The sequence below is a fragment of the Lentilactobacillus sp. SPB1-3 genome, assembly GCF_026913205.2.
Taxonomy (GTDB): domain Bacteria; phylum Bacillota; class Bacilli; order Lactobacillales; family Lactobacillaceae; genus Lentilactobacillus; species Lentilactobacillus terminaliae.
On sequence record NZ_CP168151.1, the window covers coordinates 807,401 to 865,071 of the forward strand.

General features: G+C 37.7%; 55 protein-coding genes, 2 tRNA genes, 1 riboswitch and 1 other annotated feature (2 of these 59 running past the window's edge). Of the genes, 38 read left to right on the plus strand and 19 right to left on the minus strand.

Translation table 11 applies throughout. The annotated features are described in order from the left end of the window. The 4 genes from uvrA to whiA all read left to right on the plus strand — a co-directional run. Window positions 1-1,431, plus strand: partial view of an excinuclease ABC subunit UvrA gene (gene uvrA, locus O0236_RS04030; RefSeq protein ID WP_268912834.1) — the 3' portion only. It extends 1,425 nt beyond the left edge of the window; 1,431 of the gene's 2,856 nt are visible here — the last part of the coding sequence; the start codon falls outside the window, past its left edge; its stop codon occupies window positions 1,429-1,431. A gap of 134 nt (window positions 1,432-1,565) precedes the next feature. After that, window positions 1,566-2,447, plus strand: coding sequence for an RNase adapter RapZ (gene rapZ / locus O0236_RS04035; RefSeq protein ID WP_268912835.1), 882 nt, complete (start codon window positions 1,566-1,568; stop codon window positions 2,445-2,447). After that, window positions 2,447-3,445 (plus strand): gluconeogenesis factor YvcK family protein, encoded by a 999-nt coding sequence (locus O0236_RS04040; protein ID WP_268912836.1) that lies wholly within the window; start codon window positions 2,447-2,449, stop codon window positions 3,443-3,445. The genes rapZ and O0236_RS04040 overlap by 1 nt, the downstream gene beginning before the upstream one ends. An 18-nt stretch (window positions 3,446-3,463) precedes the next feature. Continuing rightward, on the plus strand, window positions 3,464-4,405 hold the full coding sequence (gene whiA, locus O0236_RS04045) for a DNA-binding protein WhiA (RefSeq protein WP_268912837.1): 942 nt from the start codon (window positions 3,464-3,466) through the stop codon (window positions 4,403-4,405). A 77-nt stretch (window positions 4,406-4,482) separates the two neighbouring features. On the opposite strand, the gene clpP is transcribed toward whiA, so the two are convergent. Next, window positions 4,483-5,076 carry an ATP-dependent Clp endopeptidase proteolytic subunit ClpP gene (gene clpP, locus O0236_RS04050; protein ID WP_125007997.1) on the minus strand — a complete coding sequence of 198 codons (594 nt, stop codon included), beginning with the start codon at window positions 5,074-5,076 and terminating at the stop codon, window positions 4,483-4,485. Window positions 5,077-5,282: 206 nt separating this feature from the next. On the opposite strand from clpP, the gene O0236_RS04055 reads away from it, so the two are divergent. Then, window positions 5,283-6,191: a VOC family protein gene (locus O0236_RS04055; protein WP_268912838.1), complete on the plus strand. Its 909-nt coding sequence runs from the start codon at window positions 5,283-5,285 to the stop codon at window positions 6,189-6,191. 36 nt (window positions 6,192-6,227) lie between these two features. Here the strand turns inward: O0236_RS04055 and O0236_RS04060 are convergent, their stop codons facing one another. The 7 genes from O0236_RS04060 to O0236_RS04090 form a co-directional block, all read right to left on the minus strand. Next, window positions 6,228-6,620 carry a hypothetical protein gene (locus O0236_RS04060; RefSeq protein ID WP_268912839.1) on the minus strand — a complete coding sequence of 131 codons (393 nt, stop codon included), beginning with the start codon at window positions 6,618-6,620 and terminating at the stop codon, window positions 6,228-6,230. Then, window positions 6,613-7,914 carry a DNA polymerase thumb domain-containing protein gene (locus tag O0236_RS04065; protein WP_268912840.1) on the minus strand — a complete coding sequence of 434 codons (1,302 nt, stop codon included), beginning with the start codon at window positions 7,912-7,914 and terminating at the stop codon, window positions 6,613-6,615. Before O0236_RS04065 ends, O0236_RS04060 begins: the two co-directional genes overlap by 8 nt. A gap of 211 nt (window positions 7,915-8,125) precedes the next feature. Then, a complete protein-coding gene (locus O0236_RS04070) occupies window positions 8,126-8,980 on the minus strand; it encodes a hypothetical protein (RefSeq protein WP_268912841.1) in 855 nt (284 codons plus the stop codon). Window positions 8,981-9,172: 192 nt separating this feature from the next. After that, complete coding sequence (locus O0236_RS04075) at window positions 9,173-9,946, minus strand: hypothetical protein (RefSeq protein WP_268912842.1); 774 nt, start codon at window positions 9,944-9,946, stop codon at window positions 9,173-9,175. Between the two features lie 38 nt (window positions 9,947-9,984). Beyond that, the gene (locus O0236_RS04080; RefSeq protein WP_268912843.1) at window positions 9,985-10,815 is read right to left on the minus strand and encodes a hypothetical protein; all 831 of its coding nucleotides are present in this window, start codon (window positions 10,813-10,815) and stop codon (window positions 9,985-9,987) included. Window positions 10,816-10,978: 163 nt separating this feature from the next. Then, complete coding sequence (locus O0236_RS04085) at window positions 10,979-11,686, minus strand: hypothetical protein (RefSeq protein WP_268912844.1); 708 nt, start codon at window positions 11,684-11,686, stop codon at window positions 10,979-10,981. Window positions 11,687-11,852: 166 nt separating this feature from the next. After that, complete coding sequence (locus O0236_RS04090; protein ID WP_268912845.1) at window positions 11,853-12,701, minus strand: D-alanyl-D-alanine carboxypeptidase; 849 nt, start codon at window positions 12,699-12,701, stop codon at window positions 11,853-11,855. 408 nt (window positions 12,702-13,109) lie between these two features. Here O0236_RS04090 and O0236_RS04095 point away from each other — a divergent pair, with 408 nt between their 5' ends. After that, window positions 13,110-13,286: a hypothetical protein gene (locus tag O0236_RS04095; RefSeq protein WP_268912846.1), complete on the plus strand. Its 177-nt coding sequence runs from the start codon at window positions 13,110-13,112 to the stop codon at window positions 13,284-13,286. Between the two features lie 157 nt (window positions 13,287-13,443). On the opposite strand, the gene O0236_RS04100 is transcribed toward O0236_RS04095, so the two are convergent. Next, window positions 13,444-13,515: transfer RNA gene (locus O0236_RS04100), tRNA-Arg, on the minus strand. A gap of 294 nt (window positions 13,516-13,809) precedes the next feature. Here O0236_RS04100 and gap point away from each other — a divergent pair. The 9 genes from gap (at window position 13,810) to smpB (ending at window position 24,466) form a co-directional block, all read left to right on the plus strand. After that, window positions 13,810-14,820, plus strand: coding sequence for a type I glyceraldehyde-3-phosphate dehydrogenase (gap, locus tag O0236_RS04105; RefSeq protein ID WP_268912847.1), 1,011 nt, complete (start codon window positions 13,810-13,812; stop codon window positions 14,818-14,820). Window positions 14,821-14,912: 92 nt separating this feature from the next. Continuing rightward, entirely contained in the window at window positions 14,913-16,127 is a 1,215-nt protein-coding gene (locus tag O0236_RS04110) for a phosphoglycerate kinase (protein WP_268912848.1), read from the plus strand. A 130-nt stretch (window positions 16,128-16,257) separates the two neighbouring features. Continuing rightward, on the plus strand, window positions 16,258-17,016 hold the full coding sequence (tpiA, locus tag O0236_RS04115; protein WP_268912849.1) for a triose-phosphate isomerase: 759 nt from the start codon (window positions 16,258-16,260) through the stop codon (window positions 17,014-17,016). 104 nt (window positions 17,017-17,120) lie between these two features. Then, entirely contained in the window at window positions 17,121-18,440 is a 1,320-nt protein-coding gene (gene eno / locus O0236_RS04120; RefSeq protein ID WP_268912850.1) for a phosphopyruvate hydratase, read from the plus strand. A gap of 98 nt (window positions 18,441-18,538) precedes the next feature. After that, on the plus strand, window positions 18,539-20,251 hold the full coding sequence (locus tag O0236_RS04125; protein WP_268912851.1) for a hypothetical protein: 1,713 nt from the start codon (window positions 18,539-18,541) through the stop codon (window positions 20,249-20,251). Window positions 20,252-20,528: 277 nt separating this feature from the next. Continuing rightward, window positions 20,529-20,765, plus strand: coding sequence for a preprotein translocase subunit SecG (gene secG, locus O0236_RS04130; RefSeq protein WP_268912852.1), 237 nt, complete (start codon window positions 20,529-20,531; stop codon window positions 20,763-20,765). A 72-nt stretch (window positions 20,766-20,837) separates the two neighbouring features. Beyond that, window positions 20,838-21,581: an alpha/beta hydrolase gene (locus O0236_RS04135; RefSeq protein ID WP_268912853.1), complete on the plus strand. Its 744-nt coding sequence runs from the start codon at window positions 20,838-20,840 to the stop codon at window positions 21,579-21,581. A 27-nt stretch (window positions 21,582-21,608) separates the two neighbouring features. Then, on the plus strand, window positions 21,609-23,972 hold the full coding sequence (gene rnr / locus O0236_RS04140) for a ribonuclease R (protein WP_268912854.1): 2,364 nt from the start codon (window positions 21,609-21,611) through the stop codon (window positions 23,970-23,972). A 20-nt stretch (window positions 23,973-23,992) separates the two neighbouring features. After that, a complete protein-coding gene (smpB, locus tag O0236_RS04145; RefSeq protein WP_268912855.1) occupies window positions 23,993-24,466 on the plus strand; it encodes an SsrA-binding protein SmpB in 474 nt (157 codons plus the stop codon). A gap of 57 nt (window positions 24,467-24,523) precedes the next feature. Here smpB and O0236_RS04150 read toward each other — a convergent pair whose 3' ends face one another. Next, a complete protein-coding gene (locus O0236_RS04150; RefSeq protein ID WP_268912856.1) occupies window positions 24,524-25,048 on the minus strand; it encodes a hypothetical protein in 525 nt (174 codons plus the stop codon). Between the two features lie 111 nt (window positions 25,049-25,159). Between O0236_RS04150 and O0236_RS04155 the strand changes: the two genes are divergently transcribed. From O0236_RS04155 to O0236_RS04170, 4 genes are all read left to right on the plus strand, one after another. Further along, the gene (locus O0236_RS04155) at window positions 25,160-25,852 is read left to right on the plus strand and encodes a uracil-DNA glycosylase (protein ID WP_268912857.1); all 693 of its coding nucleotides are present in this window, start codon (window positions 25,160-25,162) and stop codon (window positions 25,850-25,852) included. Between the two features lie 29 nt (window positions 25,853-25,881). Beyond that, a complete protein-coding gene (pta, locus tag O0236_RS04160) occupies window positions 25,882-26,865 on the plus strand; it encodes a phosphate acetyltransferase (protein WP_268912858.1) in 984 nt (327 codons plus the stop codon). A gap of 67 nt (window positions 26,866-26,932) precedes the next feature. After that, on the plus strand, window positions 26,933-27,400 hold the full coding sequence (gene tsaE / locus O0236_RS04165) for a tRNA (adenosine(37)-N6)-threonylcarbamoyltransferase complex ATPase subunit type 1 TsaE (RefSeq protein ID WP_268912859.1): 468 nt from the start codon (window positions 26,933-26,935) through the stop codon (window positions 27,398-27,400). Window positions 27,401-27,402: 2 nt separating this feature from the next. Then, complete coding sequence (locus O0236_RS04170; RefSeq protein WP_268912860.1) at window positions 27,403-27,894, plus strand: GNAT family N-acetyltransferase; 492 nt, start codon at window positions 27,403-27,405, stop codon at window positions 27,892-27,894. A 47-nt stretch (window positions 27,895-27,941) separates the two neighbouring features. Here the strand turns inward: O0236_RS04170 and O0236_RS04175 are convergent, their stop codons facing one another. After that, window positions 27,942-28,475, minus strand: a complete 534-nt coding sequence (locus O0236_RS04175) for a 3'-5' exonuclease (RefSeq protein ID WP_268912861.1) — start codon at window positions 28,473-28,475, stop codon at window positions 27,942-27,944. Window positions 28,476-28,653: 178 nt separating this feature from the next. On the opposite strand from O0236_RS04175, the gene murB reads away from it, so the two are divergent. Both murB and O0236_RS04185 read left to right on the plus strand, forming a co-directional pair. Further along, window positions 28,654-29,544 (plus strand): UDP-N-acetylmuramate dehydrogenase, encoded by an 891-nt coding sequence (murB, locus tag O0236_RS04180; protein WP_268913304.1) that lies wholly within the window; start codon window positions 28,654-28,656, stop codon window positions 29,542-29,544. A gap of 15 nt (window positions 29,545-29,559) precedes the next feature. Then, window positions 29,560-31,689, plus strand: a complete 2,130-nt coding sequence (locus O0236_RS04185; RefSeq protein WP_268912862.1) for a cation:proton antiporter — start codon at window positions 29,560-29,562, stop codon at window positions 31,687-31,689. Window positions 31,690-31,741: 52 nt separating this feature from the next. On the opposite strand, the gene O0236_RS04190 is transcribed toward O0236_RS04185, so the two are convergent. Beyond that, window positions 31,742-32,425, minus strand: a complete 684-nt coding sequence (locus O0236_RS04190) for a DUF1361 domain-containing protein (RefSeq protein WP_268912863.1) — start codon at window positions 32,423-32,425, stop codon at window positions 31,742-31,744. Window positions 32,426-32,607: 182 nt separating this feature from the next. Between O0236_RS04190 and cdaA the strand changes: the two genes are divergently transcribed. The 9 genes from cdaA to O0236_RS04235 all read left to right on the plus strand — a co-directional run bounded on the left by cdaA (window position 32,608) and on the right by O0236_RS04235 (window position 42,087). Beyond that, complete coding sequence (gene cdaA, locus O0236_RS04195; RefSeq protein ID WP_268912864.1) at window positions 32,608-33,453, plus strand: diadenylate cyclase CdaA; 846 nt, start codon at window positions 32,608-32,610, stop codon at window positions 33,451-33,453. Window positions 33,454-33,455: 2 nt separating this feature from the next. Further along, on the plus strand, window positions 33,456-34,412 hold the full coding sequence (locus tag O0236_RS04200) for a YbbR-like domain-containing protein (RefSeq protein ID WP_268912865.1): 957 nt from the start codon (window positions 33,456-33,458) through the stop codon (window positions 34,410-34,412). Window positions 34,413-34,438: 26 nt separating this feature from the next. After that, a complete protein-coding gene (glmM, locus tag O0236_RS04205; RefSeq protein WP_268912866.1) occupies window positions 34,439-35,785 on the plus strand; it encodes a phosphoglucosamine mutase in 1,347 nt (448 codons plus the stop codon). Window positions 35,786-36,000: 215 nt separating this feature from the next. Further along, entirely contained in the window at window positions 36,001-37,818 is a 1,818-nt protein-coding gene (glmS, locus tag O0236_RS04210) for a glutamine--fructose-6-phosphate transaminase (isomerizing) (RefSeq protein WP_268912867.1), read from the plus strand. 178 nt (window positions 37,819-37,996) lie between these two features. Further along, on the plus strand, window positions 37,997-39,451 hold the full coding sequence (locus O0236_RS04215) for a glucosaminidase domain-containing protein (RefSeq protein WP_268912868.1): 1,455 nt from the start codon (window positions 37,997-37,999) through the stop codon (window positions 39,449-39,451). A 31-nt stretch (window positions 39,452-39,482) separates the two neighbouring features. Beyond that, window positions 39,483-40,256: a glucosaminidase domain-containing protein gene (locus O0236_RS04220; protein WP_268912869.1), complete on the plus strand. Its 774-nt coding sequence runs from the start codon at window positions 39,483-39,485 to the stop codon at window positions 40,254-40,256. Between the two features lie 108 nt (window positions 40,257-40,364). Beyond that, on the plus strand, window positions 40,365-41,432 hold the full coding sequence (locus O0236_RS04225; protein WP_268912870.1) for an ABC transporter ATP-binding protein: 1,068 nt from the start codon (window positions 40,365-40,367) through the stop codon (window positions 41,430-41,432). A gap of 186 nt (window positions 41,433-41,618) precedes the next feature. Beyond that, window positions 41,619-41,933 carry a hypothetical protein gene (locus O0236_RS04230; protein ID WP_329608918.1) on the plus strand — a complete coding sequence of 105 codons (315 nt, stop codon included), beginning with the start codon at window positions 41,619-41,621 and terminating at the stop codon, window positions 41,931-41,933. A gap of 82 nt (window positions 41,934-42,015) precedes the next feature. Further along, a tRNA-Asn gene (locus O0236_RS04235) sits at window positions 42,016-42,087 on the plus strand. Window positions 42,088-42,333: 246 nt separating this feature from the next. Here O0236_RS04235 and O0236_RS04240 read toward each other — a convergent pair. Both O0236_RS04240 and O0236_RS04245 read right to left on the minus strand, forming a co-directional pair. Then, on the minus strand, window positions 42,334-42,642 hold the full coding sequence (locus O0236_RS04240) for a DUF960 domain-containing protein (RefSeq protein WP_268912872.1): 309 nt from the start codon (window positions 42,640-42,642) through the stop codon (window positions 42,334-42,336). A 74-nt stretch (window positions 42,643-42,716) separates the two neighbouring features. Then, complete coding sequence (locus O0236_RS04245) at window positions 42,717-43,538, minus strand: LicD family protein (protein ID WP_268912873.1); 822 nt, start codon at window positions 43,536-43,538, stop codon at window positions 42,717-42,719. 183 nt (window positions 43,539-43,721) lie between these two features. Between O0236_RS04245 and O0236_RS04250 the strand changes: the two genes are divergently transcribed. Beyond that, complete coding sequence (locus O0236_RS04250) at window positions 43,722-44,189, plus strand: MarR family winged helix-turn-helix transcriptional regulator (RefSeq protein ID WP_268912874.1); 468 nt, start codon at window positions 43,722-43,724, stop codon at window positions 44,187-44,189. A gap of 132 nt (window positions 44,190-44,321) precedes the next feature. Here the strand turns inward: O0236_RS04250 and O0236_RS04255 are convergent, their stop codons facing one another. Further along, window positions 44,322-44,684 carry a hypothetical protein gene (locus O0236_RS04255; protein ID WP_268912875.1) on the minus strand — a complete coding sequence of 121 codons (363 nt, stop codon included), beginning with the start codon at window positions 44,682-44,684 and terminating at the stop codon, window positions 44,322-44,324. 317 nt (window positions 44,685-45,001) lie between these two features. Between O0236_RS04255 and O0236_RS04260 the strand changes: the two genes are divergently transcribed. The 4 genes from O0236_RS04260 (at window position 45,002) to O0236_RS04275 (ending at window position 49,588) form a co-directional block, all read left to right on the plus strand. After that, window positions 45,002-46,354 carry an amino acid permease gene (locus O0236_RS04260; protein ID WP_268912876.1) on the plus strand — a complete coding sequence of 451 codons (1,353 nt, stop codon included), beginning with the start codon at window positions 45,002-45,004 and terminating at the stop codon, window positions 46,352-46,354. Window positions 46,355-46,369: 15 nt separating this feature from the next. Continuing rightward, window positions 46,370-47,263 (plus strand): magnesium transporter CorA family protein, encoded by an 894-nt coding sequence (locus O0236_RS04265; RefSeq protein ID WP_268912877.1) that lies wholly within the window; start codon window positions 46,370-46,372, stop codon window positions 47,261-47,263. Between the two features lie 139 nt (window positions 47,264-47,402). Continuing rightward, a complete protein-coding gene (locus O0236_RS04270; RefSeq protein WP_268912878.1) occupies window positions 47,403-48,503 on the plus strand; it encodes a hypothetical protein in 1,101 nt (366 codons plus the stop codon). Window positions 48,504-48,520: 17 nt separating this feature from the next. Continuing rightward, the gene (locus tag O0236_RS04275) at window positions 48,521-49,588 is read left to right on the plus strand and encodes a hypothetical protein (RefSeq protein WP_268912879.1); all 1,068 of its coding nucleotides are present in this window, start codon (window positions 48,521-48,523) and stop codon (window positions 49,586-49,588) included. A gap of 47 nt (window positions 49,589-49,635) precedes the next feature. Here the strand turns inward: O0236_RS04275 and O0236_RS04280 are convergent, their stop codons facing one another. Continuing rightward, window positions 49,636-49,983, minus strand: a complete 348-nt coding sequence (locus O0236_RS04280) for a hypothetical protein (protein ID WP_268912880.1) — start codon at window positions 49,981-49,983, stop codon at window positions 49,636-49,638. A 114-nt stretch (window positions 49,984-50,097) separates the two neighbouring features. Continuing rightward, window positions 50,098-50,799 (minus strand): hypothetical protein, encoded by a 702-nt coding sequence (locus O0236_RS04285; protein WP_268912881.1) that lies wholly within the window; start codon window positions 50,797-50,799, stop codon window positions 50,098-50,100. A gap of 97 nt (window positions 50,800-50,896) precedes the next feature. Next, a riboswitch (SMK box riboswitch) is annotated at window positions 50,897-50,982 on the plus strand. On the opposite strand from O0236_RS04285, the gene metK reads away from it, so the two are divergent. Next, a complete protein-coding gene (metK, locus tag O0236_RS04290; protein WP_268912882.1) occupies window positions 50,980-52,170 on the plus strand; it encodes a methionine adenosyltransferase in 1,191 nt (396 codons plus the stop codon). (Overlaps the previous riboswitch by 3 nt.) A 78-nt stretch (window positions 52,171-52,248) precedes the next feature. After that, complete coding sequence (locus O0236_RS04295) at window positions 52,249-53,724, plus strand: MDR family MFS transporter (protein ID WP_268912883.1); 1,476 nt, start codon at window positions 52,249-52,251, stop codon at window positions 53,722-53,724. Window positions 53,725-53,765: 41 nt separating this feature from the next. On the opposite strand, the gene O0236_RS04300 is transcribed toward O0236_RS04295, so the two are convergent. Both O0236_RS04300 and O0236_RS04305 read right to left on the minus strand, forming a co-directional pair. Beyond that, complete coding sequence (locus O0236_RS04300) at window positions 53,766-54,341, minus strand: class I SAM-dependent methyltransferase (RefSeq protein WP_268912884.1); 576 nt, start codon at window positions 54,339-54,341, stop codon at window positions 53,766-53,768. Continuing rightward, a complete protein-coding gene (locus tag O0236_RS04305) occupies window positions 54,338-54,973 on the minus strand; it encodes a phosphatase PAP2 family protein (RefSeq protein WP_268912885.1) in 636 nt (211 codons plus the stop codon). The genes O0236_RS04300 and O0236_RS04305 overlap by 4 nt, the downstream gene beginning before the upstream one ends. A 98-nt stretch (window positions 54,974-55,071) precedes the next feature. Continuing rightward, window positions 55,072-55,278 (plus strand) — a binding site (T-box leader). Between the two features lie 74 nt (window positions 55,279-55,352). Between O0236_RS04305 and leuS the strand changes: the two genes are divergently transcribed. Then, a protein-coding gene (leuS, locus tag O0236_RS04310; RefSeq protein WP_268912886.1) for a leucine--tRNA ligase crosses the window boundary here: on the plus strand, window positions 55,353-57,671 show its 5' portion. The gene runs 102 nt beyond the window's last position; the window shows 2,319 of its 2,421 coding nt (coding positions 1-2,319); it begins with the start codon at window positions 55,353-55,355; its stop codon lies beyond the right edge, outside the window.

Consider the following 57,671-nt stretch of genomic DNA (forward strand, 5'->3'; position numbering starts at 1 on the left):
GGTTTGGATTATTTAACATTGTCTAGATCCGCCAGAACTCTTTCTGGTGGGGAAGCTCAACGAATTAGATTAGCAACTCAGATTGGTTCTAATTTGTCTGGTGTCTTGTATATCTTGGATGAACCTTCAATTGGTTTACATCAACGCGATAATGATCGATTGATCCAATCATTAAAGAACATGCGTGACCTTGGCAATACGCTTGTCGTGGTTGAACATGATGAGGACACTATGCGGTCAGCTGATTATATCGTTGATATCGGACCAGGCGCTGGAGCCGCCGGTGGTGAAGTAATGGCCGCCGGAACACCTAAGCAAGTTGAACGTTCTAAGAAATCAATCACTGGTCAATACTTGGCCGGCAAACGATTTATTCCCGTACCAACCGAACGTCGGAGTGGTAATGGCCAATCAATTACCGTTGTCGGTGCCAGTGAGAATAACTTGAAGGACATCACGGTTGATTTTCCACTGGGAGAATTAGTCGTTGTGACTGGTGTGTCAGGTTCTGGTAAATCAACATTAGTTAATGATATTTTGAAGAAGGCATTGGCTCAAAAGATCAATCGTAATTCTGAAAAGCCCGGTTCGTATGAAGAAATTAAGGGTTATGAAAATATCGAAAAAATCGTTAATATAGATCAAACCCCAATCGGTAGAACTCCTAGAAGTAATCCTGCCACTTATACTGGTGTCTTTGATGATATTCGTGATTTATTTGCTAGCACCAATGATGCTAAGCTAAGAGGTTTCAAAAAAGGGCGCTTTAGCTTCAACGTTAAGGGTGGTCGTTGTGAGACTTGTCGAGGCGATGGTATCATTAAGATTGAAATGAACTTTTTACCTGACGTGTACGTTCCATGTGAAGTTTGTCATGGTAAGCGATACAATGCTGAAACTCTTGAAGTTGAATATAAGGGCAAGAGTATCGCCGACGTCTTAGACATGACAGTTGAAGAAGCGCTTGATTTCTTCAGTGCCATTCCTAAGATTCAAAGAAAGCTCCAAACTATTAAAGATGTTGGCTTAGGATATGTGCCACTGGGACAATCCGCAACCACACTTTCAGGTGGGGAAGCTCAACGAATGAAGTTAGCTTCTGAGTTGCACAAGAAGTCTTCAGGCAAGAACTTCTATATTCTTGATGAACCAACCACTGGTTTGCATACCGAGGATATTCGTAAGTTATTGGGTGTTTTACAACAACTAGTTGATCAAGGTAACACTGTTTTGATCATCGAACATAATTTGGATGTGATTAAGAGTGCTGATCAATTGATCGACCTTGGTCCTGAAGGTGGCGACGGTGGAGGACAGGTCATTGCGACTGGTACTCCAGAACAAGTTGCTGAAGCAAAGAAGAGCTATACTGGTCAGTATCTAAAACCAGTTTTAGAGCGGGACAAACAATTAGAAGAACAGACTAAATAAAAAATAAGTTAATGGCTTTTGTAGAGAGTCATTAACTTATTTTTTTGGTTTTATGTAAATAATGATGAATTAGTTTAAAATGAAACGCCCGGTATGTTATACTCAAGTAAGTTTTTACACGGAAGGAAATAATTATGGCAGTCAGAAATCGATTTGTAATCATTACTGGGATGAGTGGTGCCGGTAAGACCGTTGTTGCCCAAAGTTTTGAAGACTTGGGTTACTTCGTTGTTGATAACATGCCACCAACTCTGTTACCTAAATTTATGAATATCATTCGTAGTGAACGTGATATCGATCGGATTGCATTAGTCGTCGATTTACGATCACAAGTTTTTTATGACGAAATCTTAGCAATGAATCAATCCTTAAAGGATGATAAAAACAATGATGTTGATCTAGTATTCCTAGACGCATCAGATACCAAGTTAGTTTCAAGATATAAAGAAACCCGTCGTTCACATCCCCTTGCACGAAATGGGCGGACAATCGACGGTATTAAAGAAGAGCGAACTTTATTAAGTAGTGTTCGCGAAGCGGCCGACTTAGTTGTCGACACCACTAATTTATCCCCAAGAAAATTACGAGAAGAAATCTTCCATAGTTATTCAATTGATGATGGTAACGTGCCATTCCATATTGAAGTAATGTCATTTGGCTTTAAGTATGGTGTGCCATTGGACGCAGATATCGTTATGGATGTTCGATTCTTGCCTAATCCTTACTATGATCCTAAGATGCGCTATAAGACCGGATTGGACCAGGAAGTTAGCGACTTTGTGATGAAATCTGCTGGTGCAGAGGAATTCTACACTAAATTGCATGATTTAATAGCCTTCACCTTACCAGGCTATGAAAAAGAAGGTAAGGCCAATCTAACGATTGCAATCGGCTGTACTGGTGGTCAACACCGTTCAGTAGCTATTGCAGAAAGGTTAGCTAAGGATCTCCGCGAGAAATATACGGTCAACATTACTCACCGTGATATCGAACGGATCAAAAAGGGGGCTGAGTGATGTACAATGCATTAGTTAGTCATCGCCCTAAGGTCGTCGTGATCGGTGGAGGAACTGGCTTACCAGTTATTTTGAAAAATCTAAAGGATAAGCATGTTGATATCACTGCCGTAGTGACAGTGGCCGATGATGGTGGTTCATCTGGAATCATCAGAGATTATATTAACGTGGTGCCACCTGGAGATATTCGAAACGTAATCGCGGCGTTATCTGAGTTACCTGAAACTGAATTGGAACTCTTCCAATATCGGTTTGATAGTAAGGATTCATTCTTTGCGGGCCATGCGATCGGTAACTTGATTATCGCAGCACTTTCTGAAATGGAAGGCGGTATCTTTGATGCGGTTCAGTATTTGAGTCAGTCAATGCGGGTTAACGGTAATATTTATCCGGCCGCTAATGAACCTTTGGAGTTACATGCTGAGTTCACTGATGGCTCACAGTTACGTGGAGAATCAGAAATTACAGCTGCTGATAAGCAAATCAAACGTGTGTGGGTCACTACTCGAAATAACGATGGTGAACCTGAGGCCGTCCAAGAAGTGGTCGATGCAATTTTGAACGCCGATCAAATCGTCTTGGGACCAGGTAGTTTGTTTACTAGCATCTTGCCTAACCTGATGATCAAGAACGTCGGTGAGGCTATTTTAGAGTCTAGTGCTGACGTGGTTTATATCTGTAATATCATGACTCAAAAGGGTGAAACAGATAACTTCACTGAGGCTGATCATGTTCGTGTCCTCAATGAACATTTAGGACGGAACTTTGTCAACACGGTATTGGTCAACAATAAAAAAGTTCCTGAAGAATATATGGATTATCAAAAATGGAATGAAATCTCGCAACCTGTTAAACATGATTTCCAAGGTCTCCGAGATATGGGATGCCGAGTAGTTTCGGCAGACTTTTTGGAGTTGAAGGAGCGAGGAGCATTCCATAATGGTCAAGAAGTTGCTGATGAATTAATCAACTTAATCGGTAGGCCAAACGACTATTAATTGAAGGGAGTAATGGGAATGTCATATGCAAGTGAGGTTAAAAAAGAACTCACATCGTTAACTGTTCATCGGGATAACGCTAAGGCTGAGTTAATGGCCTTGATCAGAATGAACGGATCGATTTCAATCAAAAACCACCACTTTGTGCTTAACGTCTCATCTGAAAATCCGGCAATTGCTCGACGAATGTACCAGTTGTTAACCCAATTTTATGGGATCACTGGTGAACTTAGTGTTCGAAAGCAAATGAAGCTCAAGAAAAATAACCTGTATATCTTGCGGGTAAATGAGTCAGCTTCTAAATTATTAGATGACTTAAAAATTTTTGATGGTGTTCAACTTGTCGACCGAGTTCCCGTTGAATTACTAACGAAGGATTCGCAAATCAGATCATATCTCCGTGGGGCATTCTTAGCTGGTGGTTCAGTTAATAACCCAGAGACTTCCCGTTATCATTTAGAGATTTATTCATTGTATGAGAATCATAATGATATGATCGCCGAAATGATGCAAAAATATAATTTACCGGCCAGAACTACTAAACGTCGGAGTGGTTATATTACGTACATCAAGGAAGCTGAAAAAATCGCTGATTTCTTACAATTGATTGGTGCTACTAATTCCATGCTTAAGTTTGAAGATATTCGGATCGTCCGTGATATGCGGAACTCAGTTAATCGATTGGTCAACTGCGAGAATGCGAATATGAACAAGGTAGCTAGTGCTGCTAGTAAGCAAATCGAAAACATTAAGTTGATCGATGAGCGGGTGGGATTAGATCAGTTACCAGATAAATTAGCGCAAATTGCGCAAACTAGATTACAACATCCAGAAGTTAGTTTGAAAGAACTAGGCGAAATGGTTCCGGGCGGACCAATTTCTAAGTCAGGTGTTAATCACCGCCTAAGAAAAATTAATGAATTTGCTGAAAAATTCGTTTCTGATGAAGAAGTAGTTTAAACAAAAAAACGGGTACCGCGATAACCCATGAGGTTAAGCGGTACCTGTTTTTTTAGGAAAATAAATAATTAACTTAATTATTTTCTCTCGCTGGTTGAAGACATAATGCCATCTAGCAAACCATAATCAACGGCTTCTTGAGCTGTTAAGTAATGGTCTCGGTCAGTATCACGATTGATCTTTTCGAGAGGTTGACCAGAGTTTTCTGCCAAGATTTCATTAAGCATCTTACGTGACTTAAGGATTTCTTGTGCAGCAATTTCGATTTCAGTCTGTTGTCCTTGAGCACCACCTAATGGTTGGTGAATAAGAACTTGAGAATGAGGTAATGCGAAACGCTTGCCCTTAGTTCCTGATGAAGCCAATACGGATGCCATTGATGCAGCCATACCCATAACGATTGTTTGAACATCAGCTTTGATGAAGTTCATAGTATCGTAGATAGCCATACCAGAGGTAATAACACCACCTGGTGAGTTAATGTAAAGGTAAATATCTTTTTCAGAGTCTTGAGCATCTAAGAATAATAGTTGCGCAATGATCGCGTTAGCCATATCATCGTTAATTTCACCTGATAGCATGATAATTCTATCTTTTAATAGGCGAGAGTAAATATCATATGCACGTTCTCCGTTTGATGATTGTTCAATAACGGTTGGCACTAAGTTCATGAGAATGCCTCCTTTTTTCTTTTGTGATAGATGGTCTCTACCAAGTTCACGATACATAGTTTACTGTATTGGTCAAAAAAGGTCAAATACTTTAACTCCAAATTTTATTTACGAAGTAATTCCTTGTTGTACGAAGGCTTTAACAGGTAAATTTGACCTCAATAATGGTATACTCGAGGCAGATAATAGCAGTGGGAGGTAAGGGTATGCACAGCCATCATATTTCATTATTAACTAAAGATGCCAAGCAAAATATCGACTTTTATACTCGGGTAATGGGATTGCGATTGATCAAAAATACGGTCAATCAAGAAAACATTAAAATCAGACACTTGTTCTATGGTGATTATTTAGGGACCCCTGGTAGTGTGGTTACGTTCTTTGCGTTGCCACTATTAGGTCAGAGAACGGATGCTAAGCACTTTTTTAACGGATTCCGCTTAGCAATTCCAACGGGTAGTGCCGAATTTTGGCAGAAGCGGTTAAGTGCTGAAAACTTGGTCGTTAAGGAAATACCAGACGGATTAGCATTTAATGATCCTGAAGGAATTGAAATCGAATTAGTTGTGACTGATCGTAAACTAGTTGGTTATCAAGTAGTGCCAGATAATGGTATTCCAGCTGAATTCCAAGTCAGCAGACTGTTAGGTACTGAGTTGCATATTCCTGATCCTGATAAAACCGCATCATTCTTCCATGATTGGCTGGGATTAGTGATTACTGGTGATAATGAGGTTCAACTAGAAGATAACGAGAGCATTCGTTTATTTGCCACTGACAGTGATGATAGAACCCGATTTGGTCGGGGAAGTATCGATCATTTTGCATTGGCAGTAGCCGATACAGATGAGTTGGAGAAGTATTATCAAATTGCTAAAGAGCAACACTTAAATATTGAAGAATATATTGACCGAGGTTGGTTCAAGAGTCTCTATGTCAGAGACCCTGGTGATAATCGTATTGAGTTGGCCACATTAGGACCTGGATTCAGTCTAGATGAACCAATCCTTACCATGGGAAGCACTCTAGGCTTACCACCTGCATTTGAAGGTAATCGTCAAGAAATTATGGACTATTACGCAAAGACTGGGGTCAACTTTGCGGATAAAAATTAAATAGTAAAATAAAATCCACCTGTTGAAGGTGGATTTTTAATACTTATCTTCAATGATTTCTAAGCTACGAATCTGTTCAAGTGGAATAATGGTTGATTGACCAATTATAATTGCTTGTTCATGTTGACCGTTGATTTTACCGATGATCTCTGGAGGAACTGAACGGTCTGTGTCAGTTTCATTTATCTGGACAGAAATGGTCTTACTCTTGGTAATTGCCATTTCAATATTCTCCGCAATTTCTTCCGTGGTCATCTCAGGGGTACGTTTACGTAAGTTATTGATAGTATCTTCTTGAAGTTCTTGTTCTAGCTTTTTGGTGTGGTCGGAAAGATAGAATCCTTGCCATTTCATCATGCCACGATCATGGTACGTCCGAAAAAATTCCGATACCAAATTTGGATCGTAGTCGGGGTAATTGCTACTCATAGGAATTACCACCATTGTGACCACCAACTAAGCCAGCACGCTTGATTGCCGTTCCACCTTTTTGGAGACTTGAGAGTCTAACGAGCTTTGTAAAACCAAACTGTCTTCGGATACTATCCATAGTTTCATCAACTTTTCTAGCCTTAAAGATATCTTTGGGACTTTGAAATAAATTGAGTTGATCATAGGTATCATCGATCAAATTACCATAGGTAACACCAATATTTCTGACTACTTCGCCATGCCAATTCTCACGGAAAATGGTCATGATGTGGGCAATCAACTCTTTGGAATTATTAGTTGGTTCAATCTTCATTTGCCGACTAAAGCCATGGTTACCTTTGTCATGATCAGCGTACGATAAACCAACATATAGTGAAACGACTCGCGCTTTTTTGCGATGCTTGCGGATACGAGAAGCCACTTGATCAGCGAGTTCCTTGATTACTAATTCAATTTCACTGCGTACTTGGTAATCACGGGGAAGCACTTGAGAATTGCTGTAGGATTTTTCTTTGACACTATATCTTTGACTGATGATGGAGCGATCAATGCCCCAAGCCAAAGCGAATAATTCACCACCAGCTACCTTGCCGATCTTGTCAGCTAGCTTATACGGATTATAGTGGGCTAAATCCTCCATTGAATGGATGTTCAGGTGCTTGAGTTTGTCTGCAGTGGCGTGACCAATGCTCCAGACATCTGATAACTCCGTGACGGGCCAAAGCTTATCAGGTACATCCTCATAGTGCCATTCGCCAATTAAAGAACGACTTTTCTTGGCTTCCAGATCTAGTGCAAGTTTGGCAAGCAAGGGGTTATCGCCGATACCAACCGTTAGATAGATTCCGGTTTCTCGCTTAACTTGAAGTTGGATTTTCCGTGCCACTTCATAAGGGCTTTCGCCATATAAATGCCATGAATGGGTCATATCCAATAATGATTCATCGATTGAATAGGGACACCAATCTTCTTTGGGTGTGTACTGTTTAAAAATGTCGTTAATGCGAATATTTTCTTGAATATAGTAGTTCATCCGTGGTTGAACCACAATCAAGCGTGGATCTTGAGGTACGTCACGTTTGCGCATGACGTTGCGGACACCTAAGAGTTTCTTGGCCAGGGGGGATGCTGCAAGCACTAATCCTCCATTGGTGTTCTCCGCTTGGGACATCACAATTAAAATTGATTTAAGCGGATTCATATGAAGTGATACAGACTCACAGCTAGCGTAGAAACTCTTGCTATCGATCATAAAAATGACTTTTCTAGGTTCTTTGCTGTAATCATACATAACACCATCTCACAATCGTGTTTCATATTTTCAATTTTAATTATACGAACATATGTTTGTATGCACAAGAGGAAATTTTAATATGATGATCACTTAGAAACAAAAACTCAAGGTGGAAAAGGGTTAGCGGGAAGAAGATATTTTATAAAAGATGAATTAGGGCATAATAAAAAGACACCTGTTAAAGGTGTCTTTATTTGTACATAATTAATTACTTTAAAATATAAATAGAATTGCCGGAGTATACAGAGCCGTCTTTAGACTTCTGCACATTATCTAGCATTACTAAACCTATTTGACCATGAAAAGTTGCACGAGCATCTGCAGAAAAGCCATCTTTAGTCAATGCTTCATTAATTTCTGATTGTGAGACATTATTCGAGTTCCAAAATAAACGTTCTAAGTTTTTTAATTCATATGCGTTTTTTATTAATTTGTCTCTATCTACAATTTTATTTGCAACAGTTCCGTAGGAAGCCTCGGCATCATCAGATAAGTTTCCTTCGCTTGTGGCATATCTTGATAGATTAAGACTTAGGCTAGCATTTGGAAGTTCTTTTAATATTGAGCGAGCATCGTTTTGATTAGGTGAATATTTTATAAAGTTGAGGTAATCTTGGTCACTTTTATAAGTATCAAAATTAGGGATATCGCTCATAGAAAAACTATTATTGTTGTTTTGATTATTATTTTGTTGGTTGTTTGAACCATTCATACCACCCGGAGCAAAATATTGACGCCAAACATAACCAGTAACTCTTCCAGAAGCGTTTTGTACTTGCCAGTAGATCGAGTTACGGCCGTTGTGACGTAATTTGACACTTCGTTGAACGTACCAAGTGGTGCGAGGGTAGTTACGTAAGTTGTGCAATTTTTTAGTGTGGTTCCAATTCCACATATAAGCTGATTTTCCTGGAACTTTTACCTTATAAGCAGGTGTGTTACTGTAAGTTTTACTTGAAACCCATGCATAACCAGATGCATGCGCAGTGGATTGTTGTGCTACCAGCCCCAGACCAGTAGCTAATAAACCAGTTGCTAAAACACTTGCGATTTTCTTGTTCATGATTTAATCATCTCCTGTATACAATTATCTAATGGCAGGATTATTTCTACAATGGAATCGCATAAACTAAAAGGGTTCTTAACCTTTATTACTTTAATCAAAAGATAAATCAATTGGATAGGGCATAATAAAAAGCCATCTATTACGAAGGTGATACCTCCAAAATTTAAAGATGACTTTTCCAATGCTCTGTTAATTTTCTATCAGTACTAATCCTTGTTGTTGGTCTTCAATATTTTTTCTGAATGTGAAATTAGTTAATCTTATCCCAATAGTGTAGTTAGCATTCAAATCTACATTGTGCTTTAACAACATTGATTTAATATCGCTTACTCTTTGAGATGTTGTTTTGTTATTTAACGAATTAAGGTACTTATTTACATCTTTGAAATTTAATACATTGCCTGAAGGCTTATTTGCATCGTCTTGATATAAAGAATATATCGAAGCTTTCACATCAACTTTACTATTTGGGAAAAGTGATAGAACCTGACGTGTTAATTCTTGAGATGGTGATTGTTTAATGAATCTGTTGTAATCGGTATTACTTGCGTTGTGTAATTCAATAGTATTAACTTTTGAAAAATTAGGGTTATAACCATTAGCTAAATATCCACTCCAAACATAACCTGTAACAGACTTTTTGGATACGGGTGAAACATTACTGATTGCATAGTAAACAGAATTCTTACCATTGTGTTTCAAGATGATCGTGCCCAGACTTGCCCAACTACTGTTAGGGTAGTTTTTTAAGTTAGCAGCTTTTTCTTTGTGGTTTAAATGAGTCCATACATATGCATTGTTACTGAAGCTTTTTGCGTGATATACAGTTCCGTAACCGGCTGGCCATGATGATTTAACGACACTATAACCATTGCTTGCATGAACTGTATTTTGGTTAACCAAAATACCTAATCCTAAGGCGGCTAAACCAGTTGCTAAAATACTTGCGATTTTTGTATTCATTGTGATCTCCTCAAAATTGTAAATTAAATATATGATAGTTAATTCATAACATATATTGAGCTTCCACTATAAAGACCATCTTCGCGACCACTGATTTTATTTAAAATAACTAGTCCAATATATCCATCAAAAGCTTGTCGTTTACTCTTAGGATATCCATCAGCAGTCAATGCTGCATCAAGTTCATTAGCGCTTGGAACTGAATTAGTATACAAATTATTAATTAGGCTTTCAACATGTGGCAATTTTCTGACAGTGTTATTGATTTGTGATTTATCATAACTAACTGTAGGGACGTCTTCATCATCCCAGTAGAATGAGCCATTATCTTGTGCATATTTAGATAGATTTAGGCTTAATTTTGCATTAGGAAATTGTTGTATGATGAGCTTTGTAACATCTTGCTTTGGTGCGTTATTTATGAAGTTAAGATATTCTGTATCAGATTTATAACTGTTAAGATCAGGTATTGATGATATGTTGCTTTGGTTATTACTATTGTAAGCTGTAGCGTTACTATTATTGGCACCCTTTACTAAATAATTGCGGTGAACGAATCCCGTAACCTTACCATTGCCACTAGTGATTTCATAATAAATACCAGCTTTTCTACCCTTAACCATTTTGACACTTTTAGATAGATACCATGTTGTACGTGGGTAGTTTTTCAAGTTGTGGATCTTTTTGGTGTGGTTCCAATTCCACATATAAGCAGTGCCAGTTGTTTTGGCATGCATAGGAACATTGTTGTAATTCTTAGTTTTAGCCCATGCATAACCAGATGCGTGCGCGGTAGATTGTTGTGCTACAAGCCCCAGACCAGTAGCTAATAAACCAGTTGCTAAAATACTTGCGATTTTCTTGTTCATGATTTAATCATCTCCTGTATACGATTATCTAATGGCAGTATTACTTCTACAAGGGAATCGCATAAACTAAAAGGGCTCTTAACTTTTATGATTTTGCTCAAATGATAAAGCAATGAAATAGGGCGTAATAAAAAAACTTAGCAGGTGCTTTTTTGCGGTTACGTTATTGCTTGGGTGGTAATAATAGGATAAATGCTGAGACATCAGAAGGTTCAATACCTATCCTATAATTTTTAACTTCAGAAACCGTTAGTCCTTTGGAGGCTAAGCCTGAGATAATGTTTTTTCTAACGTATTCCTTGATACTAATCGTTCCATTTTTAAGTGCTTGATCATATTTTCCAGCATCATTAGTTGTAAGCAGTACAAATGATTTCTTTTCTTTTTCTGGTAATTGATCTTGGAAGTAGTAGTAACTGTCGCTAGTGTGTAGGTTCTTTGCGGTGTCTGCAACTTTTTGCAGGTCGTTATCTGGTACAGTTGTGTTCAGAACTTGAAGTATTAAACTTCGCAATTCACTTTTGCTAGCGGATTTAACGAGATAATTACGATGTACATACCCTGATATTTTTCCATTACCACTAGTAATCTGATAATAAATTCCTGACTTATTGCCCTTAACCATTTTGACACTCTTAGATAAGTACCAAGTAGTGTTGGGGTAATTTTTCAAGTTGTGGATTTTTTTAGTGTGGTTCCAATTCCACATATAAGCAGTGCCTGTATTTTTTGCATGCATAGGCACGTTATTGTAATTCTTGGTTTTAGTCCATGCATAACCAGATGCATGTGCGGTGGATTGTTGAGCAACAAGTCCCAGACCTGTAGCCAATAAGCCAGTTGCTAAAATACTTGCGATTTTTTTATTCATTGTGATCTCCTCCTAAAAATTTATTATCTACTGGCATGATTGTTTCTACAAGTGATTCTCATGAACTAAAAAGGTTCTTAATGTTTATGGTTTTGATTAAAATCTAAAGTAATTAAATAGGGCATAATAAAAAGGACGCTTACTAGCAAGTGTCCCTTCTTAAAGATTATTTAGCTAAAACTAAAACGTAACGATCATCAGCATTTTTTATTGTTGATGGATAGCCTTTGCTCCCAACAGAAGCGGCAGCGCCATCAGAAATATATATTCCTAATTTATAACCTTGATTTATTAGGCTGGCAATTTTATCAGATGTGTATCCGTTAGCGTTTAAAATGTTTTGTGCACTCTTAGCCTTGGACGCAGCACTTGATGCTGGGCCACCTAAGGACTGTAAAACTGTTTCTATGTGAGCCAATGGTTTTCCGTTTGAAATTTGATTGTTATCAATAACCTTTGCAGATAACATACTTAAATTGATTGTCTTTGTATAGCCATTTAAGGAAAGGCTTGTGGAAGAACTAGCTGCTGCTTTTTTTGATAAATCTAAGCTAATATCGGCATTAGGGAATAATTTGAGTAATGCTCGAGAAAGCTTTTGTGATTTATCCGAATTCAAATAATTAAGGTAGCTACTGTCAGAAGAAAATGAGTTAACATTCTTTGAAACATAAGGCGACAGATTACCAGACCAAGTGTAACCCGTGACCTTACCACCGAAGTTACTTAATTTATAATAAACTTTTTTATTGTGAACGAACGATTTCGTTACATACCAGGTTGTGTTTGGATAGTTTTTCAAATTATGGATTCTTTTTTTGAATGAGGTATTCCAGATGTATGCGTTGGAATTGGACTTGTTATAGTACGTAGGGGCGTATTCTTCATGTTGACCGACACTCCAAGCGTACTTGTTGGTTGTTGTGGCAGCGTGAGCTGTATTTTGGTTAACTAAGATGCCTAGTCCTAGAGTTGCTAAGCCAGTTGCTAAAATACTTGCGATTTTTTTATTCATTGTGATCTCCTCCTAAAGATTTATTATCTACAGGCATGATTGTTTCTACAAGTGATTCTCACGAAAAGAAAGACGTTCTTAATTTTTATGATGTGGGGGAGAATAATACATAAGGCTAATGATCACTGGGTAGTATGTTATTTCTTATGATAAAATTAGTATACACATAAAATTACTGCTGATCAGTTAATTGACGGTAATTAGAAAATAGGTAAACAAGGGAGAAAAGAACATGGCCGACTTATTCTTGGAAATATCATTAATAGTATTATTCATATCAATTTTGTCTGTGATCATTGCGTTCATTATTGGATTCTGCATTATGTATCAAAAAGGTTATACGCCAAAAGAAATCATACAGGAATTAATATTTGATTTGATTGAATAACTTACATTGGAGGGATTTTCATGTTAGAACAATTTAGACAAAATATGCAGGCAATAGCATTGGATGCACTGGTAATGGCATTGATAGGATTCATCGTTTCATGTATTGTTGAGTTTCGCAAAGAACGTAAGGAAGGCGTTACTCTGAAAGAATTTATCTACAAAGTAATATTTGAAGATGATGACTATTATTACTAAAATATAAAGAGGCTAATCATCATTGAGACCCATGATGTATCATTGCAAACAAAAAAACACACGAATTAACGTGTGTTAAGTGTGAACCGCTGATATGTATGCTTAATAGTATTAGAACGCTTATTTCCGGTTGATGGATGTCGTTGGATCGTTATTATGCGCCTGGAGGGAATCGAACCCCCATTTCAAGAACCGGAATCTTACGTGCGATCCATTACACTACAGGCGCAGTGCAACTACAACTTAATAATATACATAAAAATCAAGCATTTCTCAAGGGGAAACCGGAAAAAATTAAATTTTATGTGAAAACGGTTACAAGTTCGTAAGTCATTGCATTCCACTCAACGTCTGATATACTGTTGGTTGGAATAAATTGTGGTTGCCTTTTAATTGAACTTTTTTTCACAAACAGGTGCTGACAATGTTCTGTTTTAGTGGTACGATTAACTTTGTACAGTGGTACGATTTATTGTACTATATTTAAAATTTTTCTTGATTTCCTAAAGGAGGAAAATACAGTATGACTGTAAAGATTGGTATTAATGGTTTTGGCCGTATTGGCCGTTTGGCATTCAAACGTATCCACGAATTACATTCTGATGAAATTGAAGTTGTTGCTATCAACGATTTGACTACACCAGATATGTTGGCATACCTATTAAAGTATGACTCAACTCATGGTCGTTTTGACGGCGAAGTTTCATCAACTGACAAGGGTATTGTTGTTGATGGCAAGGAAATTCCTGTTTACGCTGAAAGAAACGCTGCTGACCTACAATGGGTTAAGAACGACGGTGTTGACTACGTTCTTGAATGTACTGGTTTTTACACTTCAAAAGAAAAGTCACAAGCACATATCGATGCTGGTGCAAAACGTGTCTTGATCTCAGCTCCTGCTGGTCCTATCAAGACTGTTGTTCCTGGTGTTAACTTGGATATCTTGAACTCAGATGACGTTATCGTTTCTGCTGGTTCATGTACCACTAACTGTTTAGCACCTATGGCTTACTTCATGAACCAAGAATTCGGTATCCAAGCTGGTACTATGACTACTGTTCATGCTTTCACTGCTTCACAACAAATCCTTGATGGTCCTAAGTCAAAGAAGAAGCGTGTTAACAGAACTGCTAGTGCTAACACTATTCCTCATTCAACTGGTGCTGCTAAGGCTATTGGCCTTGTTATCCCAGAACTTGATGGTAAACTTCAAGGACACGCACAACGTGTTGGTGTTGTTGATGGTTCATTAACTGAATTAACTACTATCCTTGACAAAAAGGTTACTGCTGAAGAAGTTAACGAAGCTATCAAGAAGCATACTGTTGATAACCCTGCATTTGGTTGGAACGAAGACGAAATCGTATCATCAGATATTATCGATGACGATCACGGTTCAGTATTTGACCCAACTCAAACAGAAGTTACTACTGCCGGTGACGCTCAATTAGTTAAGACTGTTGCTTGGTACGATAACGAATGGGGCTTCACTTGTAACATGGTTCGTACATTATTGAAGTTTGCTACTCTTTAATAAGTAGTTGTACAATATTAACGGAGGAGAACTTCTTCTCCGTTTTTTATTACCATACAAAAAATAATTTATAAAATCAGGAGGTTACTCAATTGGCAAAACTTACAGTTTCTGACCTTGAACTTGAAGGCAAAAAAGTATTAATGCGGGTTGATTTTAACGTTCCAATTAAAGACGGTGTTATTGGTGACGATAACCGTATCCAAGCTGCATTACCAACAATTAACTTTGTATTAGATCATGGTGGAAAAGCAATCTTGTTCTCTCACCTTGGCCGTATCAAATCTGAAGATGACAAGAAAGACCTTTCAATGCGTCCAGTCGCAGAAAGACTTTCAAACTTGTTAAACAAGCCTGTTATCTTTGTACCTGTTACTGAAGGTGCACAACTTGAAGACGCCATTGCTAAGATGGACAACGGTAGTGTTCTCTTATTTGAAAACACTCGTTTTGAAGATGTTGTTAACGGTGAATACGTAAAGCGTGAATCTGGTAACGATCCTAAATTAGGTGAATACTGGGCTTCATTAGGTGATGAATTTGTCAACGATGCCTTTGGTACTGCTCACAGATCACATGCCTCAAACGCCGGTATTGCTGAAGCAATGCACAAAGCAGGTAAGCCAGTTGCTGCTGGTTTCTTGATGGAAAAAGAAATCCAATTCTTAGGTGAAGCTGTTAACGCACCAAAACGCCCATTTGTTGCTATTTTGGGTGGTGCTAAGGTTTCTGATAAGATTGGTGTTATCGATAACTTACTTGATAAAGCTGACAAGATCATTATCGGTGGTGGAATGACTTACACATTCTACGCTGCTAAGGGCATTAAGATTGGTAACTCACTTGTTGAAGAAGACAAGATCGATGTTGCTAAGAGCATCTTAGAAAAGGGTGGCGACAAGATCGTTCTCCCTTCTGATAACGTTGTTGCTACAAGCTTCAGCAACGATGCTGATCACAAAGTCGTTGAAGGCGACATTGATGATGGTTGGATGGCTTTGGATATTGGTCCTAAGTCTGTTGAAGAATTCAAAGCAGTCCTTAAAGATGCTAAGACAGTTGTTTGGAACGGACCTATGGGTGTGTTCGAAATGTCTAACTTTGCTAAGGGTACCCTTGAAATTGGTGAATACCTTGGTAGCTTAACTGATGCTACTACAATTGTTGGTGGTGGTGACTCAACTGCTGCTGTTAAGCAATTAGGAGTTTCTGACAAGTTGACACATATCTCAACTGGTGGTGGAGCTTCTCTTGAATACCTTGAAGGTAAGACTCTTCCTGGTATCGCTGCAATTGATAACAAGTAATACTGAAAGACCTGGCAATTTTGCTGGGTCTTTTTTTGTATTCTAAGAATTGGTATATGTTTATTTGTGGCTTTGATAGCAAATATTAGGTACAATGGCAGTAACTAATGTATAAGGGACTGATCAAGTAATGAGAACACCGTTTATTGCGGGAAATTGGAAGATGAATCTTTCCGTTAAAGAAGCAGTAGATTTTTTGCATCAATTATCCGGTAAGTTACCAGATCCTTCAGAAACCGAAACAGCAATTGCTGCATCACCACTTTTCTTGGAAAGCATGGTCGAAAATAGTGGAGATATGCCACTGATTGTCGCTGCAGAAAATTGTTTTTATGAAGATAGTGGAGCTTATACTGGTGAAACCAGTCCATTAGCCTTGGCAAAAATGGGCGTAACTCATGTGATCATTGGTCATTCAGAGCGACGCAAGTATTTTAAAGAGACTGATGACATCATCAATAAAAAGGTCCATGCTGCTTTTAGAAATGGATTAATTCCAATTGTTTGCTGTGATGAAACAATGAGCCGTCGTGAATCCCCAGACAGAATTTCTTGGGTTGTTAGTCAGGTGACTAATGCTCTTAAGGGAGTAACTGAGGATCAAGCTCGTTCAATTATCGTCGCATATGAACCTAGTTGGGCTATCGGTAGTGGTAATATTGCCAGCGCATCTGAAGCTGAAGAGGGTTGTTATCTAATTCGGCAAACAATCGCTGACTTATATTCTGATGATTTAGCTAACGATGTGAGAGTTTTGTACGGTGGTAGTGTTAACGATGAAAATGCTGCTGATATTTTGGAACAAAATGATATTGATGGTGTTTTGGCCGGCGGTGCTAGCTTGAAACCGGAGTCATTTTTAAATTTAGCCAACTTTCTTAAAAAATAGTGAGATAGTTAGGAATTTTTATATTGAAACTTTGCTGATAAACTAATAGAATTGAGTAGAACCTTGTATAAAAGGTCACAACTTTCGTTAAGGAGAGAAAAAACATGTCAATTATTTCTGATATTTATGCTCGTGAAGTCCTTGATTCACGTGGTAACCCAACTGTTGAAGTTGAATTGTATACTGAAGCAGGTGCAATGGGTCGCGGAATCGTTCCTTCAGGTGCTTCTACTGGTGAACACGAAGCAGTTGAACTTCGTGATGGTGATAAGGACCGTTACATGGGCAAAGGCGTTCAAAAAGCCGTTGACAATGTAAATAACATTATCGCTAAGGAAATTGTTGGTTACGATGTAACTGATCAATTAGCTATTGATAAAGCAATGATCGAATTAGATGGTACTCCAAACAAAGGTAAATTGGGTGCTAACGCAATCTTGGGTGTTTCTTTAGCTGCTGCTCGTGCTGCTGCTGATGAACTTGAAGTTCCTTTGTACAACTACCTTGGTGGCTTCAATGGTCATACTTTACCAACACCAATGCTTAACGTTATTAATGGTGGTAAGCATGCTAACAACAAGGTTGACTTCCAAGAATTCATGATTATGCCTGTTGGTGCACCAAGCATCAAAGAAGCAATTCGTTGGAGTTCAGAAACATTCCATAACTTGAAGAACCTTTTGAACGAACGCGGTTACTCAACTGCTGTTGGTGACGAAGGTGGATTCGCTCCTGACTTGAAGAACAACGAAGAACCATTTGAAATCTTAGTTGAAGCAATTACTCGTGCAGGTTACAAACCAGGTAAAGACATTGCTATTGCCTTTGACTGTGCTGCATCAGAATTCTACAACACTGAAACTAAGAAGTACGACTTAGTCGGTGATGGCAAGTCATACTCTGCTGACGAATTCGTTGGTTTACTTGAAGAAATCGTTGACAAGTACCCAGTTATCTCAATCGAAGACCCATTGGACGAAAACGAATGGGCTGATTGGCAAATGGCTACTGAACGCCTTGGCAAGAAAGTTCAAATCGTTGGTGATGACTTGTTCGTTACTAACACTGACTACCTTAAAAAGGGAATCGACAGTGGCGTTGCTAACGCTATCCTAATCAAGCTTAACCAAATCGGTACTTTAACTGAAACAGTTAACGCTGTTGAAATGGCTAAAGAAGCTGGATACACAGCTATCATCTCTCACCGTTCAGGTGAAACTGAAGATACTACAATCTCTGACTTAGTTGTTGCATTGAACGCTGGTCAAATTAAGACTGGTTCAATGAGCCGTGGCGAACGTATCGCTAAGTACAACCAATTGATGAGAATTGAAGATCAACTTGGTGATGTTGCTGAATACAAGGGTATTAATGCTTTCTACAACTTGAAGGCTGATGCTCGTCAAAACATCCAAAGCAAGTAATAATAAAGAAGTCGTCGAATGACGGCTTTTTTTATTTAAAAAATTAATTACCTCCGTTTGCGTATTTAACAATTGAATACACAAATGGAGGTTTTTTAATGAAAAAATTTGCTTTAATGTCTGTGGGAATCATGTCAATGTCCATGGTAATGACGACTGTCCAACCGGTGTTGGCTGATACTATCTATCCGGTAGCCAATTCGGCTGAACAAGACAATTTAACTGTCAGATGGGACAATTATTACTTTATTGATAATACTGATGGTACTCGTGAAGAAGTGGATCATAAACCAACGGATAGTAGTATTAAAACCAGAATGGGTGCCAAAGTAAGTCCTGTGTCTAAGGACAATAATGGTTGGATTCTTTTAACTCAGGAGCCAATCACAGTAACCAAGGTTGAAGGAAGATTTGCCGTAGTTAGGAGAGATTTAACCTTACCCCACGCCAAGATAACACTAAAATTGGTTGACGAATCAGGACAAGAAATTGCCAAACCAATCGTGTTAACTAAAGGGAGAATTAACGGTAAAATCATTTTGCCTGAGCAAACTAATATTTCAGGATATACGTTGATTAACCAAGAAGAACTACCAACTAAGATTGATAGCTCTGAAAAAGAATTAACATTGGTTTATCGATCAAGTGAAGATAAGGGTACTAATGATTCCGATACTAATGTGAATGATGATCAATCAACTGGCAAAAATTCAGATAACGATAACGATCAAGCATCTCATGATAATGGTTCAAAGGATGAGGGAACCCAACCAACTGATAATAGTGAAACGGTTGATGAGGGAAATCATGCTGATGATACTAAGGAAACAGTTGCCGAGGGCACTCAAGCAGATGATGCTAAAGAAACAGTTACTGAAGGCACTCAAGCAGACGATACCAAGGAAACAGTTACTGAAGGCACTCAAGCAGACGATACCAAGGAAACAGTTACTGAAGGCACTCAAGCAGATGATGCTAAAGAAACAGTTACTGAAGGCACTCAATCAGACGATACCAAGGAAACAGTTACTGAAGACACACAGGTAGACGGCAATAAACAAACTGTCGACGAAGGCACCCAAGCAGAGGCAATTAATGGAGACAAAAAGGATTCTGCAACTCAAACTGATTTAAATAACAGCACACAAGACCATACTGTCCAAACTGATAACAACAGTTCTCAGATTATTTCAACTAATGCCAACATCAGTAACCAACCGGCGAAAAATAATATCGATTACCGAATTGTTGGTAAAACAACTCAAGGACAAGTTTTGTTTAATCGGGTAGTCAATTCGACTGCTCAAGGTAATCATTTTTCATTTAACATCCCAGGATATAATTTGGTAGCCACTGAATTTAGAAACCAAGAATTAAACTTAATTTATGCACCTAAATCAATTAACGTATTGATCACCGCCTTAGATGAACGTGGAAAGATGCTACATCAATTGAAGTTTACTTCAACCGTTGGTAGTCACTTCAGCTACACGCCTAATAAGATTGCAGGTTATCGAACTTTAGATGGCTCAATTGAAATGACGATTATGGATAATGATCTTGTTGAATATCAAGTTCATTATGAAAAGTTGAAGAAGGGTAAAGCTAAGGTCAAAAAGACTTCTCGGATGAATAAAAAATCTAAGAAAAGTAATAAGAAAAATGGTAGAAGAGTCAAGAGAAGTTCTAAGAAAACCGTTAAAAAAATGGTTAAGAAATCCAATAAAAAAAATAAGGCTAAAATTCATAAGAATAATAAGAAACATGGGATGACAAAGCGCGTTAAAACTAATAGACACAGATCACGATAATGACTTGATCAAGGGACAGGCAATTAATTAAGTTACAATGATTCAAATAGTAAACGTTGGTTAAATTAGTGGATTGTATAGTGAGTTTTTCTATCAAGTGATACAATATTAACGGCAGGCATTTTCTATTTATTATAATTACTGATAATGATTGCTAATCGGCTGTTCATAGTATTTATGGTCGATTATACGGCAATGTTTTGCTAGCATATTAATTGGTATTATGATAATGTAGTATAAGTACTATAAGCCGAGCGAATTGGTAGGAGGCTATCACGTGTATAATTTTTTATTAACACTATTGATAATTGATTGTGTCTTAATTACAATTGCAGTTTTGATGCAACCATCAAAGACTAATGATGCAATGTCTGCATTAACTGGTGGTGCAGATGATTTATTTGCTAAGCAGAAGCCTCGTGGATTCGAAGCTTTCATGCAAAGAACCACTTTAGGTTTAGGCATTATTTTCTTTGCACTTTCACTAGCTTTAGTGTGGGTTTCTTCACACTAAAAACTTCCTCCTGTTTAAATGCAGGAGGTTTTTTATTATAATGGCGGTAAATGGTAATTGGAGATGAAGTAGATGGCTCAAATTGGAACATTCTATTTTGATCATGGAAATAAAGCGATTATTTTACTTCATGCCTTCGCTAGTAGTCCGGTTGATGTTAGATTATTAGCTCGGAGACTAGAGAAGGAGAATTATTCAATTTATGCGCCATTATTTACAGGTCATGGTACCGCGGACTTTACGGATATCATTACCGATGGTTCACCAGAGAAATGGTGGCAAGATGTAGTTAATGCGATTGAGTTTGTTAAGGCTAAGGGAAAGACCGAAATTAGTATTTTTGGAATTTCTTTGGGCGGTATTTTTGCCGCTAAAGCTTTAGAAATGTACCCTGAATTGGTTGGTGGTGGTTCTTTTGGATCCCCAATCGTTCGTAATGGACGTTCTGATAATGTCAGGTCGACATTTTTACAAATGGCAGTTGCTAATTATCGCCAGTTTAAGGTGGATGAAGGTACAATAAAAAATAAGGTACAGTGGCTTGATGATAATATCGACCCGTTGCTAGATGAAATCAATGATTTCGCAAATGGAGTAGCGGAGGACCTTGCAAAGATTCATCAGCCGTACTTTATTGGTCAAGGATTAGCAGATGAAATGGTTGATTCTCAAAGTGGTCAACGCATTCAGGAAAAACTAATCAACAGCCAAGTTGATTTTCATGAGTATCCTGATGCCAGCCACATGATTACGGTTAATTCTGCTCACGCAGATTTAGAAACCGATTTGAAGTCATTTTTGAATAGAATATACTAAATTAAAAAGTAAATTGAGGAATAAATTTTGCAAGATAACGAATTAAAAAATGAAATTGCTAACGTGCTTGTCGGTCATCCTGACAAGTCGTTTTCTGTAGAAGAAGTTGCTGATATCTTAAAATATCATGGTTCAGCAGCATTTAAATTAATTGTCCAAGAATTAGCTATCTTAGAGAGAGAAAAGGTTGCTTCAGTTACCCTCGATGGTAAGTTCCAACTTAATCCAGAGAAGCGTAAATTAACTGGGGTGTTCCATGCTAATGATAAAGGATTTGGTTTCGTCGCTTATGACGAAGTTGAACCAGATGCTTATATCGCTCCAGACAATACTATGATGGCTCTTAATGGCGACACAGTTGAGATTGAAATCGTTCGTCCAGCTTCTGCCGACCAATCTAAGGGACCAGAAGGTAAAGTTACTGCGATTGTAGATCATAAATACAAGTCAGTAGTTGGTGGCTTCTCAAAGCCAGATGATGACCATGGTTATTATGGTGAAGTTAAATTAACTGACAAAAAAATCGCTAAGTACAAGTTTTATATTAACGATGTTGGTATCAAACCAACTCCAGGTGAAGTGGTAACGGCTCAAATAGTTGAATATCCTAATGCTAGTCATCCAGACTATATGGTGGGGATTGCCGAAAAGGTTATTGGATCAGTTGATGACCCAGGAATCGATATCTTACAGGTAGTTTATGCTCATGACATTCCAGCTGAATTCCCTGAAGAAGTTACAGAAGCAGCTAATGCTATTCCAGATCACGTTACTGAGGAAGAAAAAATTGGTCGTGAAGACATCACTGACCAAACATTGGTTACTATCGATGGCGAATCTTCAAAGGATTTAGATGATGCAGTAACTGTTTGGCAATTACCAAACGGTAACTACCATTTAGGTGTTCATATTGCCGATGTTAGTCACTATGTCACTCCAGGTAGCCCACTAGATAAAGAAGCATTTAGACGCGGAACTTCAGTTTATTTGACTGACCGAGTTATTCCAATGCTTCCTAGAAGATTATCTAATGGTATCTGTTCACTTAACGAAGGCGAATTAAGACTTTGTATGAGTTGTGAAATGGAAATTGACCAATCTGGTAACGTTATTAAGCATCGGATTCATCCAAGTTTGATGAGATCTAAGGCTCGGATGACTTATACTGCGGTTAACCAAATTTTAGAGGCCCATGATGAAAAGGCCATGGATCAATACGAAGAATTGGTACCAATGTTTGAACAAATGGGTGATTTACACCGAATCTTGGCTAAAAATCGTAAGAATCACGGTGCCATTGACTTTGATGATCATGAAGCAGAAATCATAGTTGATGAAAAGGGCCACCCAATCGACATTAAGGTTCGTGTTCGTGGTTTAGCTGAAAGAATGATTGAATCATTCATGTTAGCTGCTAATGAAACTGTTGCTCAACATTACTTTGAACAACACGTTCCATTCCTATACCGGGTCCATGAAACTCCCGATGCTGATAGAATCAAGACATTCTTTGAGACTCTTACTGCATTTGGTATCAACGTTAAGGGTGATCCTGAACATATCCAACCAAAGACATTGCAAAATGTCTTGAAGCAAGTTGCTGGTAAACCAGAGGAAACAATGGTTTCAGTTATGTTACTAAGAAGTTTGAAACAAGCTAAGTACTCTGATCAATCACTTGGGCACTTTGGTTTGGCTGCTCCTTATTACACTCACTTTACTTCACCAATCAGACGTTACCCAGATACTATGGTTCACCGAATGATTCATTACTATGAAGAAAATGGTGTTAACGAACAAACTAAGCAAAAGTTTGCCAATGTTCTTGATGAAGTTGCTGTGACTACTTCTGAGTATGAACGTCGAGCAATCGATGCTGAACGAGATACTGATGCCATGAAGAAGGCAGAATACATGAACGATCACGTTGGCGAAGAGTTTGATGCGGTCATTAGTTCAGTTCTTAAATTCGGTATGTTCGTTGAGCTTCCTAATACTGTTGAAGGACTTGTTCATATCAGTCGGATGAATGATGACTATTATGAATATGTTGAACAGTTCATGGCTTTAGTTGGTCGGAATACTCGTAGAACGTACAAGATGGGTCAACCAATCAGAGTTAAGGTTATTAACGTTGACGTAGAACAAAGTGCCGTCGACTTTGATATCGTTGATCCAGAAAACACTCCTACGAGTGACATGTTACCTAAGCGTCGTCATAACGATAATTATCGTGGTGGCAATCGTCAAAATGGCGGTGGTAACAACCACAACGGTAATCGTAATAGTAGCAATAATCGAAATGGTCGTAACAATAATAGCCGCAACAACAGTAATAATCGTGGTTCAGGCCATCGTTCAAGCAACAATAATAACAATCGTAAGCACTAAAAAAATCATGAGGTGAGATTATGGTTAAGAAAAAAACCAAAAAAAATGACGATAATCTAATGGCTCAAAATAAGAAGGCCCGCCATGATTATTCCATTATGGAAACTTATGAAGCTGGTGTCGTATTGACTGGAACAGAGATTAAGTCAATTCGTGAACGGCGATTAAATTTGAAAGATGGATTTGTGCAAATTAAAAATGGTGAAGCTTTCATGATGAATGTTCACATTAGTGAATATACTAATGGAAATCAGTTTAACCATGATCCTTTGAGAAACCGTAAGTTACTGCTTCATAAAAAGGAAATTAAACGATTAGCTGGTGCATCTTCAGACAAAGGGGTCACAATCGTACCATTGAAGGTTTATCTTAAGAATGGTTTCGCTAAAGTTCTAATTGGCGTTGCTAAAGGTAAAAAAGAATATGATAAGCGTGAAACTCTTAAACGTCGCGAACAGGATCGGCAAATTGAGCGGGTTATGAAACATTATTAATACAAAAAGAGACCGATTCGAATGAATCGGCCTCTTTTTTTGAAAATACGAATTAACTTATCCAATTGTTGGCGTGAAATTTTTAAATGGATTTTTTGATACATGTAACTGACCAGTAGTAACTGGGTGATTTAGGATTGCAGCAATCGCAACGAGAATTGGTTCATCAGTTTGATTCTCAGTATTGATGATTCGCACGACGTCGCCACGGGTATTAAACGAGTGGACGGTGCCGATTCGGCTACGGTTTTTGATAATCATGTAATTCTGCTTGATTTCGTTACCGACAATCAGCCAATTTAACTGTTTAATATAAATAGTGGAATAGTGGAATGATAGGTGGATGAGGGATGATCCAATAAGCTCATCCAAGTACCAAATATCAAATTGCGGGTTAGTTCCCAAAGTTTTTTGTTTGATTTCAATCAATAATTCGCCGCTCGTTGAATAAACTGAGTAACTATCAGAAACTAGTCCCCAGCGGCCGACGATTAAGTATTGTTTGTTACTAGATTCATTGATAACCTTAGTAGCGTGTGATCGTTCAAGCTCTGACACGTTGATTTGAATTTTTCTTGCCATAGCATTATCCCTTTACAGTACTTTAAATTCATTTTAACACGTTGGGCAATAATTGATTACTGAATGTTATTTAACTTTCGGTATGGTAAAATAAATGTTGAGGTGTTAGGAATGAAACCGTTTATCAAAAATGATTGGTGGGATGTTTTAGAGCCGGAATTTGAGAAGGAATATTATCAACAACTCCGCAAATTTTTAGTCTCTGAATATCAGACGCAATTTATTCATCCAGATATGGATAATATTTTCGAAGCTTTTAAATTAACCCCTTTTAGTAAGGTTAAGGTGGTCATTCTTGGACAAGACCCATACCATGAACCTAATCAGGCTCACGGTTTAAGTTTCTCGGTTTTGCCAGGGGTCAAAGTGCCACCATCGCTAAGAAATATTTATAAGGAATTGCAATCTGATTTAGGCATCAAACCAGTTAATCATGGTTATCTCACGAAATGGGCGGAACAAGGTGTCTTGATGCTTAATTCGGTGCTAACTGTCAGGAACGGCCAGGCCTTCTCTCATAAAGGTAAAGGTTGGGAACAATTAACAGATGCAGCGATTAGAAAATTATCCGAACGCGATCAGCCGGTGGTCTTCATTCTTTGGGGACGAGCTGCTAGAGATAAGATTTCGTTGATTGATACAGATACGAATATCGTTATTCAATCGGCTCATCCTAGTCCATTATCAGCAAGTCGGGGTTTCCTTGGTTCAAAACCATTCTCTAAAACTAATGAAGCTTTAATTGCTATGGGTGAGGAACCGATTGACTGGCAACTACCTGAAAATGTTAACCAACTAACCTAGGTTCAATTACATTAATTGGAGGAATAATGATGGAATTATTTGAAAGTCTTAAACAAAAGATTCAAGGTAAACAAATTAGAATTGTATTTCCTGAAGGTAATGATGAACGGGTAATCAAGGCAACTGCTCGCTTGGCCCATGATTCATTAATTCGACCAGTTATTTTAGGTTCAAATGATGAAGTATCTAAATTGGCTAATCAATTAGATGTTGACCTAGATGGTGTGGAAGTTGTTGACTATTTAAATCAACCTCAAGATGTAATTGACCAAATGGTAAATGCCATCGTTGAACGTCGTAAGGGTAAAACTGATGCTGACAAAGCTCGTCAATGGTTAAATGATCCTAACTACTTTGGTACTACCATGGTATATTTGGATAAAGTTGACGGCATGGTTTCAGGCGCTAACCACCCAACAGGGGATACTGTTCGTCCTGCATTACAAATTATTAAAACTAAACCAGGTGTTAAACTAATTAGTGGTTCATTCATCATGCAACGTGATGACGAACGCTACTTATTCGCTGACTGTGCTATCAACATTGAATTAAATGCTGAACAAATGGCAGAAGTTGCGGTTGAAAGTGCAAAAGTTGCTAAGACATTTGATATTGATCCAAAGGTTGCATTGCTTAGCTTCTCAACTAAAGGATCAGCTAAGGGTGACATGGTAACCAAGGTTCAAGAAGCAACTAAGATTGCTAATGAAACAGCTCCAGATTTACCAATCGATGGTGAATTACAATTCGATGCTGCTTTCGTTCCTGAAGTTGGAGCTAAGAAAGCTCCTGACTCAAAGGTTGCTGGCCATGCGAATGTCTTTATCTTCCCTGAACTTCAATCAGGAAACATTGGTTATAAAATTGCTCAAAGATTTGGTGGCTTTGAAGCCATTGGTCCTATCTTACAAGGTTTAAACAAACCAGTATCAGACTTATCACGTGGTAGTAATGAAGAAGATATTTACAAGGTATCAATTATCACTGCTGCTCAATCATTAACTAACGATTAATTATAAGAATTAAGGGATTGCGGTAAGCTATTGCCGCAATCCTTTGATTTTACGGGAGGAATTGAATTTGCAATCAGTAAAAGTTGAATCGGCTGAGGAAACTATGCGAATTGGTAAAAAATTAGCCACGCTGTTGTCGCCGGGTGATGTCATTTTATTAGATGGTGATTTAGGTGCTGGTAAAACCACCTTCACTAAGGGACTGGGTGAGGGCTTAGGAATCAAGCGATCTATTAAGAGCCCAACCTTTACGATCATTCGAGAATACTCTGGTGGTAGACTCCCTCTATATCATATGGATGTTTATCGTTTAGAGGATGGTAGCGGTGATGAACTCGGACTGGATGAGTATTTTGAAGGCGATGGTGTGAGTGTAGTTGAATGGTCACAATTCGTTGAGGATACTCTACCTGATGACTATTTAAAAATTAGTTTTCAGCGATTAGATAATGAAGCTGACAATAAGCGAGAATTAACATTTACTGGAACCAATGATCGGTATAACCAAATTATTGACCAGATTTTAGGAGATTAAACATGGCTGAAGAAGTTGATTTTCGATTAGCGGGTGAAAGCGATGCTGCAGCGGTAATCGAATTATTAAAGAAATTAAAGACTGAATCAGACACGTTTGTCGTGGATTCCGACCTGGATTCTTTGACTGTCGAAGATGAAGCGAAGATGATTTCATTGATCAGTTTATCAAGAAGTAGTTTGATGGCCGTGTCCACGTTAGGGGATGAACTGATCGGTATCGTAACAGTTGAGTTCTTGAAAAAAGGGATCGGGGAACTTGGCGTTGCCGTGCTATCAGAATTTCAAGGATATCAGATTGGTTCTAACTTAGTAGAAATGGCAATTGAATGGTCTATTGAGTATTCGAACTTGGATAAACTAGCTTTGACGGTATTTAAGGACAATGCACCTGCTATTCACATCTATGAAAAGTATGGGTTTAAGGTGATGACTGATATCACTATTGATGAGCGACCCGCAGTTTACATGGAAATTGCAACATCAGAAGAATAAATAAAAAGCCTATCGACTGTTCGATAGGCTTTTTATGTGGATATAAATTAGATTGTTTTAACAAATGGTAATAATGCTTGGTTACCAAAGTGTTGTTGTTCATATAACAATATATTGGCACAAGCAATACTGTCATCCAGGGCATTATGATGATGTTCCAATGGAATATTGAACTCATCACATAAGGTGTTAAGCTTATGATTCTCTAACGTTGGGTAGAATTTCTTTGAAGTTCTTAAAGTGTCTAATGACATGTAATGTGGTTGATCAATGCCATATCTTTCCAGACTTCTTTTGAGCACACTATTATCAAAAGATGCGTTGTGAGCGACAACTAAACGATTAGTTTTGAAGATATCGCTGATGTGTTCCCAGAGTTCTTTGAAATTAGGGGCGTCCCGGACATCGGCAGCAGTTAATCCGTGAATCTGGGTATTTCGCCAATCAAAATCCACTTCAGGATTGATCAATGAATAAAATTGGTCAGCGATTTGGTTGTCGCGAACGACAGTTAAGGCCAGTGAACAAGCACTAGCTCGTTGTCGATTGGCAGTTTCAAAATCAAATGCAACAAAGTTCATATTTTCACCTCAATTAATGTTCTTAATTGTAATGGGAATTACTCGAAGATGCAATTAGTTTAGCTGCTTAATTGCACTGAGAACTAGCTTACCAGATGAAAATAGGTTATTTCATGTTACAATATATTTACATATGTATTCGGAATGAGGAATTGACTATATGAAAAATTATATAGAAATGCAGACAAAATTTGCAGAAAAAATGGATATTTTTTTAGATGAACCATTATCTAAATATACTAATACTAAAACCGGTGGTAAGGCTGATGTATTAGCATTTCCTGAGTCTGTTGATCAAATTAAGGCCCTAGTGGCATACGCCAATGATAAGTTAATGTCCATCACAGTTATTGGTAATGCCAGTAATTTAATCGTAAGAGATGGTGGAATTCGTGGTTTAACTTTAATTCTTACCAAAATGAATAAGATTACGGTTCACGAAAATATTGTGGTTGCTCAAGCAGGAGCCGCATTTATTGAAACCACTAAAGTTGCTCAAGCCAATTCTTTAAGCGGCATCGAATTTGCTGCAGGTATTCCTGGAAGCATCGGTGGTGCCGTGTTTATGAACGCCGGAGCATATGGTGGCTCTGTTGACGACGTAGTGGTTGCTGCTGATGTTTTGACCCGTGACAATCAGGTATTACATCTCGATAAGCAGGAACTTGATTTTGGCTATCGACACTGCAGTGTGCAAGAGAATAACCAAATCGTGCTTGCTGCCACCTTTGAATTAAGACATGGTAGTCGAGAAAAGATCCAAAAAGAAATGGATCATTTAAATGAACTAAGAGCAGCAAAACAACCATTAGATTTGCCTTCATGTGGTAGCGTTTTTAAACGACCAGAAGGATATTTTGCTGGTAAGTTAATTCACGACTCTGGTTTACAAGGATTTCAAATCGGTGGCGCTCAAGTGTCTAAAAAACATGCTGGCTTTATTGTTAACGTAGATCATGCAACTGCATCCGATTATTTAAATGTCATTAAGCATGTTCAAGCGACCGTATTGGATAAATTCGGTGTCAGCTTGGAGACTGAGGTGCGTATTATTGGTGATAATGAGTAATAAGGAGGATGTTAATTGCACATACTTGAAGCAGTCATATTATTAATCGGAGTAGTTTTACTCTCCAATGTATTAGACCACTTTATTCCTTCGATCCCTGTTAGTTTGATTCAGGTGTTTTTTGGACTTTGCGCCGCAATCTTCATGCATGTTTCCATTCCGTTAAGAACTGATTGGTTCATGCTGCTGTTTATTGCGCCGTTGTTGTTCAATGATGGTCGAAGGTTTCCTAAAAGAGAATTATGGAAACTGCGGGGGCCGATTCTTGGTAACGCAGTTGTCTTAGTCTTTTTGACCACTTTATTAGGTGGACTGTTGTTCCATGCTATTATTCCCACGATGCCAATGTCGGTTAGCTTCGCGTTAGCTGCGATTTTATCGCCGACTGATCCAGTGGCCGTGCAGTCCATTTCTAAGCGAGTATCTTTACCAGAAGGTGTATTACACATTGTTAGTGGTGAAAGTCTGATCAATGATGCATCAGGCCTAATTGCGTTTAAATATGCAGTCGCCGCGACTGTGACTGGCGTGTTTTCAATTCAAAATGCCACGTTAGACTTTCTGTATATCAGTATTATCGGCTGTATTAGTGGAGCTGTCTTAATCGGTTTGGTTATTTTATTGCAGAACTGGTTATTTAGACAAGGAATCAGTGATGTAATATTTAATACGATCTTGCAAGTGTTAACGCCATTTGGAATCTATATGATTACTGAAGAAGGATTTCATGCTTCAGGAGTTATTGCAGTCGTTGTTGCCGGAATCTTATTTCATTTCTTCGGTGGAATTACCGATTATAGTCAACCTGAGCTGACTATAGTTAGTGAAAAGACCTGGGATATCATTATTTATATGCTTAACGGGATGGTTTTTGTTATCTTGGGAATTGAGTTGCCAATTGCGACAACTGAGATTATTCAAAACGATAACATCAATACATTTCATGCAATATGGATATCCTTTGTTGCCTGGTTGATTTTATTGATCATTCGAGTCGCTTGGATTTATTTGTACCAGGTGTTTGGTACAGCTATCACGCACGGCAAAAATTCAATGTCACCACTTAAGGCAGCTGTAATTGCCGGACTTTCTGGAGTTCGGGGAGCGGTTACTATGGCTGGTGTCATTTCGATTCCAACCGTGATCGATGGTGGAGCAAGATTCCCATCTCGTTCCTTAGCACTTTTTGTGGCTGCCTTTGTTATTATTATTAGTTTGATTGTGGCCACGATTACGTTGCCATTGGTTTCAAAGAACAGGTCACCACTAATTACTCGAGGATCTAATTCTGACAATAGTATGGACGATGACGAAGAAACTAGTGACGAAGATTCGGAGAATTCTCAGTACATCACTGAGGAACAGGCACGAATCTATATAATGAAATTAGCCATTAATAGTGTGGAAGAGAGTCGTCGACCTGAAAATCAGCAAGCTGCCTTTGACTTGATTTTAGATTATCAATTCTTGATCAGGCGCTTAGAGATCAAAGAAAATAATCTCCGTGATATGAACAAAATCATCGCAGATGAGATGGCTTTGCGTCGAGTAGCTATCAATGGTGAATTTGAAGCCTTAGATAAGTTGCGAGAGGATAACGAAATCTCTGAAGATGCATACCTTATCAGCATGGATCAGTTGCAAAGAAATGATAAGCGATTGCGTAAGTCAGAAGGCAACAGACCGAAGATTAGTTTTAATTTGAATAACCAGCATCGAATTCGTAGAATTAGGCGTTCATTAACTGTTTGGTTAGTTAACCGTAATTCCAATTCTGAGTTGGCTAGTCAATTATCTAAAGCTCACATTGAACAAGCTAAGGCTGCCATTAAAGCTTTGTCTGAATACTTTAATCGGGATGATATTGAAAATGAACGTTTTGATAGTCAGTCCGTTTATCATTTAGTCATTCATTATCGTAATCAGATTGAAGAGGCTAAGCACCGTGTCTTAAATAATAAAGAGAAATTGCAATCACAGGTTCAGCGCTTGAGAATCAAAGCGTTGGCTTCAGAACGTGAAGGAGTGCAAACTCTGCTTGAGCAAGGTAAAATCGATTGGCGAATGGCCGCCAGACTTAGACAGTATATTAATTATTCTGAAACAGTCTTGATTATGGATTACCAAGATGATGTTGGAAATTAAAAAAAACGTAGAATCAGTTATTGAATAGCTGATTCTACGTTTTTTTTAATGGTTATTTTAAATCTTTTGGTTTTGATTCATTATCATTGAAGTGGTTTGATTGAATCAACTTGATCAAATAGAAGAACAATAGTTGAATAATCGTTAGCAGGAACATAAATAGTAGCGCGCTGTCACTCCACATTGATAACAGTGGTTGAATGAACTGCTCTGGGGTGAGGAACAAGTAAATGGTGTGAATTCTCAAGAACCGGCCGATAAAGATGCCGATTGATGAAAGTACGGTCAATCCAACAATAATGATGTTGGTAAATACTACACTATGACTTCTGAAGCGATCGGCAATTGCCTTCGCAACTCTATCAAGCCCCCAAAAACCAAGTAGGGAAGTCGAAATCGTCGAAATCATTAAGAGACTGTAATTAAACCACATATAGTTATTTAATCTCAGCAAACCATTACTGCCGTATGGTTGGAGTAGTGATAAGTGAAATAAATCGGTCAGTAAATAAGGAGTATTTGGATAAAATAGTAACCAGATAATGACGATTATCCAAAATAAAATGGGATTGCGAGGCTTTCGTTCATCGATGTGAAAGCTCAGTTCAATGGGAATGAACGCTAGAAAAGTGTTTAAAACTAGAAAGTTAAAGGGAGGATTTTTTAGATAAGTGTATAAAAAGCCCATCCAGATAACGGCAGTTATCCGGATCACCCATTTAGTCAAAGTGCTCAAATTAATTCCTCCTTACTAATATCATTATTATTAAACTATGTTTCTCGTATAATTACCATTAATTTTAGGACTAATCGGCTTATTTTATATTTTACTTAAACAACTACAGAATTTATCAGAGATTAGGCGATTAACGTTAGTCAATGATATAATAATAAAGAATAATTTTTAAGGAGAAAATAATGGATTGGTCTACGATATTTACATTACAAAATTTATCAAGGTTAATTGATTTCGTAGTCGTTTGGATCCTGGTTTACTATCTAATTTTGATGGTTAGAGGCACCAAAGCAGTCCAATTGCTTCGTGGAATCGTGGTAATTGCCATTGTTAAGTTGGTCAGCTTGTGGGCAGGATTTCCAATGGTTTCGTGGCTGGTTGACCAAGTCCTAAGTTGGGGAGTTATTGCGATCATTGTTGTTTTCCAGCCAGAAATTAGGCGGGGGCTAGAACATCTTGGTCGTGGGTCTTTGTTTATTAAGGGCAAGAAGGAAAATCAGGCTGCCAAGAAATTGATCACTGAACTAGACAAAGCGATTCAGTATATGTCTAAGCGTCGAATTGGGGCATTGATCACGATTCAAATGAATACGGGATTAGAAGAATACATTGAGACAGGAATTGACATTGATGCGGAAGTTACTGGTGAACTTTTGATCAACATCTTCATTCCTAATACGCCATTGCATGACGGGGCTGTGATTATTAAAGATAATCGAGTGGCAGTTGCGGCGGCTTATTTACCACTGTCACAAAGTAATTTGATTCCTAAGGAATTGGGAACTCGACATCGTGCGGCCGTTGGAATTTCTGAATTAACTGATGCAATGACAATTGTTATTTCAGAAGAGACTGGTGAAGTATCAATTACTCAAAACAATGAACTCTTGCGTGGTATGACTCAGGATGACTATATTAAGTATTTCAATGATCAGTTGATCAAAGAAGAACCTGATTCAGATCATCGTGGCAACATATTCACTGAAGTTTCTAAGTTTATTGATGCCCACTTTAAGGGGGAAAAATAGTTATGAAAAAATTTTTATTTAGTAACTGGACCTCCAGATTGATGGCATTATTTTTCACGATTGTGTTATTCGCGTATGTTCAAGGAACTAATTCCAGTACATCACCAAATTCAAATAACAGAATCATTCAATTATCTTCAAATAAAGCTGAGACATTTTCAGTGCCACTTTCTTTAACTGTTAACAGTAACCGTTATTTTGTGAATGGTTATCCAGAAAAAGTCCGGATTCATTTAAGTGGACCATCAGCTCTAGTAACTACTACTGCTAACACACAGAATTTCAAAGCATTTGCTGATTTATCAAAACTCTCGGTCGGAAGGCATACAGTTCGTATCCAACAAGAAGGTCTGAATAGTGAACTAAAATATCGTTTTGCTCCTGAAACGATTACCGTTGATATTCAGCCACGAAAGACTGTGACGTATCCTTTAAACGTTAATTATTCCAAGGATAACATTGCACCCGGTTATCAGACAGGTAAAGCCAGTGCTGACGTGAAAAACGTTAAGATTACTGGTGCTTCTGATGAAATCAACAAAATCAACCGTGTGGCTGCTCAGTTGAATGTCCCACAAAATGCAAAGACTTCTATCAATAGTCAGGCAATCATTGAGGCGCTGGATAAGAATAATAATACGGTTAATGTAGTTATTACTCCGGCCACTGCTGATGTTAACTTACCAATTACACCTGGTAACAGTAAGGAAGTCCCTGTATCATTAAAGAGCAAGGGCATTACGGATCAAACTGATCAGTTTAACTTATCCACGCCAACTAAGCGTGTCGAAGTCTTTGGTAGCGTTAAGCAGCTACAAAAGCTCCGCAGAGTTGAAGTTGAGGTAGACACAAGTGATGTTTCGAACACTAAAACTAAACAAGTGACTCTTGATCCTAAACTCAATGGCGTTAAAGGATTTAATCCTAGCAAGATTTCAGTAAAAATTACAAGAAAATAATTATAATTTGAAATGAGGAAATATTGATGAAGTATTTTGGAACTGATGGTGTTAGAGGAGTAGCTAATTCAGAGCTAACTCCAGAATTAGCATTCAAGTGTGGTCGTGCTGGTGGGTATGTTTTAACTCGCCATTCAGAACGCGAACAACCTCAAGTATTAGTTGCAAGAGATACCAGGATTTCTGGTCAAATGTTACAAGAGGCTTTGATTGCTGGTTTATTGTCAGTTGGAATTGAAGTTTTAAATCTAGGTGTGATCACCACTCCCGGTGTGGCTTACTTGGTAAGAAATCAAGAAGCTGATGCTGGTGTTATGATTACCGCATCTCATAATCCTGTGGAATATAACGGTATTAAGTTTTTTGGTGCTGACGGTTACAAGCTTTCAGACAGCATGGAAGAAGAAATTGAAGCCATTCTAGAGAATCCTGTTGATACACTTCCTCGTCCTTCTGCTCAAGGATTAGGAGTTTCTGGCGACTACATGGAAGGTAGTCAAAAATACATTCATTTTCTTGAACAAACTATCTCTGATGATTTAACAGGGATGAAGGTTTGCGTCGATTCAGCTAATGGTGCCACAAGTAAGCTAGTTACTAGTTTATACGCTGACCTTGGCATTGACTTTGAAACAATGGCTACTAATCCAGATGGATTAAATATCAATGATGAAGTTGGTTCAACTCATCCTGAACAATTACAGAAGTTTGTTGTTGAAAAGGGTGCTCAAGTCGGAATTGCCTTTGACGGTGATGGAGATCGCTGTATTGCGGTTGACGAAAATGGTCACATTGTTGATGGTGACAAGATTATGTACATTTGTGGTAAGTTCATGGCTGAACGCGGTCGTTTAAAGAAAAACACGATTGTCACTACTGTTATGAGTAACTTAGGAATGTACAAGGCTATGGAACGCAATGGCTTAACCAGTGTTAAGACCAAAGTTGGTGATCGATATGTGGTTGAAGAAATGAATGCCAATGGATATAACTTGGGTGGTGAACAATCAGGTCATATCGTGTTCTTAGACTTCAACACCACAGGTGACGGAATGCTTACTAGTTTGCAATTATTAGCTGTAATGCAAGTTACTGGTAAGAAACTTTCCGAACTGGCTGAAGAAGTTACTAAGTATCCTCAAGAACTTATTAATGTCAAAGTTAGTGATAAGAATCATGCTTTGGAAAATGAAAGAATCAAACAAGCAATTGCTAATGTTGAAGATGAAATGAATGGTGACGGTCGTGTATTAGTTCGCCCTAGCGGAACCGAACCATTATTAAGAGTTATGGCTGAAGCACCAACTAAGGCCTTGGTAGAAAAATATGCTAATGAAATTGCTGATGTTGTGAAGTCTGAGTTAGGCATCTAAAACCATTTTGCATCGAATAATACTCCAAAGGTTGTGGTCAAAAGACTGCGATTTTTGGAGTATTTTATTGCTCAAATTATCAATTTTATAGGAACTATACCATTTAGCATAAATTGTTGACATTTAGTTTAAAGTCCTGTAAATTTAACCTGTTATTTAAATATGTATAGATATTTCTGTATATACCAATTTTAAAAATGATTAGGAGAATTATTATGTGTGGAATTGTGGGAGTAACTGGAAACGATAATGCTGTTTCAATTCTGTTAGAGGGATTACAAAAGCTAGAATATCGGGGATATGATTCAGCTGGAATCTACGTTAATGACTTACAAGGTAATGATTACCTTGTTAAGGAAAAGGGTAGAATCAGTGCCTTGAAGGCCGCAGTCACTCCAGATGTTCACGGAGTTGCCGGAATTGGTCATACTCGTTGGGCCACTCATGGGGTTGTGAGTGTTGCCAATGCCCATCCTCAATTTTCAGAAGATCACCGTTTTTACTTAGTTCATAACGGGGTTATCGAAAACTTTAAAGAATTAAAATCACAATACTTGAGCGAAACTACTTTTGAAAGTCAAACTGATACTGAAGTAGTTGTTCAATTACTTGATAAATTTGTCAGAACTGAAGGCCTTACTACTAAAGATGCCTTCACCAAAACCTTGTCGCTATTAGAAGGTTCATCATACGGATTCTTACTAGTTGATAGTGAAGATCCTGATACTTTATACGTCGCTAAGAACAAGAGCCCATTGTTGATTGGTGTTGGTGATGGATTCAACGTTGTTTGTTCTGATGCCGTTGCTATGCTTCATGCTACTCATGACTTTCTTGAACTTCATGATGGTGAAGTTGTAACCGTTAAGCCTAACGAAATCATCATTGAAGATAAAGATGGTAACAAGGTCGAACGTGATACTTACCATTTGGACATGGATGCTGAAGAAACTGACAAGGGACCATACCCTTACTACATGCTTAAAGAAGTTGATGAACAACCAAACGTTATGCGTAAGTTGGCATCAATCTACACTGAAGAAACTGGTAAAGACAACCTTGATCCTGAAATGATCGATGCCATCAAGAATGCAGACCGTATTCACATTGTTGGTGCTGGTACTAGTTACCATGCTGGATTAGTTGGTAAGAAGATGTTTGAAAAGCTTACTCACATCCCAACTGAGGTTCACGTGGCTTCTGAATTTGCATATGATGATCCATTGTTAACTAAGAACCCATTCTTTATTTTCCTATCACAAAGTGGAGAAACTGCTGATAGTCGTGAAGTGTTGGTTAATGTTAATGCTAGAGGATTTAAGAGCCTAACTATCACTAACGTGGCTAACTCAACATTGTCACGTGAAGCTGACTACACATTGTTGCTTCATGCAGGTCCTGAAATTTCAGTTGCATCAACTAAGGCTTATACTGCTCAAATCGCAGTTGAAGCAATTCTTGCTAAAGCTGTTGGTGTTGCTAAGGAACAAGTTATTGCCGAAGATTTTGATGTTCGTCAACAACTAGGTTTAGCAGCTACTGGTATGCAAGCAATTATTGATGAAAAAGAAGAAATCGAAAAACTTGCTAAAGATTACTTTGTTAACGCTACTCGTGCATTCTACATTGGTCGTGGAATTGACCAAACAGTTTCACTTGAGTCTGCATTGAAGCTTAAAGAAATTTCTTACGTTCAAGCTGAAGGTTTTGCTTCAGGTGAATTAAAGCACGGAACCATTGCTTTGATTGAAGAAGGTACTCCGGTTGTCGGAATCATCACGCAAGCTAAGACTGCTGGTCTTACTAGAAGTAACTTACAAGAAACCCTTTCTCGTGGTGCTAACACATTGACCATCGTTCGTAGTGGTTTAAGTAAGGATGAAGACACAATCGTTATCCCTGATATCGATGAAATGATCACACCATTGCTTAGTGTTATTCCAGCACAATTATTGGCATACTACACTAGTTTGAATAAGGGACTAGATGTCGATCGTCCAAGAAACCTCGCTAAGAGTGTTACAGTTGAATAATTAATTAGTAATAATTGATTCAAAGGTACGAACTTTATGTTCGTACCTTTTTTGTAATAATTAAGAAACTAATAATTTTTGATTGCTAATTAATAATTAATAAAGTTAATCCTTTAGTTTTGAGCTATTTTCTAATAGTATTAACCTAGATGGTTTAATGATTGAAGGGGTGAATCTTATGAAATTAAAAGCAATGCGAAAAACATTGGTTTTGAGTTGGGCAACTTTGTTATCTATAGGGGGACTTAGTTGTTTTAACCGAATCGCAGATGCTGATAGTAACACTACGACAACACAAACAACATTTATTAATCAATATAAGGGTGACGTTCAAAAAGCTGCAAGTAAGTACAAACTATATGCATCAGTTATGATGGCTCAAGCGGCTACGGAGAGTGGTTGGGGTCAGAGTCAACTAACTAAGCAAGCTAATAACTTCTTTGGTATTAAAGGTGCTTTTAATGGCCAATCGGTTGCAATGCCAACCACTGAATATGATCAAAATGGTCAAATTCAAAATACTACAGCTAATTTTAGAAAATATCCAACAGCTTATGACTCATTTAGTGATAACGGTAATCTTCTTAGAAACGGCATTACTGGGAATCCATCATTTTATTCCGGCACATGGAAGGAAAATGCGAATACATATCAGGATGCTGCTAATGCATTGACTGGTAAATATGCCACAGCGCCAAATTATGGTAGCTCATTGATTAACTTGATTCAGCAATATAATTTGTCACAACTTTTCGATGAAGATAGTGGTGGGACTGATAATAACGATTCAAACAGTTCAAATACTAATGCGAACAATGATCATAGTTCATCCACATCAAGCAGTAAACCCCTTGAAACAGCTAAGTATACTAAATCTGATCCAAATCAGATGGTGCTTCTATCGTCCACGTTTAACAAATACTACGTTTATAATCACGTGAAGGGCACCAATAATAAGGAAAAACGGTACACGTTCAAATCACTTAATATTAACAGGCCTGTCTGGGTATATTTGGATATGAAGGCCGTTAAATCAGGTGCTAAGACAAATTGGTATCGAATTAGATTTTATAAGAATGAATCATCCAAAAAGTACTGGGTATACAGCCCAGTACTTGCTTTTCCTAATACGTTTTATACTAAAAATAGTGGCACTATAACCGTTAATTCGAAATCAAAATCTGATTTATATAACCATGTTTATGGTAGCGATTATCTGGCTAAATCAGTTGGCAAAATTAGTGCACTAAAGGAAAATGAAAAATATCCTGTCGACGGGGAAGCAATAGTAGACTCCGGTCAGGGAGAGTTATGGTATCGGATTAAGTTCAATGGTAAGAGTGGGTGGATAAAATCTTCTGAAATTGAATCATACACTGCCGATATAGTTTATGTTAAAGTAAATTTGACTAAGAAGTTATTATCAACTGTTAAAAGTGGATATGCTTATAATCACGTACCTACTACTACAGGGGCAAAAAAATATACTTTGAAAAAGTTAGGTATCACTAGTAAGAGTAAATTAGATTCAAATATGGTAAGTTATGATGTTAATTCCAGTGGTGTTTGGTACCGAGTTGTGGCCCCTAAAGACAATAAGACCTATTGGATTGCAAGTAGCCTACTTAAATAATGCAAGTTAAGCAGGAGGATTCACATTAATTATGTTCCATAAAATTAAAAGACAGCTAGTAGCGTTGATTTTTGCAACAGCTGCATGTTTTTTGTTTATCAGTACTGGCAACGCGCAGGCATCTATACAAACTGATTTCATTGATCAAATGAAAGCTCCAATCATTAAAGTGAGTCGAGAAAACCACTTATACGCTTCGGTTATGATGGCTCAAGCAATGCTGGAAAGTGACTGTGGGCAATCTACTCTTGCAATCGACGGTAATAATTATTTTGGTGTTAAGGGTAGTTATGATGGCCAGTCTGTTACTATGGGTACTCAGGAAATGACTTCTAAAGGTAAGACCATTTCGACAAGTGCCGCGTTCAAAAAATATCCATCAATCATGGACTCAGTTGAAGACAATGCACATATCTTAAGAAATGGTACCACTGATGATCCAATGTTGTATTCTGGAACTTGGACGACTAATTCATTAAGTGCTAGTGATGCAGCGATGGCATTGTCATCAACGTATGCTACTGATATGGAATACGGTAATAAGTTAAATCATTTGATTGACAACTATCATTTGGATAAGTTGGATACTAGTCCTAGTTCGGCAAGTATTAATGATAAAATTACTGCTGAAGTTGACCGTCAATTAGCGACATCAGGCACCACTACTCAAAGTACAAATAATGCTGCTTCTAAAATTACTAACCGGAAGATAGTTATTGCCAGTCAACGAGTATTTCCTAATAAAACGGAAAATACCATTGTACCAAAATTATTGTTTCCGATTGAAATTGCAACAACTAAATAGGGTTTGAAAATTAAGGTTCGTATAAGTCATTAGCCGTGCCTTTTTTTTCTGGTAATTTTTGATATAATATAGCAGTTAATATTGATTTCTCAACTAGGAGAATTAAAAATGGTAGAAGAATATAAAGTTAAAGTTGAAAACGTTACAAAGGAATATGATTTATTCAAGACTCAATCTGAAAAGTTGAGATCATTCTTTTCATTAAAGAGTCAACGACAAATTCCTCATTTCTGGTCATTGATGGGTATCTCACTAACCATCAAACCAGGTGAGACAATGGGGCTTATTGGAGTTAATGGTTCAGGTAAGTCAACTCTTTCAAACATTATCTCTGGAATCATTCCACAAACTACTGGCCAAGTTGATGTTAAAGGTGACACTTCAATCGTTGCCATTCGGGCAGGACTTAGAAATAAGTTAACTGGTCGAGAAAACATCCGTCTTAAATCTTTGATGCAAGGAATGACCAATGAACAAATCGACGAAATGATGCCAGATATCATTTCATTTGCTGATATTGGTGACTTCGTTGATCAACCAGTTAAAAGTTATTCAAGCGGTATGCGCTCTCGTTTAGGATTCGCAATCGCTGTTCATATTGATCCAGATATCTTAATCATTGATGAGGCACTTTCTGTTGGTGATGATACCTTCTATCAAAAATGTGTTGACAAAATCACAGATTTCAAGAAACAAGGCAAGACTATCATCTTTGTTAGTCATTCATTAAAGCAAATTCAAATGCTTTGTGACCGTGTTGCATGGATTAACTATGGTGCTTTAAAGATGGTGGGACCAACTGATGAGGTTACTGAAAAGTATCATGAATTCACTCAATGGTTCAAAGGTTTAAGTAAAAAAGAGAAAAAGAAGTTCCAAAGCGAACAAAAGAACATTCAAAAGAACTTTAGTATTAAAAAGTATCAACAGGAAGTTACTGAAGAACATCAAAAGGATAATCCAGAAGATAAATCAATACCTTCTAAGATCAATAAATTGTTCTATGGCTCTGTAATTTCTGAAAAGATGTCAGTTGCCAATCAAATTTTGACATGGGTAGTTTTGATTGCCTTAGTCTTCTTCTGTTTAGTTAACGTTTCAGGTTATTCAGTTGCACATATTGTTTCTAATCCGCACTTATTGTTTAACCCAACTCACACGTTGCATCTTCCATAAAAATAAAGGGGCCGAAAGGCTTTTTTTATTGTAGAACATTGACAGCGCTTACACTAAAATGTATATTGATAGGTAGGTAATATATCAATACCTTCTAAATCAATTCTCTTTCTCTCTTGTAGCTGGTGGGGTTTATCCCATCAGCTATTTTTTGTATAATTAATGTTAACGATATTAAGTGGGTGACTGAAAGTGAAGAATAATGAAGAACTAACTTTAATTGAAGAAATTACTAGAAACGATGGGACTAAATACATTGAAATCAGCAACATGGTACAGAACGGTAGGGCTGAGTTGGCAGCTGAACGAGGATTTATCAAAGAAGTACGCATCTTACAGTTAAACATTCCACATTCAGTTCACGTGGAAAAGTATCAGCAATACATCAATGAAAACTTTGAAATGCCAGATGAAAGCATGGATCACTTTGATGAGTGGACTAAGACCGACGAAATGCAGGATGAGATTACCGCGATTTTGAAGGAAAATCATATCGGTTAAATTAAATTAGAAAACGATGAAAAAATGATTGCAAAGATTATCATTCCATGGTATAAATATATCATAGCTTTCATTAATTCATTGCTCTGTAGTTCAGTGGTAGAATAATTGACTGTTAATCAAGAGGTCGCTGGTTCGAACCCAGCCAGAGCAGTTATAAATAATAAGGATATCTCTACTTGGTAGGGATATCCTTATTATTTTCACATTGAAGCATAGGTATTACTAAATAGTAATTTGAGTATAAATTATAGAATGCTTATAATTATTGGAAGGTAATAATAATTATATTGAATTTGTCTTAGTTACATATAGCAATAATCAAAATAATTTTAATTTACTCTAGAATGACTGAATTAAGTAATAAAAAAGCCAGTCTTCATCAGTAGAAGATCGGCTCTTAAAGATTAATTTCATTAGGTGTGGCAATTAATTGTTGTTCACCACTGTCATAGACCACGATTGATTGTGGGTAATCAGTGGTATATGGATATGGCGAATCAAAGGTAGCCACGATTTCGTTATCTTGTAAAAAGTCATATGCTAATTGGCCATCATTGTTGATTAGGTTGAATGTTACCAAGTTTGAAAGTGGGAAGACTCCCTGTAAGTCATTATCAATAATGAACCACACGTTATCAATTGCTTGGTCTGGCATTGAAGAAACAATGCTATAACTGGCAAATCTTGCCTGAGTTCGATCAAACATATAATCACCTCGTATCTTGTTGTTTTATTAATTTCAAACTACCAAAAATGAATAATCATTGCAAGCAGAAGTAATTATTGAGTGAATTGTTGGTTATCCATGATCAACAGATTGATATGTTTTGAAACTTGTTGATTTTCTGGTGGTAACGTCATATAGTCGTGGTAAATATTTGTTAAAACCGTATCGTAATCAGCAAAAATCGGTATTTTAGTATCTTCAAATGGAACCTCGACAATGTTGTCTAATTGTTCTGCAGTAAATATTTCTGCATCGTATTCATATTGTGAAGCAAGATTCTTGGCAATTTGCCAATTATCGTTATCATTATAAGTGCGCATGGTTTCTTCTCTTTGATTCTTGAATTCTGCAGCTGTTGCCAGTTGTTGGTCACTAAGAGGAGAGTAAAAGCGCTTGATCGGATTATCAATGAAGTTATACCTAAGCTTTAAGTATAATCGACTATCTAAACGTCTTATTTTTTGCATTTGAGCCCGTTGCTTTTCTACAGAGGTAGAAATCTTATCAATTGGAAAAACGTCAATGAATACGCCTTTTTTTGCATCATTGTAGTTATTCTTTTCTTCAATGTATGTGTGCCGGTTCAACAGTTTGCCATAACTCAGGGCGTAGTTGTCATCGGAGAACGGGGTTTGGAAAAAGTACTTGGTGTCGCTTAATTGAGTAGCTACGATTTGTAAGAGCTTGTCGTAGTCTTCTCTTGGAAGCCCAATGTCCATGTCATCATCCCACGGGATGAATCCACGATGGCGAATGGCCCCAAGGAGTGTTCCACCCAGAGCAAAATATTTTAGATTATTTTTTTCGCATAAATCGCGGAAAAATTTATAACTTTGTAGCTCGATGGCTTGAATTCTTTCATTTAATTGAGGCATATTTTCACCTTCACGCTTTTTTAATTTGAATAATTTTATCTATCTATATAATACACGATTATGATTGGATGATGATTACTAAATAACTAATTAACTTATAGCTAATGAGTGTTGTTTATAAACCTTATTAGTAATATAATACGTAATAAGACTGTGTAGTTGTAATAGGGAGAATGTACAGGAATGGTGAAGCAAATGAGTAACACGAATGATAAACTACTTAAAGAAGCAATAGATGTGTATTTGTCGTCATTAAAATATTTGGATAGCTTTGTGTCAGAACCAGCAACCAAGTATGGATTATCTTTTGAGCAGTATCTAATTTTACATACGATTGCCGAACGAAAAGATGTTTCGTTGATGGATATCGCAGCTGAACGAAAGGTAACTAGAAGCGCAATTTCTCGACAAATCAAGGTGTTATTACAGCACGATTATATCTACCAAAAACCAGCTGAAAGTGATCGTCGCCGTTTGTATCTTCATTTGACACCAAGCGGTCAAGAAGTTGAAAAAAAGGTGTACGATTTGACTACTAAGAGATTTGATAACTGGATTTCTAATTATGGTGAAGATAAGGCCAAGAGTATTCTTAGCTTTATAGAAGATTTCTCAGAACATGAAATGGATAATTTCCCACCAGAAGAATAATTTAATATATTCAGCTTAATGTTGAAGAAATAATTACACGAAAAAATACCGTTAAAATCAGGCTACCACGCCATTGGTTTTACGGCATCTTTTTTTATTTGATATCCAAATACCATATTTATTGTTATCGGGTTAGATATTCATGTCTTCTTCCAACTCTAACCACAATGTTAGTGGAGTAGGGTTGAAATCCGGCCAATTGGTGATGTGCTCGTATCCACGTTGTAGTAAATGACTAGTTTTAGTTTTTTTTAAGTCAGTGAAAATCGTCAGGGCAAATGGGTTTGCTTCTAAATCAGAAATCACTGTTGGTAAACGATGATTTTTCCATTCGGATAGTAAATCCTGGTAAATCAATAATTGTCTGGCATTTTTAACCGTGTAGTCGACACCCTTTGATTGTAATTCACTTATGTATTCAGCATATTCGTCAAGCACAGCTTGCTGAGCCATTCGCCACTGACTTTCATTAAAGGTCGGGTACTTATCACTCATAATCATGACCTCCTAGGTCAACTATTTATAAATCAATTTAACACCAAAAATAATGTTTTTGCAAAGCGAGCTAGAATTATCGACGCTTGACAAAATGGAACTGGAATCTTTATAATGTTTGACACATGGTAAACAGAGATCTAACGTTCGCTGAAAGTTGGAATGTAAATATGGCGTTTTATCGGTGCGACCGTTATCAGCAATTAAAAGGCAATAAATTATTGTAAAAAATGGGTGGAACCGCGTTTAAAAACGCCCCTGGTACTTAATAACGTACCAGGGGTGTTTTTTTATTTAGTTTGTGGAGGAATTATCATATGGAAGAGGATCAAAAAGTATTATCCAGGTCATTAAAAAGCAGACACATACAGATGATCGCAATTGGTGGTGCCATTGGAACAGGATTGTTTTTGGGTTCCTCAAGTGCCATTCATCTATCAGGGCCATCAATTATTCTATCTTATTTGATCGTCGGTGGCTTTTGTTTCTTATTAATGAGGGCAATTGGTGAATTACTGTTGTCAGATCAAACTAAACACTCTTTCTTAGATTTTGTGAAGGAGTACCTTGGTGATCGGTTTGAATTTGTGACTGGTTGGACATACTGGTTTTGTTGGATCAGTCTAGCAATGGCTGATTTAACGGCCACTGGAATTTATGTTAAGTATTGGTTTCCCGGAGTCCCTCAATGGATTCCACCACTGATTATTTTGGGAAGTTTGTTTTTAGCTAATAAAGTGAATGTAAAATTATTTGGTGAACTAGAAACCTGGTTCTCAATGATCAAAGTAATTGCCATTGTTTTATTGGTAGCCGTCGGATTTTTCTTAGCAATTTTCAAATTTAAAGTTGCGGGTGGATATACCGCTGGTTTTAATAATTTATTTGATCACGGTGGTTTTTTCCCAACTGGTATTAGTGGCTTTTTACTGTCATTTCAAATGGTAGTGTTTGCCTTTGTTGGTATTGAAATGGTGGGTATGACTGCTGGTGAGACTGATAATCCGGAGGAGAACTTGCCAAAAGCTATCAATAGTTTACCAATCAGAATCGGATTGTTTTATGTGGGCTCGATGATTGCGGTCATGAGTGTGTTTCCATGGAATCATATTAAGACGAGCGTCAGTCCATTCGTTCAAGTCTTCTCTGGTATCGGAGTAGTTGGTGCGGCCGGAATTTTGAACTTCGTAGTGTTGACCGCTGCCATCTCGGCTACTAATAGCTGTTTGTTCAGTACTAGTCGGACAATGTATGCCCTTGGTATGGGTGGTAATGCTTCATCATTTGTAACCAAGCTATCTAGAAACGGTGTTCCTAATTTGGCATTAAATGTTTCTACAGTAGTATTGTTAATTATCGTAGCTTTGAATTACTTCATGCCTGAAGGAGTCTTTAGCTTAGTCTCAAGTGTTTCGACGATTAACTTCGTCATCGTTTGGGTGATTTTAATTGTTGTGCATTTGGTTTATCGGCATCATCATCCAGAAGGTGCTAAGACGTTTAGGATGCCAGGCTATCCGATTGCTGATTATGCCACGTTACTATTCTTTGCCGGCATTTTAATTTTCTTGCTATTCAATCAATCAACAAGAATCCCAATGATTATTTCACTTGGTTCAGTTGTTCTGTTACTCTTAATATATGAGTTTGGTGTTAAAAAAAACAAATAGTTGGGGGTCAGTGGGATGATCAAAAGTCATCAAATGGCGAATTATGAATGGATCGAAGCAGTTGAGCCTACTAAAAGCGAGCTGAATGATGAGTTAAGTAAAGTTAATATTTCAAAAAAATATTTTAACTATATGATCGACACTTATGAAGAGCCGCGGGCCACTTACGACAGTTCAGATAATTTTGGTGCCATTGTTATTCGGGCGTTGCCAATAAAAGTTTCTAGCAAAACGACAACTCTGCCGATTTTTATTGGCTTTAATCAAACCACACTGATTACTGTGTGTCATGATTCTAATCAACGAGGATTGGCCGCAGATACCAATGACATCTCTAGCTTACAATTAAGAATCATGGCAATTTTACGTTCGATTGTTGATAATTTCTTTGAACTCTTGAATGACATGAGTAAAGAGGCTGAAGGTCTAGAATTAAGTAATCGAAAGGTGACTAATGAACGTTTAATAGCCATTTCTGATCTGAAGCGTAAACTGGTTTATTTAAGATCAGCCTGTGAGGGTAATGTGATTGCATTGGAGCAATTTAAAGCAATGCTTGCTGAAGATGATTTGAAAGAGATTGCTACTAAAGAAAATCGTCAATTAGTTGATGATTTGATTATTGAGTATCGACAATGTCAAAATAGTTTTGAAATCGTTAGTACGGTTGTCAGCGAATTTGAGGATACATTTGGTAACATGTTGAATAATCGATTGAATCAAACGATGCAATTCCTAACAGTTTGGTCATTGTTATTGGCAATTCCACCAATTGTTTCCGGATTCTACGGAATGAACATGTTCTTGCCTTGGGCAGGTAGTAAATTATCTTGGTTAGGGACGGTTATTTTTACATTATTCCTGGGTGGAATTATGTTATGGTATCTTCGAAAAAATAAAAAATTATAATAATTTAAGCCATTGTTTAAGTTGATGAATGTCACCTAAGCAATGGCTTTTTAAGCATAATCGGCTTTACAATACAATAACCTTGGACTAATATCTAAATTGCATTAATATTGAATTTTCTGAGGGGAAAATGAGTTGTATGAAGGTAATTCGCTTTATCATAGCTTGCCTATTCTCATATACTTTGCTTGGATTTTTTACCGCAAATGCCAAGATGGTATTGTATCATCAGCAGTCATCTGCACTGACTAAAGGTTCATTAAGGTATATTAATGATAGTAAGGTCAAGTACGTCTCCAAACCTAAAAATTATGCTCATGTTGTGCATAAGGCAGATCAACATACTGTTAGGTCCACAAAAGGTAAAAAAGTTAGCTTTACTACGAGATATTTACTACCATCGCCCGGTAAGGGAGCACAACATTGGGGAAACCCACAATCAATTGCGATGGATAAAGATAAGTATATGTACGTGGTTTATTGTCCTACTAATCTAAAAAATAAGGGACGGATTGTTAGATTCGACATTCGTGTTTTAGACCAGATGGGCATTCGGTTACATCCTGAACTTTTACAAAGTACATATGTTAAGACAAATGGCCATTATTCAAAGATGCAAAAACAAATTCAGAAACACATTAAAGTTGGTCCGTTATTTGTGACAGGACACGGTCAGTCGTTAGCGTATAATTGGAAGAATCACGGTTTGTACATGTGGCGCGATAATGAAAAAGCACCAAGAGTACCCAGCAGTCAGTGGGGATACATAGTGCATGTTGACAGTAATAGATTACGCCCTGACAAAATGATTCGATTTAGATTAAAAAGAGGTAGATTTAGCGTTCCAGGTGGACACACACTAACGTTTGACAAGAGTGGAAATGCATACTTCTGGTCAAATCCTGGTTTTGGTGGCTACATCTATAAAGGTAAGATTCATCATCGTTCGGTCAAATTCAGATTGACTCATCAGATATTACGTAAGATTCCTGGTACTCGAATTCAAAGTATGGGATATAATCCCATTAGACAACGTTTGTTAATGGTTTCGGATGGCTCGATAGCGAGCTTCTCTGCCAAACGTTTGAATGGGCACGGTCACTTAACTAATAGTAATTTTGAGTGGTCAGAATTCGCGCCAATTAGGGAGTTTGAAGGCATCGCATATGATGGTAGTTCACATGGTAATTTATTGGTAAATCACTGTCCAGAAGTTTTACAGGCGGATAGAGCATTTTAACTTGGGAGGAAATTATTATGAATTTCAAAAATGTTGGAAACGGAATTATTTTGGGTGGATTGCTAACGTTTGCATCAATTGGGGTCGCTCATGCTGATACTTATGTTCAAAATTCAAACGCACTTCATCAATATACGGCTGCTAGTTTAAGAACGGTTAATGACAGTCAAGTTAAATTTGTTAAGGCTAATGGAGATTATTCATTCTCATCAAATCCAAGTGGTAGTACGACTATCAATAGTGTTAGTGGTACTAAATGGGCTTTGAAGACAAAGTATCTTTTGCCAAATACTCGCTTAGCACTTGGCAAAGCTAACTATGATATGACTAATCCACAGTCAGCTGCTACGAACGGTAAATACTTATTTGTTGTTTACGCTCCACACCAATTGAATGGTAAAGGATTTATCGTCCGTTATGATCGTTCTAAGTTGGCAAGTATGGGCTTTGAAAAGTCTCAAAATGCACCTCTTGCTAAGAATTCTGCTGCAATCAAAGTTGGACCATTATTCCAAGTGGGTCATGGCCAATCATTAGCATATGACAAAAAGCACCATTCACTTTGGATGTGGCGTGATTCTGCTAACATGACCGCAACTAGATGGTCAACTATCCAAAACATTTCTACCACCTCATTAAAACCAAAGAAAGCCATTAAGTTCTACATGAACAACCATGGTGCCAATGTGCCTTCCGGACATGACTTAACATTTGATACAACTGGCCATGCATACTGGTGGACAACCTCAAGTGGTCAGGTCAAGATTTATAGAGGTGTGATTTCTGGTAATCATATCTCAGTAACTCTAACCAAGCAGTTATTGACACACCAACCAGGAACTCATCAACAATCAATTGGTTATAACTCAAGAAATGGTCGCTTGTACTTAGTATCAGATGATTCAATCGTTAGTTTACCTGCTCGACAGTTGAATGGTCGTGGATCATTAACTCATAACTCATTTAAGTACACTAAGTTCAACTCAGGTCGCGAGTTTGAAAGCTTGTTCTATGATGGATCTGGTCATGGAATGCTATTATCAAACAGAAACCCTGAAATTTTAGCTTCAACTACAATGTATTAATCATAATAAAAAGGTATGCCTGTAATTCAGGCATACCTTTTTTCATGTTATTTATTCATGTCTAGTCGATCAGTTATCTTTTTAGCGATGCTATCAACGGTTCCATGCAAAATATCTGTATGGTTCACATCGATCATCGTGTGCATTTTTTTAGTATCTGCATCTAAATATTTAGAAATATCGTTGTCTATGACGATAATTGAATTTGAATCAGATTGATGCTCTAAATTCAGAAAGTGGTCAACTGAAACGCGAACGTCATGGAACGTGTCTGCCACTTTAGCTCGAAGCTTCTGACTAAAATTATCAATTAGGGCGTCATCGACAGCAAGGTTACCAGTTAAGCTTGGCTGGAAGTTGCCATTACGAATATCACCGACAATTTTTATATTCATTACTATTCACCACTTTCCTAGGATAGCAATGATTGTAACATCATCACAGGATTAAAAGTGATAAATACTTGTGACTTTGGAAATCCTTAAACTGATTAAGAACTCCTAAAGAATTCAGATGAATAATACGATGGTAGACAGCAATGATAACGTGATGGCGATGTTTGATTTTTGTTTGAATTGGTTCGCTTTTAGGCTGAATTGTAAAAACAAGAAGATTCCAATCAAGATTACTAACCCAACGATTTTAGCGGCTGAGGGAATAATGCTGGTCGCTAAGATAATTGTGATAACTGCAATTGAGAGAGTGAATGTCCAGTTGGGTGTTGCCATAAATAATGGAAAAGTAAATAATGCATTGATAAAAATTAACAATGTCAAAAAACTTAAGTTGAGGATAGAAAGAAAATGGTTATCCACTATCATGATGGCGAATACTAACCCTGGACCACTGATAAGAGAATAAATAATCCAAGCACAGTGGGGTTCATTTACCAGATCCGTGAAAATTAAACAATTGGCTAGGATGATGCCCATTATGATCAATGAAATATTAAACATTCCAATTGAACTCGCCAAGTTGATGACTAAAATACTACTGACCACATCTAAGATGATTCCTAGCAATAGATTAGGATCTTTGACGAACATTTGATTAACCAATATTGAGTAGAAAATTTCTAGAATTAAGATCATTATTAAGCTACTACTAGAGAAATATTGCTTGAATGATATGCCAGCAAACATCGTCCAAATTACTACAGGAATTAGGATTTGAAATACTTTGTATGTAGTGGATCTTAAATCAAAGTTCACCTTGTCACTTCCTTTGTTTTCATACCTAGAATCATATTATTAATCTGGTTCCTGGTCAATTCAATGTTTAATTACTCTTGAATTTGTGATAGGATATCATAGTTATGAGTTCCCGATAGGCTCTATGTATTTGATAGAGAATCCTTGTAACCATAAAAAATAATAGATGGGGGAAAGACGATGCAAGAAAAACATCTTTTTACTTCGGAATCAGTTTCAGAAGGACATCCTGATAAAATCGCTGACCAAATCAGTGACGCAATCTTGGATGAATTATTAAAGAAGGATCCTAACTCACGGGTTGCCTGTGAGACCTCAGTAACTACTGGATTGGTATTAGTGTTTGGTGAAATTTCTACCAACGCTTATGTGGATATTCAACATATTGTTAGAGAGACTATCAAGCGAATCGGTTATACCGACGGCAAGTATGGTTTCGATGGCGATACCTGTGCAGTTATGGTGGCAATCGATGAACAATCACCAGATATTGCCCAAGGGGTTGATGAGGCACTTGAAACTCGTGAAGGTGATACTGATCCGTTGGATAAGATAGGTGCTGGTGACCAAGGTTTAATGTTTGGTTACGCAATCAATGAAACACCAGAATTAATGCCATTACCAATTTCTTTAAGCCACAAATTAATGAAGCGCCAAGCTGAGTTACGTAAGAGTGGTCAGCTTGAATATCTCGGCCCTGATGCCAAGGCAGAGGTAACTATTGAGTATGATGACGATGAAAAGCCAGTTAAGGTGAATACCGTTGTTATTAGTACACAACACGCTGATGGCGTTGATTTGGACCAAATCCGTCATGATGTGATCGAACAAATCATCAAACCAGTTATTCCAGCTAAGTATTTGGATGACGAAACTAGATATTTGATTAATCCAACTGGCCGTTTTGTTATCGGTGGTCCTCAAGGGGATGCCGGTTTAACTGGTCGTAAAATCATCGTTGATACTTACGGTGGTTTTGCTCACCATGGTGGTGGAGCATTTTCTGGTAAGGACGCAACTAAGGTTGATCGTTCAGCTAGTTACGCTGCTCGTTACATTGCTAAAAACATCGTTGCTGCCGGTTTGGCAGATAAGATTGAGGTTCAAATAGCTTACGCCATTGGTGTTGCTGAACCTGTATCAATCTCAGTTGATTCATTTGGAACTGCTAAAGTTTCAGAAGAACAATTGGTTGAAGCAGTTCGTAATATCTTCGATTTAAGACCTGCTGGAATTATCCAGATGCTTGATTTAAATCGACCAATTTATGAACAAACTGCTGCTTATGGTCACTTTGGTAGAACTGACGTTGACCTACCATGGGAACATACTGATAAAGTCAATGCGTTAAAAGATTACTTCAAGTTATAAACAGCTAATTAGCAAAACGCCCTTGAATGCTTATTCAGGGGCGTTTTTTACTTGAAGCTATTACAAAGGAGAAAGATTATGGCTCACCAAACGAATAAAAAAACTAATATTCCGGTGGTCACAGTTGCCTTATTTGTGGCCACATTTATGAGTGCAATTGAAGGAACCATTGTTTCAACCGCAATGCCGACGATTATTGGTGATTTGCATGGCGTTTCGCTAATGAACTGGGTCTTCTCAATATTTTTACTTACCAATGCGATTTCAACGCCCATTTATGGTAAATTATCAGATCAAATCGGCCGAAAACCCATGTTTTTAACTGGATTACTTATCTTTATAGTCGGATCCGTGATGTCAGGATTTTCTCAATCAATGATTGGCTTAATTTTCTGGCGGGCCATTCAAGGTATAGGGGCTGGTTCGATCATGCCGGTGTCTAACACGATTATTGCTGATATTTATCCACTGGAAAAAAGGGCCCAGGTGCTGGGATTGAATAGTTCCGCTTGGGGAATTGCTTCGATTATCGCACCACTACTTGGTGGATTCATTGTTGACCACTTAAGCTGGCACTGGATTTTCTTTATTAATCTGCCAATCGGATTAATCGTCATGGGGATGATTTTCTTTTACCTCACTGAAGATAAGGTTACGACGAAAACTAAAGTCGATTATCGTGGAATGACATTTTTAACGATTACCTTGTTAGCCGTAATGTGGGCCTTTCAAGTAATTGGTCAAACACCGATTAATTGGTTTGAAATCGTTGGGTGTGCAGTTGTCGCCGGATTTGCTGGCGTCATGTTCGTTAGAACAGAATCAATCGTTGAAAACCCGCTAATTCCATTGTCTTTATTTCTTAATAAGACCTTCGTAGCCCAAAATTTAGTTGCAGCATTGGTCAGCGGTTTCTTAATTGGCTACGAAGTCTATCTGCCAGATTGGACTCAAGGAATCTTAGGCTTAAAAGCCTCAATGGCTGGTTTTGCGATTACGCCAAGTTCTTTAATGTGGATCGTTGGTTCATTTGCGGCTGGTAAGATGATGGCTAAGTGGACTCCTAAGGTTATCTTAAATATTAGTTTAGCGTTCGTGTTGGCTGGCGCTGCAATCATGGTACTGATTCCAGCTGATACTCCATTTGTCGCATTCTTATTGATTTCGGCAATTTGTGGAATTGGTTTCGGAATTACGATTACTACCACGACTATTAGTGTCCAAAATACAGTGAAGAGCGATCAAATTGGGGTGGCCACCTCATTCAACACTCTTGCTAGAACTCTGGGACAATCGCTAATGATGTCGGGATTTGGAATCGTAATGAATATGACAATGATGGGGCAAGTTGCTTCAAGTAATGGTTTGACGATGAATATGATCGATAAGTTGATCAATCCACAAACTGTTCATGAGTTGCCAAGTAAACTGCTTCCAGATCTCCGTCAGATTCTATACAGTTCATTGCACAATGTCTTTATTGTGGGACTGATTTTAATCGTGTTGGCATATATTGCTAATACATATGACAAACAAAAAAATAAGCGACTTTAGTCTGATTGATAAAATTCAATCGTGGCTAAGGCCGCTTTTTATTAACGTTTTTCGAATGCCAAACAAATAGGTGGGGCTTGGACTTGATTAACGAATTGATATTGTAAAACGTTGTAGACATGTTGATCAAGGCTGTGTGTGAAATCTATAATCGCTTCTTTTTCTGACTCTCCACCGGGATGACCATAATAAAGAACGACCACGACAAGTCCGTGTCTTTCTAACATCTGTAGGCATTGTTGAATCGCCGGAATTGATGTTTCACTATGGGTGATGACTGATTTATCACCACCTGGAAGATAACCCAAATTAAAAATAGCCGCAGTGATTTTACTGTCTTCAGGAAGCACATCTTTAATCTGGGAATGACTCATTTGATACAGATTGTAATTATTGTCAGCAATCTGATTATCTGCTAGAAGTTGTTTAGTTGATTCAATTGCTGAAGCCTGGATATCAAAGGCACTAACATGTCCAGTCGCTTGAACAAGTTGAGCTAAAAATAGGGTGTCATGACCGTTACCCATAGTGGCATCGATTACATTGTCACCAGGTTTGACGACGCTCTGCAGCAAAGTATGGCTAAATGCTAGTGATGATTGAAGTGTGTTTTTCATAAAATTTGCCACCTTTTAAATAAAATATATACTAAATTAATCGTCAATAAACCAACACAATAACCGGCTAAGACATCACTTGGATAATGGACCCCTAAATAAACTCTGGAATAACCAATGATTAAAATAAACAAACTTAGTAATAATACTGCCGTCATTGTGGCGATATTCCGCCGCCAATGGTTATTGATTAATATTATTAATGATCCAGCAAGCATAATACTGATCATGGCATGCCCACTTGGAAAGCTGGTTGAGTGAACCGTTACTAAGTGGTGGATTGATGGGCGAGGGCGATTGATCAATAGTTTTAAGCCAACATTCATTGGATATGACAGTAACATACTATTGACGGTGACAAACAGTGCTGCTCCTAGTTGTTTAAAAGCTAGGAGGCCTACGATAATCACAAGAATAATCACTAGAGATGACTTACTACCCATTAAATTCGTTACGTGAATCATAATTGAAGTTTGTGTTGGATTGATTCCAGAACGAATCCAAGCTTGAACTTGCTCGTCAGTATGTTGCAATGGTGAGAAATGGCCAACGACCATCCAAGCCAAAATTAAGAAGATAACTAAACTTATGTAAATTACTATTTTTTGGTTACGATAATTCGTTTTGTTCATTTATGCGACCCTTCTTTAACAATGTTAATTAAAGTATATCATTGGAAAGTTGCTTTTTCTTGAATGATTTGATAGCATTAATGTCAGCAATTTTAATTTTCAAAATGATGAAGCGAATTAGTAACTAGTCAACTTTACTTCAGAAATCAAGTGGTTAATGTGAACTTGAAGAGTCAGCTAGCGAACTCATCGTGGAATGGTTAATTGAACTCAAGTAAACTAACCCGGTAGCACCGTTACAGCTTAAGAGTGTCCCTTACTTAGTAGGGGGAACATAGGTGGTACCGCGATAACTCGCCCTATAATAAGTCAGTGAAGACTGAATTTGTTATGGGGCTTTTTTGTTAAAAAATTGCAGATAATCAGGAGGATAAAATTTATGGCATATAACCACGATGTGATTGAACGTAAGTGGCAACACTACTGGAACGAAAACAAGACGTTTAAGGCGTCTGATTCAATGGATAAGGAAAAGTACTATGTCTTAGACATGTTTCCTTACCCATCTGGTCAAGGCTTGCACGTAGGCCATCCTGAAGGATATACGGCAACCGATATTATGGCCAGAATGAAAAGAATGCAGGGCAAGAATGTGCTTCATCCAATGGGATGGGATGCATTTGGTCTACCTGCTGAACAATATGCATTAAAGACTGGACATAATCCTCGTGATTTTACAGCTCAAAACGTCAAAAACTTTAAACGACAAATTAAGTCACTTGGTTTTTCATATGACTGGGATCGAGAAGTTAACACTACTGATCCTGAATACTACAAGTGGACTCAATGGATTTTTGAACAACTATACAAAAAAGGTTTAGCTTACGAAGACGAAATCGAAGTCAACTGGGCTCCTGATTTTATGGGTGGAACCGTTGTTTCTAACGAAGAAGTTATCGATGGTAAGACAGAGCGTGGTGGCTACCCAGTTTACCGTGTCCCAATGAGACAATGGGTATTGAAGATCACTGCCTATGCCGATCGCTTGATCGATGATCTTGATGACCTAGACTGGCCTGAAAGTATCAAAGAGCAACAAAGAAACTGGATTGGTCGCTCAAAGGGTGCCAGTGTCTTCTTTGATGTTGCCGGACATGACGGCGAAAAAATCGAAGTGTTCACTACTAGACCAGATACTTTATTTGGTGCAACATACATGGTGCTTTCACCAGAACATGAAATAGTTTCCAAAATCGTTACTGACGATCAACGTGCGGTTGTTGAAGCTTATCAAGAAGAAGTATCTAGAAAATCTGATCTTGAAAGAACTGATCTTAACAAGGACAAAAGTGGTGTCTTCACTGGTGCTTATGGTATTAACCCAATCAATGGTAAGCAAGTACCAATCTGGATCGGTGATTACGTGCTTTCTTCATATGGAACTGGTGCCATCATGGCCGTTCCTGCGCATGATGACCGAGACTATGAATTTGCTAAGAAATTTGATTTACCAATCGTTCCAGTAATTGAAGGTGGCGACGTTGAAGAAGCTGCTTATACTGGAGATGGTACACATATTAATTCTGACTTCTTGAATGGCTTGAACAAAGAAGATGCTATTAAAAAAGCTATCGATTGGTTAACTGACAAAGGTTATGGTAGCGAGAAGATCAATTACCGTCTTCGTGACTGGATTTTCTCACGTCAACGTTACTGGGGTGAACCAATTCCAGTAATTCACTGGGAAGATGGCGAAACTACTTTAGTTCCTGAAGACGAATTACCATTGAAGTTACCAAAGGCTAAGAACATTGAACCTTCTGGTAGTGGTGAGAGTCCACTTGCTAATATTGACGACTGGGTTAATGTTGTCGATGAAAACGGTCGTAAGGGTAAACGAGAAACTAACACTATGCCACAATGGGCAGGTAGTTCTTGGTACTTCTTACGCTACATCGATCCAACTAACAAAGATGCTTTAGCCGACTATGACAAGCTTAAGTATTGGTCACCAGTTGACTTGTATGTTGGTGGTGCCGAACATGCCGTGCTTCACTTGCTTTACGCTCGTTTCTGGCACAAGTTCTTATACGATCTTGGAGTAGTACCAACTAAGGAACCGTTCCAAAAGTTAGTTAACCAAGGTATGATCCTAGGAACCAACCATGAAAAGATGTCTAAATCAAAGGGTAACGTTATCAATCCCGATGAAATCGTTGAAAGCTACGGTGCTGATACGCTTAGAGTTTATGAAATGTTCATGGGTCCTTTAGATGCATCTAAACCATGGAGTACTGAAGGAATCAAGGGAGCTCACCATTGGTTAGATAGAGTATGGCGTTTAATGATTGATGAAAATAATCATTTACGTGATCGCGTTACAACTATCAACGATGGTTCATTATCAAAGATTTACAATCAAACTGTAAAGATTGTTTCTGACGATTTTGAAAACATGCGCTTTAATGTTGGTATTTCTCAAATGATGGTATTTGTTAACGAGGCATACAAGGTGGATGCTTTGCCAATCGAATACCTTGAAGGATTTGTGAAATTACTTGCCCCAGTTGCTCCACATATCGCTGAAGAGCTTTGGAGTCTAATGGGACATGATGATACAATTTCTTACTCTGAATGGCCAACTTATGATGAGAATGAATTAGTTGAAGATACCATTCAAATGGTCGTTCAAGTTAATGGTAAAGTTCGTGCCCATATTGAAGTTGCCAGTGATGAAGATCAAGATAAGGTCAAAGAA

Excerpts from the sequence above, each read along its gene's own strand:
- rapZ (WP_268912835.1), top strand. The coding sequence starts at position 1,566 with ATGGCAGTCAGAAATCGATTTGTAATCATTACTGGGATGAGTGGTGCC.
- O0236_RS04040 (WP_268912836.1), top strand. The coding sequence starts at position 2,447 with ATGTACAATGCATTAGTTAGTCATCGCCCTAAGGTCGTCGTGATCGGT.
- whiA (WP_268912837.1), top strand. The coding sequence starts at position 3,464 with ATGTCATATGCAAGTGAGGTTAAAAAAGAACTCACATCGTTAACTGTT.
- clpP (WP_125007997.1), bottom strand. The coding sequence starts at position 5,076 with ATGAACTTAGTGCCAACCGTTATTGAACAATCATCAAACGGAGAACGT.
- O0236_RS04055 (WP_268912838.1), top strand. The coding sequence starts at position 5,283 with ATGCACAGCCATCATATTTCATTATTAACTAAAGATGCCAAGCAAAAT.
- O0236_RS04060 (WP_268912839.1), bottom strand. The coding sequence starts at position 6,620 with ATGAGTAGCAATTACCCCGACTACGATCCAAATTTGGTATCGGAATTT.
- O0236_RS04065 (WP_268912840.1), bottom strand. The coding sequence starts at position 7,914 with ATGTATGATTACAGCAAAGAACCTAGAAAAGTCATTTTTATGATCGAT.
- O0236_RS04070 (WP_268912841.1), bottom strand. The coding sequence starts at position 8,980 with ATGAACAAGAAAATCGCAAGTGTTTTAGCAACTGGTTTATTAGCTACT.
- O0236_RS04075 (WP_268912842.1), bottom strand. The coding sequence starts at position 9,946 with ATGAATACAAAAATCGCAAGTATTTTAGCAACTGGTTTAGCCGCCTTA.
- O0236_RS04080 (WP_268912843.1), bottom strand. The coding sequence starts at position 10,815 with ATGAACAAGAAAATCGCAAGTATTTTAGCAACTGGTTTATTAGCTACT.
- O0236_RS04085 (WP_268912844.1), bottom strand. The coding sequence starts at position 11,686 with ATGAATAAAAAAATCGCAAGTATTTTAGCAACTGGCTTATTGGCTACA.
- O0236_RS04090 (WP_268912845.1), bottom strand. The coding sequence starts at position 12,701 with ATGAATAAAAAAATCGCAAGTATTTTAGCAACTGGCTTAGCAACTCTA.
- O0236_RS04095 (WP_268912846.1), top strand. The coding sequence starts at position 13,110 with ATGTTAGAACAATTTAGACAAAATATGCAGGCAATAGCATTGGATGCA.
- gap (WP_268912847.1), top strand. The coding sequence starts at position 13,810 with ATGACTGTAAAGATTGGTATTAATGGTTTTGGCCGTATTGGCCGTTTG.
- tpiA (WP_268912849.1), top strand. The coding sequence starts at position 16,258 with ATGAGAACACCGTTTATTGCGGGAAATTGGAAGATGAATCTTTCCGTT.
- eno (WP_268912850.1), top strand. The coding sequence starts at position 17,121 with ATGTCAATTATTTCTGATATTTATGCTCGTGAAGTCCTTGATTCACGT.
- O0236_RS04125 (WP_268912851.1), top strand. The coding sequence starts at position 18,539 with ATGAAAAAATTTGCTTTAATGTCTGTGGGAATCATGTCAATGTCCATG.
- O0236_RS04135 (WP_268912853.1), top strand. The coding sequence starts at position 20,838 with ATGGCTCAAATTGGAACATTCTATTTTGATCATGGAAATAAAGCGATT.
- smpB (WP_268912855.1), top strand. The coding sequence starts at position 23,993 with ATGGTTAAGAAAAAAACCAAAAAAAATGACGATAATCTAATGGCTCAA.
- O0236_RS04150 (WP_268912856.1), bottom strand. The coding sequence starts at position 25,048 with ATGGCAAGAAAAATTCAAATCAACGTGTCAGAGCTTGAACGATCACAC.
- O0236_RS04155 (WP_268912857.1), top strand. The coding sequence starts at position 25,160 with ATGAAACCGTTTATCAAAAATGATTGGTGGGATGTTTTAGAGCCGGAA.
- pta (WP_268912858.1), top strand. The coding sequence starts at position 25,882 with ATGGAATTATTTGAAAGTCTTAAACAAAAGATTCAAGGTAAACAAATT.
- O0236_RS04170 (WP_268912860.1), top strand. The coding sequence starts at position 27,403 with ATGGCTGAAGAAGTTGATTTTCGATTAGCGGGTGAAAGCGATGCTGCA.
- O0236_RS04175 (WP_268912861.1), bottom strand. The coding sequence starts at position 28,475 with ATGAACTTTGTTGCATTTGATTTTGAAACTGCCAATCGACAACGAGCT.
- murB (WP_268913304.1), top strand. The coding sequence starts at position 28,654 with ATGCAGACAAAATTTGCAGAAAAAATGGATATTTTTTTAGATGAACCA.
- cdaA (WP_268912864.1), top strand. The coding sequence starts at position 32,608 with ATGGATTGGTCTACGATATTTACATTACAAAATTTATCAAGGTTAATT.
- O0236_RS04200 (WP_268912865.1), top strand. The coding sequence starts at position 33,456 with ATGAAAAAATTTTTATTTAGTAACTGGACCTCCAGATTGATGGCATTA.
- glmM (WP_268912866.1), top strand. The coding sequence starts at position 34,439 with ATGAAGTATTTTGGAACTGATGGTGTTAGAGGAGTAGCTAATTCAGAG.
- glmS (WP_268912867.1), top strand. The coding sequence starts at position 36,001 with ATGTGTGGAATTGTGGGAGTAACTGGAAACGATAATGCTGTTTCAATT.
- O0236_RS04215 (WP_268912868.1), top strand. The coding sequence starts at position 37,997 with ATGAAATTAAAAGCAATGCGAAAAACATTGGTTTTGAGTTGGGCAACT.
- O0236_RS04220 (WP_268912869.1), top strand. The coding sequence starts at position 39,483 with ATGTTCCATAAAATTAAAAGACAGCTAGTAGCGTTGATTTTTGCAACA.
- O0236_RS04225 (WP_268912870.1), top strand. The coding sequence starts at position 40,365 with ATGGTAGAAGAATATAAAGTTAAAGTTGAAAACGTTACAAAGGAATAT.
- O0236_RS04240 (WP_268912872.1), bottom strand. The coding sequence starts at position 42,642 with ATGTTTGATCGAACTCAGGCAAGATTTGCCAGTTATAGCATTGTTTCT.
- O0236_RS04245 (WP_268912873.1), bottom strand. The coding sequence starts at position 43,538 with ATGCCTCAATTAAATGAAAGAATTCAAGCCATCGAGCTACAAAGTTAT.
- O0236_RS04250 (WP_268912874.1), top strand. The coding sequence starts at position 43,722 with ATGGTGAAGCAAATGAGTAACACGAATGATAAACTACTTAAAGAAGCA.
- O0236_RS04255 (WP_268912875.1), bottom strand. The coding sequence starts at position 44,684 with ATGAGTGATAAGTACCCGACCTTTAATGAAAGTCAGTGGCGAATGGCT.
- O0236_RS04260 (WP_268912876.1), top strand. The coding sequence starts at position 45,002 with ATGGAAGAGGATCAAAAAGTATTATCCAGGTCATTAAAAAGCAGACAC.
- O0236_RS04265 (WP_268912877.1), top strand. The coding sequence starts at position 46,370 with ATGATCAAAAGTCATCAAATGGCGAATTATGAATGGATCGAAGCAGTT.
- O0236_RS04270 (WP_268912878.1), top strand. The coding sequence starts at position 47,403 with ATGAAGGTAATTCGCTTTATCATAGCTTGCCTATTCTCATATACTTTG.
- O0236_RS04275 (WP_268912879.1), top strand. The coding sequence starts at position 48,521 with ATGAATTTCAAAAATGTTGGAAACGGAATTATTTTGGGTGGATTGCTA.
- O0236_RS04280 (WP_268912880.1), bottom strand. The coding sequence starts at position 49,983 with ATGAATATAAAAATTGTCGGTGATATTCGTAATGGCAACTTCCAGCCA.
- metK (WP_268912882.1), top strand. The coding sequence starts at position 50,980 with ATGCAAGAAAAACATCTTTTTACTTCGGAATCAGTTTCAGAAGGACAT.
- O0236_RS04295 (WP_268912883.1), top strand. The coding sequence starts at position 52,249 with ATGGCTCACCAAACGAATAAAAAAACTAATATTCCGGTGGTCACAGTT.
- O0236_RS04300 (WP_268912884.1), bottom strand. The coding sequence starts at position 54,341 with ATGAAAAACACACTTCAATCATCACTAGCATTTAGCCATACTTTGCTG.
- O0236_RS04305 (WP_268912885.1), bottom strand. The coding sequence starts at position 54,973 with ATGAACAAAACGAATTATCGTAACCAAAAAATAGTAATTTACATAAGT.